Annotated in this window: 41 protein-coding genes and 2 pseudogenes; 21 read left to right on the top strand and 22 right to left on the bottom strand. The window is 72.4% G+C overall.

From position 1 onward, the window contains the following. The first annotated feature begins 115 nt into the window (after positions 1 to 115). Positions 116 to 1375, top strand: a complete 1260-nt coding sequence (locus FV227_RS13890; RefSeq protein ID WP_147728592.1) for a Zn-dependent hydrolase — start codon at positions 116 to 118, stop codon at positions 1373 to 1375. 3 nt (positions 1376 to 1378) lie between these two features. Beyond that, positions 1379 to 2689 (top strand): allantoate amidohydrolase, encoded by a 1311-nt coding sequence (locus tag FV227_RS13885; protein WP_147728593.1) that lies wholly within the window; start codon positions 1379 to 1381, stop codon positions 2687 to 2689. On the opposite strand, the gene FV227_RS13880 is transcribed toward FV227_RS13885, so the two are convergent. From FV227_RS13880 to puuE, 4 genes and pseudogenes are all read right to left on the bottom strand, one after another. Next, positions 2617 to 3819, bottom strand: coding sequence for a DUF1501 domain-containing protein (locus tag FV227_RS13880; protein WP_147728594.1), 1203 nt, complete (start codon positions 3817 to 3819; stop codon positions 2617 to 2619). The two genes, FV227_RS13885 and FV227_RS13880, sit on opposite strands and share 73 nt — an antisense overlap. Beyond that, positions 3786 to 5345 carry a DUF1800 domain-containing protein gene (locus FV227_RS13875; RefSeq protein ID WP_147859192.1) on the bottom strand — a complete coding sequence of 520 codons (1560 nt, stop codon included), beginning with the start codon at positions 5343 to 5345 and terminating at the stop codon, positions 3786 to 3788. The genes FV227_RS13880 and FV227_RS13875 overlap by 34 nt, the downstream gene beginning before the upstream one ends. Before the next feature lie 70 nt (positions 5346 to 5415). Then, positions 5416 to 7050 (bottom strand): aromatic amino acid ammonia-lyase, encoded by a 1635-nt coding sequence (locus FV227_RS13870; RefSeq protein WP_147859191.1) that lies wholly within the window; start codon positions 7048 to 7050, stop codon positions 5416 to 5418. Between the two features lie 53 nt (positions 7051 to 7103). Further along, positions 7104 to 8012: pseudogene (puuE, locus tag FV227_RS13865) on the bottom strand (allantoinase PuuE); the annotation flags it as partial. A gap of 197 nt (positions 8013 to 8209) precedes the next feature. Here puuE and FV227_RS13860 point away from each other — a divergent pair. The 9 genes from FV227_RS13860 (at position 8210) to FV227_RS13820 (ending at position 16827) form a co-directional block, all read left to right on the top strand. After that, on the top strand, positions 8210 to 8680 hold the full coding sequence (locus tag FV227_RS13860; RefSeq protein ID WP_147729046.1) for an ureidoglycolate lyase: 471 nt from the start codon (positions 8210 to 8212) through the stop codon (positions 8678 to 8680). Between the two features lie 170 nt (positions 8681 to 8850). Next, positions 8851 to 9048, top strand: coding sequence for a DUF4089 domain-containing protein (locus FV227_RS13855; RefSeq protein WP_147729047.1), 198 nt, complete (start codon positions 8851 to 8853; stop codon positions 9046 to 9048). A gap of 4 nt (positions 9049 to 9052) precedes the next feature. Further along, complete coding sequence (locus tag FV227_RS13850; RefSeq protein ID WP_147859190.1) at positions 9053 to 10462, top strand: AtzE family amidohydrolase; 1410 nt, start codon at positions 9053 to 9055, stop codon at positions 10460 to 10462. Next, positions 10462 to 10842: an oxalurate catabolism protein HpxZ gene (gene hpxZ / locus FV227_RS13845; RefSeq protein WP_147727497.1), complete on the top strand. Its 381-nt coding sequence runs from the start codon at positions 10462 to 10464 to the stop codon at positions 10840 to 10842. Before FV227_RS13850 ends, hpxZ begins: the two co-directional genes overlap by 1 nt. 144 nt (positions 10843 to 10986) lie before the next feature. After that, entirely contained in the window at positions 10987 to 12618 is a 1632-nt protein-coding gene (locus FV227_RS13840) for an ABC transporter substrate-binding protein (protein WP_147859189.1), read from the top strand. An 81-nt stretch (positions 12619 to 12699) separates the two neighbouring features. Next, positions 12700 to 13653: an ABC transporter permease gene (locus FV227_RS13835; protein WP_147727495.1), complete on the top strand. Its 954-nt coding sequence runs from the start codon at positions 12700 to 12702 to the stop codon at positions 13651 to 13653. Positions 13654 to 13674: 21 nt separating this feature from the next. Continuing rightward, entirely contained in the window at positions 13675 to 14604 is a 930-nt protein-coding gene (locus tag FV227_RS13830) for an ABC transporter permease (RefSeq protein WP_147727494.1), read from the top strand. A gap of 115 nt (positions 14605 to 14719) precedes the next feature. Continuing rightward, entirely contained in the window at positions 14720 to 15790 is a 1071-nt protein-coding gene (locus FV227_RS13825; protein ID WP_147727493.1) for an ABC transporter ATP-binding protein, read from the top strand. 20 nt (positions 15791 to 15810) lie between these two features. Further along, complete coding sequence (locus FV227_RS13820; RefSeq protein ID WP_147727498.1) at positions 15811 to 16827, top strand: ABC transporter ATP-binding protein; 1017 nt, start codon at positions 15811 to 15813, stop codon at positions 16825 to 16827. 26 nt (positions 16828 to 16853) lie between these two features. Here the strand turns inward: FV227_RS13820 and FV227_RS13815 are convergent, their stop codons facing one another. The 3 genes from FV227_RS13815 to FV227_RS13805 form a co-directional block, all read right to left on the bottom strand. Then, positions 16854 to 17306 carry a BrnA antitoxin family protein gene (locus FV227_RS13815; protein WP_147727492.1) on the bottom strand — a complete coding sequence of 151 codons (453 nt, stop codon included), beginning with the start codon at positions 17304 to 17306 and terminating at the stop codon, positions 16854 to 16856. Further along, positions 17248 to 17568, bottom strand: coding sequence for a BrnT family toxin (locus FV227_RS13810; RefSeq protein ID WP_147727491.1), 321 nt, complete (start codon positions 17566 to 17568; stop codon positions 17248 to 17250). The genes FV227_RS13815 and FV227_RS13810 overlap by 59 nt, the downstream gene beginning before the upstream one ends. A gap of 145 nt (positions 17569 to 17713) precedes the next feature. Then, entirely contained in the window at positions 17714 to 19249 is a 1536-nt protein-coding gene (locus FV227_RS13805) for a PLP-dependent aminotransferase family protein (RefSeq protein ID WP_246686437.1), read from the bottom strand. Positions 19250 to 19339: 90 nt separating this feature from the next. Between FV227_RS13805 and FV227_RS13800 the strand changes: the two genes are divergently transcribed. Then, complete coding sequence (locus tag FV227_RS13800; protein ID WP_147727596.1) at positions 19340 to 19996, top strand: FMN-binding negative transcriptional regulator; 657 nt, start codon at positions 19340 to 19342, stop codon at positions 19994 to 19996. After that, complete coding sequence (locus FV227_RS13795; protein ID WP_147727597.1) at positions 19993 to 20703, top strand: GNAT family protein; 711 nt, start codon at positions 19993 to 19995, stop codon at positions 20701 to 20703. The genes FV227_RS13800 and FV227_RS13795 overlap by 4 nt, the downstream gene beginning before the upstream one ends. A gap of 7 nt (positions 20704 to 20710) precedes the next feature. Here FV227_RS13795 and FV227_RS13790 read toward each other — a convergent pair whose 3' ends face one another. The 6 genes from FV227_RS13790 to FV227_RS13765 all read right to left on the bottom strand — a co-directional run bounded on the left by FV227_RS13790 (position 20711) and on the right by FV227_RS13765 (position 26353). Then, entirely contained in the window at positions 20711 to 21352 is a 642-nt protein-coding gene (locus tag FV227_RS13790) for a phosphoribosylanthranilate isomerase (RefSeq protein WP_147727598.1), read from the bottom strand. Positions 21353 to 21375: 23 nt separating this feature from the next. Next, positions 21376 to 21732: a LapA family protein gene (locus FV227_RS13785; protein WP_147727599.1), complete on the bottom strand. Its 357-nt coding sequence runs from the start codon at positions 21730 to 21732 to the stop codon at positions 21376 to 21378. Between the two features lie 103 nt (positions 21733 to 21835). Continuing rightward, on the bottom strand, positions 21836 to 22147 hold the full coding sequence (gene ihfB / locus FV227_RS13780) for an integration host factor subunit beta (RefSeq protein ID WP_147727600.1): 312 nt from the start codon (positions 22145 to 22147) through the stop codon (positions 21836 to 21838). A 53-nt stretch (positions 22148 to 22200) separates the two neighbouring features. Then, entirely contained in the window at positions 22201 to 23184 is a 984-nt protein-coding gene (gene sppA / locus FV227_RS13775) for a signal peptide peptidase SppA (protein WP_147727601.1), read from the bottom strand. 398 nt (positions 23185 to 23582) lie between these two features. After that, positions 23583 to 25307: a 30S ribosomal protein S1 gene (gene rpsA, locus FV227_RS13770; RefSeq protein ID WP_147727602.1), complete on the bottom strand. Its 1725-nt coding sequence runs from the start codon at positions 25305 to 25307 to the stop codon at positions 23583 to 23585. 338 nt (positions 25308 to 25645) lie between these two features. Then, positions 25646 to 26353 carry a cell cycle transcriptional regulator TrcR gene (locus FV227_RS13765; protein WP_147727603.1) on the bottom strand — a complete coding sequence of 236 codons (708 nt, stop codon included), beginning with the start codon at positions 26351 to 26353 and terminating at the stop codon, positions 25646 to 25648. A 374-nt stretch (positions 26354 to 26727) separates the two neighbouring features. Here FV227_RS13765 and FV227_RS13760 point away from each other — a divergent pair, with 374 nt between their 5' ends. Further along, a complete protein-coding gene (locus FV227_RS13760; protein WP_147859188.1) occupies positions 26728 to 27918 on the top strand; it encodes a PepSY-associated TM helix domain-containing protein in 1191 nt (396 codons plus the stop codon). A 154-nt stretch (positions 27919 to 28072) separates the two neighbouring features. Then, the gene (locus FV227_RS13755; protein ID WP_187274798.1) at positions 28073 to 28831 is read left to right on the top strand and encodes a DUF502 domain-containing protein; all 759 of its coding nucleotides are present in this window, start codon (positions 28073 to 28075) and stop codon (positions 28829 to 28831) included. Position 28832: 1 nt separating this feature from the next. Here the strand turns inward: FV227_RS13755 and FV227_RS13750 are convergent, their stop codons facing one another. Next, positions 28833 to 29111, bottom strand: a complete 279-nt coding sequence (locus FV227_RS13750; RefSeq protein WP_147728587.1) for a hypothetical protein — start codon at positions 29109 to 29111, stop codon at positions 28833 to 28835. A 277-nt stretch (positions 29112 to 29388) separates the two neighbouring features. Between FV227_RS13750 and FV227_RS13745 the strand changes: the two genes are divergently transcribed. Together FV227_RS13745 and FV227_RS13740 are read left to right on the top strand one after the other, a co-directional pair. Beyond that, positions 29389 to 30363 carry a quinone oxidoreductase gene (locus tag FV227_RS13745; RefSeq protein ID WP_147728588.1) on the top strand — a complete coding sequence of 325 codons (975 nt, stop codon included), beginning with the start codon at positions 29389 to 29391 and terminating at the stop codon, positions 30361 to 30363. A 64-nt stretch (positions 30364 to 30427) separates the two neighbouring features. Then, a complete protein-coding gene (locus FV227_RS13740) occupies positions 30428 to 31057 on the top strand; it encodes a nicotinamidase (RefSeq protein ID WP_147728589.1) in 630 nt (209 codons plus the stop codon). Positions 31058 to 31103: 46 nt separating this feature from the next. Here the strand turns inward: FV227_RS13740 and hspQ are convergent, their stop codons facing one another. Both hspQ and FV227_RS13730 read right to left on the bottom strand, forming a co-directional pair. Beyond that, entirely contained in the window at positions 31104 to 31457 is a 354-nt protein-coding gene (gene hspQ, locus FV227_RS13735; RefSeq protein WP_147728590.1) for a heat shock protein HspQ, read from the bottom strand. A gap of 133 nt (positions 31458 to 31590) precedes the next feature. Continuing rightward, entirely contained in the window at positions 31591 to 32307 is a 717-nt protein-coding gene (locus FV227_RS13730; protein ID WP_147728591.1) for a DJ-1/PfpI family protein, read from the bottom strand. A gap of 54 nt (positions 32308 to 32361) precedes the next feature. Between FV227_RS13730 and FV227_RS13725 the strand changes: the two genes are divergently transcribed. Beyond that, positions 32362 to 33381, top strand: a complete 1020-nt coding sequence (locus tag FV227_RS13725) for a GlxA family transcriptional regulator (RefSeq protein ID WP_147859187.1) — start codon at positions 32362 to 32364, stop codon at positions 33379 to 33381. Between the two features lie 111 nt (positions 33382 to 33492). On the opposite strand, the gene FV227_RS13720 is transcribed toward FV227_RS13725, so the two are convergent. Then, positions 33493 to 34545: a CoA ester lyase gene (locus FV227_RS13720; RefSeq protein WP_147728376.1), complete on the bottom strand. Its 1053-nt coding sequence runs from the start codon at positions 34543 to 34545 to the stop codon at positions 33493 to 33495. Positions 34546 to 34771: 226 nt separating this feature from the next. Between FV227_RS13720 and FV227_RS13715 the strand changes: the two genes are divergently transcribed. Next, complete coding sequence (locus tag FV227_RS13715; protein ID WP_147728377.1) at positions 34772 to 36076, top strand: patatin-like phospholipase family protein; 1305 nt, start codon at positions 34772 to 34774, stop codon at positions 36074 to 36076. A 7-nt stretch (positions 36077 to 36083) separates the two neighbouring features. On the opposite strand, the gene mfd is transcribed toward FV227_RS13715, so the two are convergent. The 3 genes from mfd to recG all read right to left on the bottom strand — a co-directional run bounded on the left by mfd (position 36084) and on the right by recG (position 43682). Next, a complete protein-coding gene (mfd, locus tag FV227_RS13710; RefSeq protein ID WP_147859186.1) occupies positions 36084 to 39713 on the bottom strand; it encodes a transcription-repair coupling factor in 3630 nt (1209 codons plus the stop codon). A 408-nt stretch (positions 39714 to 40121) separates the two neighbouring features. Then, positions 40122 to 41339, bottom strand: coding sequence for a UbiH/UbiF family hydroxylase (locus FV227_RS13705; RefSeq protein WP_147859185.1), 1218 nt, complete (start codon positions 41337 to 41339; stop codon positions 40122 to 40124). Positions 41340 to 41525: 186 nt separating this feature from the next. Beyond that, positions 41526 to 43682 carry an ATP-dependent DNA helicase RecG gene (recG, locus tag FV227_RS13700; RefSeq protein ID WP_147859184.1) on the bottom strand — a complete coding sequence of 719 codons (2157 nt, stop codon included), beginning with the start codon at positions 43680 to 43682 and terminating at the stop codon, positions 41526 to 41528. A 231-nt stretch (positions 43683 to 43913) separates the two neighbouring features. On the opposite strand from recG, the gene FV227_RS13695 reads away from it, so the two are divergent. Together FV227_RS13695 and FV227_RS13690 are read left to right on the top strand one after the other, a co-directional pair. Beyond that, positions 43914 to 44264 (top strand): 4-fold beta flower protein, encoded by a 351-nt coding sequence (locus FV227_RS13695; RefSeq protein ID WP_147729744.1) that lies wholly within the window; start codon positions 43914 to 43916, stop codon positions 44262 to 44264. 60 nt (positions 44265 to 44324) lie between these two features. Continuing rightward, positions 44325 to 44621, top strand: a complete 297-nt coding sequence (locus FV227_RS13690) for a succinate dehydrogenase assembly factor 2 (protein ID WP_147729745.1) — start codon at positions 44325 to 44327, stop codon at positions 44619 to 44621. 27 nt (positions 44622 to 44648) lie between these two features. Here FV227_RS13690 and FV227_RS13685 read toward each other — a convergent pair whose 3' ends face one another. Then, complete coding sequence (locus FV227_RS13685; RefSeq protein WP_147859193.1) at positions 44649 to 44993, bottom strand: hypothetical protein; 345 nt, start codon at positions 44991 to 44993, stop codon at positions 44649 to 44651. 317 nt (positions 44994 to 45310) lie between these two features. Further along, positions 45311 to 45499, bottom strand: a pseudogene (locus tag FV227_RS13680) (long-chain fatty acid--CoA ligase); the annotation flags it as partial.

The raw sequence follows: 45499 nt of genomic DNA, 5'->3' as shown, positions 1-45499 counted from the left end.
GCCCTGCGGGGGCTGGGCGGGCCTGCGGAGCCTGGCCGGGCACGATCCTTGCCGGCCGCCGGGCCGTCACGTCGGCATCGTGACACGAGACACACACGCGACGACGGAGGCCAGGATGGCCGGCACGGCAAAGACCCACAACCTGCGCATCGACGGCTCGCGCCTGTGGGAGACGATCCAGGAGACGGCGCGGTTCGGCGCGACGCCGGCCGGCGGCCTGAACCGCCTCACCCTGTCGCCCGAGGACGGCGCGGTCCGCGACTGGTTCCGGGACGCCTGCACGGCGGCGGGGCTCGAGGTGCGGGTCGACGCCCTCGGCACCCAGTACGCCCTGCGGCCCGGGCGCGACGCGGCGCGCCCGCCGGTGGCCTTCGGCTCGCATCTCGACACCCAGCCGACCGGCGGCAAGTTCGACGGCATCCTCGGGGTGCTGGCCGGGCTGGAGGCAATGCGCGCCCTGAACGACGCCGGCATCGAGACCGAGGCGCCGCTTCTGCTGGTCAACTGGACCAACGAGGAGGGCTCGCGCTTCGCCCCCGCGATGATGGCGTCGGCGGCTTACGCCGGCGATTTCACCACCGACGAGATCCTGGAGAAGACCGACGCGGCCGGCATCAGCGTCGGCGCGGCGCTCGACGCGATCGGCTACCGCGGAACCGACACCGTGGGCGACCGGAAGATCAGCGCCTTCGTCGAGCTGCACATCGAGCAGGGCCCGATCCTGGAAGCCGAGGGCCGGACCATCGGCGTGGTCGAGGGCGGGCAGGGCATCGCCTGGTTCGACGGCACGATCACCGGCTTCGAGGCGCATGCCGGCACCACGCCGATGCCGCGCCGCCGCGACGCGCTGCTCGGGCTCGCGGAGGTCGCGCTCGCGGTCGAGCGGATCGCGCTGGCGCACGCGCCCACCGCCGTCGCGACCATCGGCGAGGCCGTGATCGGCGCGCCCTCCCGCAACGTGGTGCCGGGGCTGGTGCGCTTCACCCTCGACGTGCGCGACCCGAAGCCGGAGGTCCTCGACGCGATCGAGGCTGAGCTGCGCGCGAGCCTTCCCGCGATCGCGGACCGGCGCAAGCTCGCCATCGACCTCGCGCGGATCTGGCGCAAGGAGCCGGTGCCGTTCGACGCGGGCGTGATCGCGGCGGTCGATGCCGCCGCCGAGGGGCTGGGCCTGAGCCGCCGCCGCATGGTCTCGGGCGCCGGGCACGACGCCTGCAACCTCGCGGCCCGCGTCCCGACCGCGATGATCTTCGTGCCGTGCAAGGACGGCGTCAGCCACAACGAGTCGGAATCGGCGACCCCGTCCGACTGCGCCGCCGGCGCCGACGTGCTGCTGCAGACGGTGCTGACGCTCGCCAACGCGCCGAAGGCCTGATCCGTGGACGCCTTCGCCCCCCGCATCCAGCAGCGGCTCGACGCGCTGGCCCAGATCAGCGCCGAGCCCGGCGCGATCACCCGCCTCTACCTCACCCCCGAGCAGGCGCGGGCCGAGGCCCTGGTCGCCGGCTGGATGGGCGAGGCCGGGTTGCAGGTGCGCCGCGACGCCGTCGGCAACCTGATCGGCCGCGTCGAGGGCCGCGAGCCCGGCGGGCCGGCCCTGGTGATCGGCTCGCACCTCGACACCGTGCGCAACGCCGGCCGCTACGACGGGCCGCTCGGCGTCGTCGCCGCCATCAGTTGCGTCGAGGCCGTGCTGCGCCAAGGACCGCCACCGGTCGCGATCGAGGTGGTGGGCTTCGCCGACGAGGAGGGCGTGCGCTTCGCCGCGACGCTGACCGGCAGCCGGGCGTTCGCCGGCCATCTCGACCCGGCGGCGCTGCGCACCCTCGATGCCGCCGGCACGACGCTGGCCGCCGCGATGCGCGAATACGGCCTCGACCCGAAGGCCGTCCCGACCGCCGCCCGCACGCCGGATCAGATCCTCGGCTACGTCGAGCTCCACATCGAGCAGGGGCCGATGCTGGAGCGCGAGGGCCTGCCGGTCGGCCTCGTCACCGCGATCAGCGGGGCGAGCCGCCTGGAGATCACGCTGTCGGGGGAGGCGGGGCACGCCGGCACCGTCGCGATGACCGAGCGCCGCGACGCGCTCGCGGGCGCCGCCGAATGCATCCTGGCGATCGAGGCGCGCTGCCGCGGCGAGGAGCACCTCGTCGGCACGGTCGGGCGCATCCAGGCGCTGCCGGGGGCGGTCAACACCATCCCGGGCCAGGCCAAGTTCAGCCTGGACCTGCGGGCGCCCGACGACGCGCAGCGGCACGCCGCGCTCGCCGACATCGACCTCGCCTGCAAGCGCATCGCGCTCCGGCGCCGGCTCGGCTTCGGCATCGCCCTCCTGCACGAGGCGGAAGCCGTCCCCTGCGACCCCGGGATGACGGCCCTGGTCGAGGCGGCGATCGTCGCCGAGGGCCATCCCGTCCTGGCGCTGCCGAGCGGGGCCGGGCACGACGGCATGGCGGTGGCGGCGATCGCGCCGATCGCCATGGTGTTCGTGCGCTGCCGCGGCGGCATCAGCCACAACCCGGCCGAGTTCGCCAGCCTGCCCGACATCGAGGCCGGGACCCGGGTGCTGCTCGGGACGGTGCGCGGGTTCCTCGCGGCACGGGAGCGGTCGGCCGATCAGACCAGCCCGAGGTCGGCCGGCGCCGCGTCCGCGAAGACCCGCCGGAGGCTCGCCGGATCGAGCCCGTAGAGGCGTTGCAGCAGCCCGGCGAGCAGGCTGCGGTAGTCGGTGAGCACGGGATGGTCGCGGTTCTGGAACAGGTGCGCCTCGTCGGCCCGCACCTGCGGCCCGGCGATGCGGCCGCCGCGCACGGCACCGCCCAGCACCCAGTAGACGCTGCCGTGCCCGTGATCGGTGCCGCGGTTGCCGTTCTCGCGGAAGGTGCGGCCGAACTCGGAGAGCACGACCACCACCGTGTCGTTCCAGGCGGGGCCGACCTCCTCGACGAAGCCGGCCAGCCCGCGGCCGAGCTCGCCGATCCGGTCGGCGAGGTAGCCGGTGGCGGCGCCCTGGTTCACGTGCGTGTCCCAGCCGCCGACGTCGACGAAGCCGAGGTTGAACGACTCGCGCATCAGCCGGCCGATGCGCCGGGCCGAGCGCGCGAAGCCCTTCGGCGAGACGCCGCCGCGGTCGGCCTCGGCCTGATGCTCCGAGACCGACTGGTAGACCGCGTCGCGCACGCGGAACCCCTCGGCCACCGAAGCGGCCAGCGGGGTGTCGCGGTACATCGCCGTGATCAGCCCGGCCTGGCGCGCGTCGATCCCGGGCTTGGCGACCTCGTTGATCGCGATGTTGGGCACCGTCTCAGGGCCGCGGAAGATCAGCGGGATCTGCTCGGTGAAGGCGATCGGGCGCGTCCGCGTCAGCTCCGCGGCGAGCCGGGCCATGAAGCCCGAATTGTAGTCGCGGGAGGCGCCGACCGTCTGCCCGAGCTCGATCGTGTCCTGGGTCTCGAAATGGCTGCGCGTGAGGTCGTCGGTGCCGGCGAACGGCACGAAGGCGGCCTGCCCCCGGGCGTAGAGCGGCAGGATCGTGTCGCGCAAGCTCGGGTGGAGGCTCCAGTCGGCGTCGAGCGCCAGCGCCGCCGCCGGGTCGGCCGCATCCGGCCGGGCGACCGCGAGGGTCGGCCGGGCGCGGTAGTAGAAGTCGCTGCCCGTCGGGATCACGACGTTGGCCGCGTCGTAGGCGCCGCGCAGGAACACCACGAGCAGGCGCGCATCCGCCTTCGGCGCGGCCCAGACCCGGCCGGCGACGGTGGACAGGCCGAGCGCGAGGGAGGCTCGGATCAGCGCGCGGCGGGGCGGGTCGCGCGGGTCCATGGGCGGCCGAGGCGCATGAATTCGGGGGCGGACAGGAACAGGGTGTTCCAGTCCTGCGGGGAGACGGCGCGGGCCAGGGCGTCCCGGGTCGGGGCGCTCAGGGTGGCCGAGAGCGTCGAGAAGTAGAGCCCGTTCTGCAGCAGCGGGAAGGCCGGCTCGTCGGCCATGTCGGGGGCGGGCTTGAACAGGCCGGCGGAGCCCGACCCGATCTGCCGGGCGATCTCGAAGCGCGTCGTCATCTGTCCCGGCCCGTTCCAGGCGGCGGCGCCGAGCGGGTAGCCGTCCGGCGTCGAGCGGTTGAACAGGCCCTCGCCGAGGCGGTTGAGCCAGCCCTGGATCGGCGCGGCGTTGCGGATCGTCCGCCCGTCGTAGGCGAGGCGCACGGCCGAGAGCACGTAGCGGGCCGGGTCCTTGAACCCGCCCCCGAGGGAGGCCGCGAAGTCGGGCGCGTGGAACAGCGCGTCGAGCACGGCCGCGATGTCGCCGTCGCTCCGGGTGAAGACCTGCGCCAGCCGCGCCACCAGGGCGTCCGAGGGCGGGGCGCCCAGGAAGTAGCGCGCGAGCGCGGCCGACACGGTTCGCGCGGTGGCGGGCTCGCGGGCGATCAGGTCGAGCGCCTCGACGATCTCGGGCCAGCCGCGGCCGCGGATCGCGTGGCCGAGGAAGACCTTGTCGCCGTAATCGTGGCGGTTCGGGTTGAATTCGAACAGGCCGGCGCGGACGAGATCGGCTTGGCGCTCCGGCTTCAGCTTCGGGTCCTCGGGGCGGGCGTCGATGCCGACGCCGGTGAGGATGCGGGCCAGCGCCTCGACGTCGCCCTGCGTGTAGCCGGAGCCGACCCCGAGGGTGTGCAACTCCATCAGCTCGCGGGCGTAGTTCTCGTTGAGGTGGCCGGCGGCGTTGTCGGCATTGTCGAGATAGCGCAGCATCGCCGGGTGCCGCAGCGTCGCCTCCAGCAGGTCGCGGAAGCGGCCGAGCGCGTGCGGGCGGATCGCCGCGTCGACGTAGTCGCCGACCATCGCGCGCAGGTTCGCCTTGCCCTGGTGGACGTTGAAGCGGTTGAGCCAGAACCAGGTCAGCCGCTCGCGCACCTGGTCCGGGCTGTCGAGCGCCCGCAGGAGCGTCGCCGCGGCGGCGTCCCGGGCGGCGGCCGAGAGCGCCCCCTGGTAGGCCTGCTGCGCGGCCTTCTTCGCATCCGGGTCGGGCTTGGTGCTGGCCGCCCGCGCCTGCGCGTCGAGGGCGGAGATCCGCTCGAGCAGCGTGCCCTTCGGCGTCAGCGCGTCGACCTGCGCCTGGGCGGCCTCCGGCAGGGCTGGGCCTGCCGGCGGATGGAGCTGCTCCCGGAGCCAGCGCTCGCGGCCCTTGGCGCGGAGCTCCGCGTGGCTGGCCGGCGAGACGCCCCAGGTCACGGCGTCGAGGAAGGCGGCGTCGGCCTCGGGCGTGGTCGCGGCCCGGGCCGCGGCGCCCGCGAAGGCGAGGCCCGTCGCGAGCGTCAGGCAGGACAAGCGGAGCGCGGGCCGCATCATCGGATCCCCCCTCGTGCCCGCACGATCCAGCCACCGGATTGTGGCGCCGGTGCGGTAAGGGGCGCCGCGCCTATTCCAGCGGGCCGATCGCGGCCTCCACCGCCGCGACCACCGCCCCCGAGCGCACCAGCGCGAGCGCGGCCTCCATCTCGGCCTGGTACCAGCGGTCGCCCGACAGCGCCGGGGCGATGACCTTGCGCACCGCGTCGAGGGCGGCCTGCGTGCCGGAGCCGAGGGGATGGTCCCGAGCGACGTCGGCGACCAGCGAGAGCGCCTGGCACGCCATCAGGATCTCGCCGGCGACGATGGTCTCGACGTTGGCGACGACGGTGCGGGCCTTGCGCGCGCACCAGGTCGAGTTCGAGACGTGGTCCTCGGCGTTCGACTTGCCGGGGATCGAGTCGACCGAGCCGGGCATCGACAGGGTCCGGTTCTCCATCACCAGGGCCGACATCGTGCACTGCACGGTGGCGAAGCCGGTGTTGAGGCCCTTCTTGCCGGCGAGCAGGTTGCGCGGCAGGCCGTAGCTCATGGTCGGGTCGATGAGGCGCGCGAGCCGCCGCTCCGAGATCGAGCCGAGGTCGGTGGCGGTGATGGCGAGCAGGTCCATCGCCTGCGCGACGTAGGCGCCGTGGAAGTGCCCGGCCGAGATGCAGGTGTAGTGGTCGGCCCCGTCGGCGAAGATCAGCGGGTTGTCGGTGGCCGCGTTGATCTCGGTGCCCATGATGCCCTCGACGTAGGCCAGCGCCTCGCGCACCGGCCCGTGCACCTGCGGCGCGCAGCGCAGCGAGTACACGTCCTGCACCCGCGGCGGCGGGGCCTGGCCGGGGGCGCGGGCCTCGTCGGGGAACACCGTGACGCGGGCGCCCTCCGTGCAGCGCTCGGAATCGCCGATCATCCGCAGGACGTTGCGGGCCGAGGCCGCCTGGCCCTTGTGCGGGCGGGCGGCGTGGACGCGGGGATCGAAGGCGGCCTTCTCCGCACGCAGGGCCTCAAGCGTCAGGGCGAGGGCGATCTCGGCGGCCTTGAGGACCCGCTTCATGTCCTCCAGCGCCAGCACGCCGACGGCGAGCGACACGGTGGAGCCGTTGATCAGCGCCGAGGCGTCCTTGGCCTCCAGCGGAAACGCCTCGGGCAGGCCCGCCGCCTTCAGCGCCGCGCGGGCCGGCAGGCGGCGTCCCTCGTAGAACGCCTCGGCCTCCTCGAACCCGCAGATCGCGCCGGCCAGGTGCGCCAGCGGCGCGAGGTCGCCCGACGCCCCGACCGAGCCCTTCGACGGGATCACCGGCACGATCCCGGCGTTCAGGCAGGCGAGCAGGCGGTCGACGACCGCGACGCGCGGCCCGGAGAAGTTCGACGCGAAGGCGTTGGCGCGCAGCAGCATGGTGGCGCGCACCGCCTCCGCGTCGAACGGCTCGCCCATCCCGGTGGCGTGGGCGTAGACGGTCAGCCGCTGGTAGGCCTGCATCTCGTCCATGCGCACGCGCTGGTCCTTGAACAGGCCGACGCCGGTGTTGAACGAGTACATCAGCGGCGCGTCGTCGGTCATGAAATGCGCGTCGATGTAGTCCCGCGCGCCGACAAGGCTCCTGCGCGCGCCCTCGTCGAGCACCGCCTCGGCGCGGAGGCCCGCCGCGTCCGGCCGGGCGACGGCGAGCACGTCCGCGGCGGTGAGGGTGCGGCCGTCGATGGTGGTCGTCGTCATGGGCTGTCTCTCGAAAGGGGCTTTCCCGGAGCGGAGCACGAATCAGGCCGTCACGGCGCTGGGTGGCGGGCGATCCAGTGCCGGGCGATGTCGACGCGGCGGGCGAGCCAGACCCGGTCGTGCGCGGCGACGTGGTCGAGGAAGCGGGCCAGCGCCGCCATCCGTCCCGGGCGGCCGACGAGGCGGCAATGCAGGCCGACCGACATCATCTTGGGCGCCGTCGCGCCCTCGGCGTAGAGCACGTCGAAGCTGTCGCGCAGGTAGGCGAAGAACTGGTCGCCGGAATTGAAGCCCTGGGGGCTCGCGAAGCGCATGTCGTTGGCGTCGAGGGTGTAGGGCACCACGAGGCCGGTGCGCCCCGCGCCCGTCAGCCAGTAGGGCAGGTCGTCGGCGTAGGAATCCGACAGGTAGGTGAAGCCGCGCTCCAGGCCGAGCTCCAGCGTGTGGATCGAGGAGCGGCCGGTGTACCAGCCCTCGGGCGCCGAGCCCGTCACCGCCGCATGGATGCGGATCGCCTCGTCCATCGCGGCGGCCTCCTCCGCCCGGGAGGCGTCGCGCATGTCGATCCACTTGAGGCCGTGGCTGGCGATCTCCCACGCGGCCTCGCGCATCGCCGCGACGGCCTCCGGGTTGCGCATCAGCGCGTGCGCCACGCCGAACACGGTGACGGGAATCCCGCGGGCGGTGAACAGCCGCCACAGCCGCCAGAACCCGGCCCGCGCGCCGTACTCGTAGAGCGATTCCATGTTCATGTGGCGCTGCCCCGGCCAGGGCTGCGCGCCGACGATCTCGGACAGGAACGCCTCGGACGCGGGGTCGCCGTGCAGGATGCAGTTCTCGGCGCCCTCCTCGTAGTTCAGCACGATCTGCACCGCGATGCGGGCGCCGTCCGGCCAGTCGGCGGCCGGCGGGTTGCGGCCGTAGCCGACGAGGTCGCGGGGATAGGGGCGGGGATCGGTCAACGGGTCTGCTCGGGCGGTCTGAAGGCTCGGGGACGCAACGACGCAGCCGCCTCCGCCGTCAACCCCGCCGCGGCCCTCGGCCCCGCAAACCCGCCCTCGGCCATACGCAAGCCGGCCCGAATCCCGCTTGACCGCCGAGGCGAGCCGCGGAAGCTCGGCCCCGTGCCGCGAAGCCGGGCACGAAGCCAGGACGGACGATGCGCACGATCCCGATCGAACCGATGGACGAGGTTGCCTTGCGGCCCTTCGCCGACCTGCTCGCCGCGCCCGCGGCGGGGCCGCGGCAGGACCATGCGAGCCCGATCGAGAACCGGCGCGCGGGCGTCTCCGCCAACCTCGCCCTGATCCGCAGCGAGCCGTTCGCCGGCCTGATGCCGCTGACCCGCCTGGAGCGGCATCCGCATTCGAGCCAGGCCTTCCTGCCGCTCGCGGTGGATTCCTACCTCGTCGTGGTGGCGCCCGACCGCGACGGGCGGCCCGACGAGGCCGCGATCCGCGCCTTCCGGGTGCCGGGGCAGGCCGGCATCAACTACCGCGCCGGCGCCTGGCACGCGCACCTGATGACGGTCTCGGCGCCCGGCACCTTCGCGATGCTCGTGCACGAGGACGGCACGCCGGAGGATTGCGTCTTCGCCGCGATCGCGCCGGTGACGCTCGGCGCCGGTTGACCGGCCCTGCGTCCACGATGGGCGTGGCAGCCGCCGATTGCCTATCTCGTAGGCAGACGCGATTGACCGGATTATGCCTATTCGATGAGCAATTCAGGCGTCCGGCCCAGCGGGGCGGCTTGGCGCGGCCCTTGCCCGCTCGAGGTCCGATCGTTCGATGAGGATGCCCGATGACGACCCGCGATGCACCGCCGCCGGATCTCGACGCCTTCGCCGCCGCCGCGGCCCCGCTGCTCGGGCTGCGCCTCGATCCCGCCTGGGTCGCGCCGGTGATCGCCAACCTCCGGGTCCTGGCCGCCGCGGCGGACCTCGTCGGCGGCTTCCCGCTGCCCGACGAGGCCGAGGCGGCCCCGGTCTTCGAGGCCTGAGGCGATGGTGGAGCAGAGCACCGACTGGAGCCGCGCCGACGCCGCTTCGATCGCCGCCGGCGTCGCGGAGGGGCGCGTCCGGGCCCGCAGCGTGATCGAGGCGACGCTGGCGCGGATCGGCCGGGTCGACCCGGCGGTCAACGCCTTCACCGACGTGACGGCCGCGCGCGCCCTGGCCGCCGCCGACGCCGTGGATGCGCGGCGGGCCGCCGGCGCGGCGTCGGGGCCGCTCGCCGGCGTGCCCTTCGCGGTGAAGAACCTGATCGACTGCGCCGGCCTGCCGACGCGGGCGGGATCGACGATCAACCGCGAGCGGGCGCCGGCCGCGCGCGACGGCGCCCTGGTGCGCCGGCTGGAGGCGGCCGGCGCGGTCCTCGTCGGCGCGCTCAACATGGGCGAGTACGCCTACGACTTCACCGGCGAGAACGTGCACGACGGCGACAGCCGCAACCCGCACGGGGCCGGCCACATGACCGGCGGCTCGTCGGGCGGCTCGGGCGCGGCGATCGCCGCCGGCCTGGTGCCGCTGACGCTCGGCTCCGACACCAACGGCTCGATCCGGGTGCCCTCGGCCTTCTGCGGCTGCTTCGGGCTCAAGCCCACCTACGGCCGCCTGACCCGGGCCGGCAGCTTCCCCTTCGTGAACAGCCTCGACCATCTCGGGCCGATGGCGCGCAGCGTGACCGACCTGGCCCTCGCCTACGACGCGATGCAGGGTCCCGACCCGGACGACGCTGCGGCGACCGCGCGGGCCGCGGAGCCCGTCCTGCCGGGGCTGGATTCCGGCCTCGGCGACCTCCGCATCGCCGTGGCCGGCGGCTACTTCGCCCGCGGCGGCGACCCGGAGGCGTTCGCCGCGGTCCAGGTGGCGGCGCGGGCGCTCGCCGCGACGCGGGTCGTCGAGATCCCGGAAGCCGCCCGCGCCCGGGCGGCGGCCTACCTGATCACCGCGGCCGAGGGCGCCGCGCTCCACCTCGACCGTCTCCGGACCCGGCCGGAGGACTTCGATCCGGCGGTGCGCGACCGCCTCATCGCCGGCGCGATGCTGCCGGCGCCCTTCGTCGAGCGGGCGCAGCGCTTCCGGCGCTGGTACCGCGGCGCGGTGGCCGACCTGTTCGCGGACGTCGATGTGATCCTGGCGCCGTCCACCCCCTGCCGGGCGCCGCCGCGCGGACAGACGCACTTCACCCTCGACGGCGTCTCCCTGCCGGTGCGGGCCAATATCGGCGTGTTCACCCAGCCGATCTCGTTCATCGGCCTGCCGGTGGCGGCGGTGCCGGTCTGGCTCGACGGCGGGCTGCCCCTCGGAGTGCAGATCATCGCCGCGCCCTGGCGCGAGGACGTGGCGCTGCGCGTGGCGCGGGTGCTGGAACGGCTCGGCATCGTCCGCGCCCCGATCGCGGAGCTGACGTGATGGTGGTCGACGATTTCGCGGTGAAGGCCGAGGTCGAGGCGGCGTTCCGCGCCTACGAGACCGCGCTGACGGAGAACGACGTGCCGGTGCTCGAGGCCTTGTTCCGCGACGATCCCCGCACCATCCGCTACGGCGGGGGCGAGAACCTCTACGGCATGGACGCGATCCGCGCCTTCCGCCGGGCGCGCTCGCCCGTCGGCCTGGAGCGGACCCTGTCCGAGACGGTGATCACCACCTACGGGCGGGATTTCGCCACCGCGATGACCCTGTTCTTCCGCGAGAGCGCGCCGGGTCGGATCGGGCGCCAGAGCCAGACCTGGGTGCGGTTTCCCGAAGGCTGGCGGGTGGTCGCCGCGCATGTGAGCCTGATCGACGGGTAGGCCCCCCCGCCGATCCGCGCCTCCGGTGCAATTGAATAAAGAATGACACCCCAGCGCCGGTCTGGCCGCGCGCTTGCATGGAGCCGGGCGTCCTCTCGGGCGCCCCGTCGCGGGGGCCCGCCTCACGGAGCAGACCCGCCCGACATGCCGTTTCGCTCGATGAAGAACTTCACCGCCCGTGCGGCGTTCGCCGGCGCCCTCGCGCTGTCGGCCCAGGCGCCCTCCGCCGCGATGGCGCAGGGCACGCTCCGGATCGGCATGACCGCCTCCGACATCCCGCTGACCACCGGCCAGGCCGACAACGGCGGCGAGGGCATGCGCTTCATGGGCTACACGGTCTACGACGGGCTCATCAACTGGGACCTGTCCTCGGCGACCAAGCCCTCCGACCTCGTGCCGGGGCTGGCCGAGAGCTGGGCGGTGGACGCCGCCGACAAGACCAAGTGGACGTTCAAGCTGCGCCCCGGCGTGACGTTCCACGACGGTTCCGACTTCACCGCCGACGCCGTGGTGTGGAACCTCGACAAGCTGCTGAAGAACGACAGCCCGCAATACGATCCGCGCCAGTCGGCTCAAGGCCGCACCCGCATCCCGGCGGTGGCGAGCTATCGCGTGGTCGACCCGCTGACCGTGGAGATCGTCACCAAGGCGCCGGATGCGACGCTGCCCTACCAGATCGCCTGGGTGATGATGTCCTCGCCCGCCCAGTGGGAGAAGCTCGGGCGGAGCTGGGACGCCTTCGCCAAGACCCCGTCCGGCACCGGCCCGTGGAAGCTGACCCTGTTCGCGCCGCGCGAGCGCGCCGAGATGGTCCCCTTCAAGGCGTACTGGGACAAGGCCCGCGTGCCCAAGCTCGACAAGCTCGTGCTGGTGCCGCTGCCCGAGGCCAACGCCCGCGTCGCGGCGCTCCGCTCCGGCCAGGTCGACTGGATCGAGGCGCCCGCGCCCGACGCCGTCGCCTCGCTGAAGGGCGCCGGCTTCACCATCGTCACCAACACCTATCCCCACAACTGGACCTGGCACCTGTCGCGGGTCGAGGGCTCGCCCTGGAACGACGTGCGCGTGCGCAAGGCCGCCAACCTCGCCATCGACCGCGAGGGCCTGAAGGAGCTGCTCGGCGGCCTCGCGGTGCCGGCCACCGGCTTCTTCCCGCCCGGCCACCAGTGGTTCGGCCACCCGACCTTCAAGGTGACCTACGATCCGGCCGCGGCCAAGAAGCTGCTCGCGGAAGCCGGCTACGGGCCGAACAAGCCCCTGAAGACCAAGATCGCGATCTCGGCCTCCGGCTCCGGCCAGATGCAGCCGCTGCCGATGAACGAGTTCGTGCAGCAGAACCTCGCCGAGGTCGGCATCCAGGTCGACTACGAGGTGGTCGAGTGGAACACGCTGATCAACATCTGGCGCGCCGGCGCCAAGGCCGACATCTCGCGCGGCGTGACGGGCATCAACTACTCGTACTTCATCCAGGACCCGTTCACCGGCTTCATCCGGCATCTCCAGAGCAACTTCGCGCCGCCGAACGGCACCAACTGGGGCTACTATTCCGACCCGGCGATGGACAAGCTGTTCGACCAGGTCCGCAACACCTTCGACAAGGCCGAGCAGACGGCGGTGCTGGAGAAGGTCCATGAGAAGTTCGTCGACGACGCGCTGTTCATCATGATCACGCACGACGTGAACCCGCGGGCGATGAGCCCGAAGGTGAAGGGCTTCGTCCAGGCGCAGAACTGGTTCCAGGACTTCTCGAACATCACCATCGCGACCGCGGGGCGCTGACGCGATCCCTCCCCCCGTCGCGGGGGAGGGGCCGGCCCACGCTCGCCCCCCCGGTCATCGGAACAAGGACACCCGGATCCGATGCTGCTCTACATCCTTAAGCGCCTCGTCGCCGTGACGCCCGTGGCGTTCGGGGTCAGCCTGGTCTGCTTCCTGCTGGTCCACCTCGCGCCGGGCGATCCCCTCAGCGCGATCCTGCCGGCGGACGCGACGCAGGCGACCATCGACGAGATGCGCGCCGCCTACGGCTTCGACAAGCCGCTGCCGGTGCAGTACGCGATCTGGCTCTGGCACGTGCTGCACGGCGACCTCGGCGTCTCGATCGCCACCGGCCGGCCGGTGCTCGGCGAGGTCTCGCGCGCGGTGGTCAACAGCCTGATCCTCGCCTCGGTCGCGACGCTGATCGGCTTCACCTTCGGCACCCTGTTCGGGTTCGTCGCCGGCTATCACCGCAACTCGATCCTCGACCGGGTCGCCTCCGCGATCTCGGTCTTCGGCGTCTCGGTGCCGCATTACTGGCTCGGCATGGTGATGGTGATCGTGTTCTCGGCCAACCTCGGCTGGCTGCCGCCGACCGGCGCCGGGCCCGACGGCTCCGGCAACTGGCGGCCCGATCTCGAGCACCTGCGCTTCATCATCCTGCCCGCCGTCACGATGTCGGTGATCCCGATGGGCATCATCGCCCGCACCGTGCGGGCGCTGGTGGCCGACATCCTCGCCCAGGACTTCGTCGAGGCCTTGCGCGCCAAGGGCCTCGACGAGGTCGGCGTGTTCAAGCACGTGGTCCGCAACGCCGCGCCGACGGCGCTCGCGATCATGGGCCTGCAGCTCGGCTACCTGCTCGGCGGCTCGATCCTGATCGAGACGGTGTTCGCCTGGCCCGGCACCGGCTTCCTCCTGAACGCCGCGATCTTCCAGCGCGACCTGCCCCTGCTCCAGGGCTCGATCCTGGTGCTGGCGATGTTCTTCGTCGCCCTCAACCTCCTCGTGGACGTGATGCAGACCGCACTCGATCCGCGCATCGAGCGGGCCTGAGCCCGAGGAAAGCATGACGTCATGACCGCACCCGTCACCGCCGCCACCATGGCCCTCGACGGCGGCATCGCCCCCGCGGCGTCCGAGGTCGAGCCCGACGCCTTCGTCGCCTCCCGCGGCTACTGGGGCCATGTCGGCCACCGCCTCGTGCGCGACCCCGTGGCGATCGCCGCCGGATTGGTGATCCTCGCCATCGTCGTCGTCGCGATCCTGTCGCCGTGGATCACGCCGATGGACCCGTATCGCGGCTCGATGCTGCGCCGCCTGAAGCCGGTCGGCGACGCGACCTACTGGCTCGGCTCGGACGAGCTCGGCCGCGACATGCTGAGCCGCCTGATGGTCGGCGCCCGGCTGTCGCTGTTCATGGGCGTGACGCCGGTGCTGATCGCCTTCGTGATCGGGTCGTCGATCGGCATCGTCGCCGGCTACGTCGGCGGCTGGACCAACACGATCCTGATGCGCACCATCGACGTGTTCTTCGCCTTCCCCTCGGTGCTGCTCGCCATCGCGCTCTCGGGCGCGCTCGGCGCCGGCATCTTCAACGCCATCGTCTCGCTCACCTGCGTGTTCGTGCCCCAGATCGCGCGGATCTCCGAGAGCGTCACCACCGGCATCCGCGCGCGCGACTACATCGACGCGGCCCGCCTCTCGGGCGCCTCGGCGCTGACGATCATGCGGGTGCAGGTGCTGGGCAACGTGGTCGGGCCGATCTTCGTCTACTCCACCGGCCTGATCTCGGTCTCGATGATCCTGGCCTCGGGCCTGTCCTTCCTCGGCCTCGGCGTGCGGCCGCCGGAGCCCGAATGGGGCCTGATGCTCAACACGCTGCGCACCGCGATCTACGTCAACCCGACGGTGGCGGCGCTGCCGGGGCTGGCGATCTTCATCGTCTCGATCTCGTTCAACCTGTTCTCGGACGGCCTGCGCAGCGCCATGGAGATCCGCCAGTGATCCCCACGGCTCGGCACCGCCCCCCTCTCATCCGCCCGACGTCGGCGAGCGCGCCCGCGCGTCGCCGCCCACGGGGCGGATCGCCGTCGCGGCATCAGCGCCCAGGGCAACACTCATGAGCGTCATCGTCCAGCCCGCCGACCTCGCGACCGCTTCGCTACGCGACCGCGGCGGCCCGGCCCAGCCGCTCCTGTCGGTCTCCGGCCTCGTCAAGCACTTCCCGGTGCGCAAGGGCGTCGGCGGCAAGAAGTCGGTCGTGCGCGCCGTCGACGGCGTCGACTTCTCGGCGCTCAAGGGCGAGACCCTCGGGATCGTCGGCGAATCCGGCTGCGGCAAGTCGACGACGGCCAAGCTCCTGATGGGCCTGATCGAGCGCGACCAGGGCGAGATGCTGTTCGACGGCGAGGCGGTGGGCAGCCGCGCGATGCCGTGGCGGACCTATCGCCGCCAGGTGCAGATGGTGTTCCAGGACAGCTACGCCTCGCTCAACCCGCGGATGACGGTGGAGGCCTCGATCGCCTTCGGGCCGACGGTCAACGGGGTCGGCAGCCGCGAGGCGATCGAGCGTGCCCGCGGATTGCTGGCCCGCGTCGGCCTGGAGCCGAAGCGCTTCGCCGGCCGCTACCCGCACGAGCTGTCCGGCGGCCAGCGCCAGCGGGTCAACATCGCCCGCGCCCTCGCGCTGGAGCCGCGGCTGATCCTCCTCGACGAGGCGGTCTCGGCCCTCGACAAGTCGGTGGAGGCGCAGGTGCTCAACCTGCTCCTCGACCTCAAGGCGGAGTTCGGGCTGACCTACCTGTTCATCAGCCACGACCTCAACGTGGTGCGCTTCATCTGCGACCGGGTGATGGTGATGTATCTCGGCCGCGTCGCCGAGCTCGGCCCCTCGGACACGGTGCTGGCCGAGCCCGCCCACCCCTACACCCAGGCGCTGCTCGCCTCGATGCCGTCGCTCGATCCCGACAACCGCACCGAGGCCGCCCTGCTCACCGGCGATCCGCCGAACCCGATCGACCCGCCGGACGGCTGCCGCTTCCATCCGCGCTGCCGGCTCGCCGAGCCGGTCTGCTCCGGCGTGACGCCGCCGCTCGCCCCGATCGCGCCGCTGCATCAGGCCGCCTGCCTCGCGCGCCAGCCGGGCTCGGGCCATTCCCTTGCTCCCGCTGCCGAGCAGGTGGCGGCATGAGCGCGAAGATGAGCGCGGACATGAACGCGTCGCCCCCCGCGGTCGAGCTCACCGACCTCAAGGTCGGCTTCGGCAAGGTCGAGGTGGTCGACGGGGTCGACCTGCGGCTCGAGCGCGGCCAGGCCATGGCGCTGATCGGCGAGTCGGGCTCGGGCAAGAGCGTGACGCTGCGCGCGATCCTGCGCCTCTTCCCGGAAGGGCGCAGCCGCACGCGGGGCGGGATCTCGGTGGCGGGCCGCGACGTGCTCGCGCTGTCGAAGCGCGAGCTGGCGGATTTCCGCGGGCACGTCGCCTCGATGATCTTCCAGGAGCCGCTGCTCGCCTTCGACCCGGTCTACACCGTCGGCCGCCAGATCACGGAAGCGATCCGCCGCCACGAAAAGATCGATGCGGCGGGAGCCCGGCAGCGGGCGCTCGCGCTGTTCGAGCGCGTCCGCATCCCGAGCCCGGAGCGGCGCCTCGACGCCTACCCGCACGAGATGTCCGGCGGGATGCGCCAGCGCGCGATGATCGCGCTGGCGCTCGCCTGCCGGCCGCAGGTGCTGCTTGCCGACGAGCCGACCACGGCGCTCGACGCCACGGTGCAGATCCAGATCCTGCTGCTGCTGCGCGAGCTGCAGCGCGATCTCGGCCTGTCGATCATCCTGGTGACGCACGACCTCGGCGCCGCCGTCGAGGTCGCCGACCGGATCTCGGTGATGTATGCCGGCCGCATCGTCGAGACCGGCACCGCGCACCAGGTCGTGCTCGATCCGCACCACCCCTACACGATCGGCCTGCTGCGCAGCCGCGCGGAGGGGGCGCTGGCCAAAGGCGCGCGGCTCCAGACGATCCCGGGGAGCCCGCCGGACCTCGCCAACCGCCCGGCCGGATGCCCGTTCGCCCCGCGCTGCTTCCTCGCGATCGACAAGTGCCGCGAGACGCCGCCCTCGCTCAGCGTCGGCGACGGGCACCTCGCCGCCTGCTGGCGCACGGAGGAGGCGTCGGCCGCCTACCGCGCCGGGCCGCAGCCGGTGAGGGCCGAGGCGGCGGCCTAAGGGGGAAACGCGGACGATCGGCCCGATCAGGCCTTCTTCCGGCCGGAGGGACCACACTCGGCGTCCTGCGAAGGCGGAAACGGCTGACCGGCTGCGACGGCGCCCCCTCGGTCCGATCCCGTCCGCCGATAAATCCCCGCCTCACGCGCCGTATCGGCTTCCACATGCGGACCTGCGCCTGGATCATCCACGATGCGGGCCAGCACGTCATGCATGCGGGTCTGCCAACCGGGACCGGTCGCCTTGTAGGCATCGAGCACACGGCGATCGATCCGAAGCGTGAGTTGCACCTTGGGCGACGCGGCCCGCGGGCGTCCGCCGCGGTTTCTCGGAAGCGCGGCGTAGATATCCGGAGGCAGCTCGCGAGCCGGTCTCAACGCGGCGAGTTCCACGTCCGTCAGGTCGGGGTTGTCGGAGACCTCATCCCAATCCGCCTGGGAAAATGCCGGCGCGTCTGTCTTGCGATCCGAGACGATCATGGACGGCCCTTTCCTTCGGATTGGCGTAGCGCAAACTCACCAGGGCGATGGCTTCCGCCCCCAATGGCGAGACGATCACGACGACGACCAACCGGTCCCGCCATCGACCGATGATCTTGTAGCGGATGCGGCCGGTGCGGCTCGGCTGCGCGGGCAGGTAGACGGCATCCTCGCCATCGAAAGCGGCCTCGAACTCGGCGAAGTCGAGCCCATGCTTGAGCAGGTTCGCCTGCCGCTTCGCCTCGTCCCAGACCGCCGTCACGGGTTTATGTAACTCCGAAAACCATGAGGGACAATCCGGTCGGCTCGTTGGTGCCGCATCGGTCGGTTGTCGAACCCTCTAAAGCCGGATTCGGGATGATAGCACAGGCGCGCGGTGCGGATGGCAAGGCGCGGGCCACGTCGCCTCATCCCCCGCCGGCGGCCCACAGAGTCGTCGCCAGGCGCGTCACCGCCGGCGCGATGGCGCGCTCGGGCACGGCGGCGTAGCCGAGCAGCAGGCCCGGCTCGGCCGTCATCGGGTCGGCATGGTAGGCCGAGAGCGCCACGGCCGCGATGCCGGCCTGCGCCAGGGCGGCGACGGCCGCGGCGTCGCCGAGCCGGGGCGGCCAGTCCGGACCGGGGCGGGCGACCAGGTGCATCCCGCCCTCCAGCGGCGCGACGTCGAGCAGGCCCGCGGCCCGGTCGCGGGCGGCGTCGAGCAGGGCGGCCTGCCGCCCGGCATGGAGCTTCCGCGTCCGGCGCAGGTGGCGTCCGAGATGGCCCTCGTCGATGAAGCGGGCGAGCGCGCCCTGGCCGAGGCCGGAGGGCGCCGGCCCGGTCTCCGCGAGCGCCCGCTGGACCGGGCCGGCGAGCCCCTGCGGCAGCACGAGGTAGCTTAGCTGCAGCGCCGGCAGCAGCACCTTGGAGAAGCTGCCGGCGTAGATCACCCGTCCGGTCCGGTCGAGGGCGCGCAGCGGCGGCAGCGGCCGGCCGGCATAGCGGTACGTGCCGCCGTAATCGTCCTCGACGATCCAGGCGCTTGTGGCCTCGGCCCAGGCGAGCAGCGCCAGCCGGTTCTCGAGGCTCATGGCGTGGCCCAGCGGATAGTGATGCGCCGGGGTCACCACGGCGAGGCGCGCGCCCATGGCGGCGCCCGCCCGGTCGATCGCGAGGCCGCCCGGCCCGACCGGGACGGGGGCGGGGCGCAGGCCGGCCTCCGCCAGCGCCGACGCGATGCCGGGAAACCCCGGATCCTCGACCAGAGCCGTCTCGCCCGGATCGAGCAGCAGCTGGGCCAGCAGCCGCAGGCTCTGGCGGATGCCCGCCGTCACGATCACCTCGTCGGCTGTGCAGGCGACGCCGCGGGTGGCGGCGAGGTAGGCCGCGGTGGCGGCGCGCAGGCGCGGGTCGCCGAGGGGATGGGGCGGCGGGGCGCCGTCGCGCCACTCGGTCTGGAGCAGGCGCCCGAAGGTCGCGAACGGGAAGGCGTCGGCGGCCGGCCGCCCGAGGGCGAAGGCATCCGGCGCAACAGGCGCGGAGAACCACGCCCGCGCCGACGACGCCATCAGGGCCGTCCCGCGCCGCGACAGCACGGGCGGTGCCGGGAAGGACCCTGCGGCCTGGGGCGGGCTCGCGACGGCGAGGGTGTCGTCGGGGAGGATGGCGGCCACGCGGGTGCCGGAGCCCCCGTGCGCCGTCAGGTAGCCCTCGGCTACCAGCTGCTCCAGCGCGGCCAGCACGGTGCCGCGGGCGCATCCGAGATCCTCGGCCAGCGCCCGCGAGCCGGGAAGGCGGGCGCCGCGGGCGATCCGGCGTTCCAGGATCGCCCGGCGAAGCGCGTCGCCGATGCGCGCCTGCAGCGGCAGCGCCCCGCCGGGCGCGAGATCGAGCACGAGGGGGAGGGCGCTCGCGTCCCCGGGAGGGCTCGCCCCCGCCGTTTCCCTCTCCGGGTCCTTGCGCACGAAGTGGTCCAGTCGCTTGCGTGAAACCGGATCTTTTGCCTGGACCGGAGATCGGTCAAGCACGGGCCTCCACCGGTCCGGAGCGCCGCGATGTACCAGCCACCGCATTTCCGAGAGGACGACCTCGGGGCGCAGCATGCCCTGATCCGCGCCCATCCCCTCGGGCTCCTGGTCACCGCCGGTCCGGGGGGCCTGATGGCGAACCCGATCCCGTTCCTGATCGACGGCGCGGCGTCCGAACGGGGGACGCTGCGCGCGCACCTGGCGCGGGCCAACCCGCAATGGCGCGAGCTGGCGCAGGTCGCGGAATGCCTCGTGGTGTTCCAGGGTCCCCAGGGCTACGTCACCCCGTCCTGGTACGCGACCAAGCGCGAGACCGGGAAGGTGGTGCCGACCTGGAACTACGCCACCGTCCACGCCTGGGGTCGGCCGCTTGTGGTCGACGACCCCCACTGGCTCCGCCGCCAGATCGCCGAACTCACCGACCAGCGCGAGGCGTCGCGGCCCGAGCCCTGGTCGGTGGACGACGCGCCCAGACCCTTCACCGACGCGCAGGTGAAGGGCATCGTCGGGATCGAGATCCCGGTCGCGCGCATCGCCGGCAAGTGGAAGCTCAGCCAGAACCGGCCGGAGGCCGACCGCGCCGGCGTGGTCGCGGGTTTTCGCGCGGCGGGCGGCCGGGAGGATATGGCGGCGGACATGTCAGCACACATGGCCGACCTGGTGCAGGAACGGAGCGGACGATGAGCGCGCGCGAGAACAGCTTCGGCCAGCCGATCGGGCCGGCCCTGCCCGACTGGCGCCCGCGCCCGCTGCCGCCGCGGGAGGCGATGCAGGGACGCACCTGCCGGGTCGAGCCGCTCGATGCGGAGCGCCATGGCGCCGACCTGTTCTCGGCCTTCTCCGCGGCGCCGGACCGGCGGGGCTGGACCTATCTCGGCAACACCCTGCCGGAGACGGAGGGGGCCTACCGGGCCGAGCTGGCGGCGATGGCGGCCGGCGCCGACCCGCTGTTCCACGCGGTCGTCGATGCCGGCACCGGCCGGGCGGTCGGGATCGCGTCGTACCTGCGCATCGATCCGGCCAACGGCGTCATCGAGGTCGGGCACCTGCACTTCTCGGCCCTGCTGGCGCGGCGGCCCGCCGCGACCGAGGCCATGGCCTTGATGATGGCCCGCGCCTTCGACGAGCTCGGATACCGCCGCTACGAGTGGAAGTGCGACGCCCTCAACGCGCCCTCGCGCGCGGCGGCCCTGCGCTACGGCTTCACCTTCGAGGGCGTCTTCCGCAACGCCGTCGTGGTGAAGGGCCGCTCGCGCGACACCGCCTGGTTCTCGGTCACCGACGCCGAGTGGCCCCGGGTGAGGGCGGCGTTCGGGGCCTGGCTCGCCCCCGACAACTTTTTCGAAGACGGGCGGCAGCGGCGATCCCTCGCCGATCTGCGAGCGGGCTGATCCCGGCTCAGCCCCCCGCGCGGGCCGCCCTGACGAAGGCGGCGATGCGGTCGGGATCCTTCACGCCCGGCCCCGCCTCGACGCCCGAGGAGACGTCGACCGCGGTGGCGCCGGTGCGGGCGAGCGCCGCGGCGACGCTGACCGCGTCGAGGCCGCCCGACAGCATCCAGCCGGCGGGAAGGTCCGCCCCGGCGAGCAGATCCCAATCGAAGGCGCGGCCGTTGCCGCCGGGCAGCGCGGCTCCGGGCGGCGGCTTGGCGTCGAGGAGCAAGCGGTCGGCGACGGCGTAGGCCGCGATCCGATCGAGGTCGGCGCGGGTCGCGACGCCGATGGCCTTCATCACCGGGCGGCCGGCGAGGCGGCGGATTTCGCCGACGCGCTCCGGGGTCTCGGAGCCGTGCAGCTGGATCAGGTCGGGATCGATCGCCTCCATCGCGGCGGCGAGCGCGGCATCGTCCGGATCGACCAGCAGCACGACGCGCTCGGCCCTGCCGCGGGCCTGCTCGGACAGGGCGCGGGCCGTGTCGAGGCCGACATGGCGCGGGCTCTTTTCGAACCGCACGAGGCCGATCCAGTCGGCCCCGGATTCCAGCGCGGCGGCCAGCGTCTCGGGCGTGCTCAGGCCGCAGATCTTGACGCGAATCGACATGGCCCGAGAACCGGAATCGCGCGTCAGCGCGGGGCCGGCAGCGCGGTCCGCCCCGGCAGCGTCAGGCCGGTGCCGGGCTCCGGCGGGGCGTAGGCCTTCAGCCGCTCGGTCTCGCCTTCGAGCCGGCGGATCTCGCGGCCGCGGTGGCGGACCTGGCGGCGCGCCTTGCCCTGCCCGAGCCAAGCGAAGATGCCGCCGACGACGATGCCGAGCGCCACGGCGCCGAACAGGATCGCGTAGAGGGGAAGCGTCACGCTGAACACCGGATCGGGCGAGAACGGATCGAGCGAGAGGCGGACGGGATCGCGGTTGGCGACCGCGAGCAGGATCACCAGGACCGCGATGGGCAGCAGCACCAGACTCTTGAGGAAGCGGACCATCGATCTCTCCGAACCGTTCTTAACCGTGCTGCGGATGGCCCGAGGGGCCATCCGCGATCCGCCGCACCGGCGGCGACGCGGCCGCCCGGCATCCCGCGGCGCCCTACTCGGCCGCGGACTGGCTCTCGCCGATCCCGGCCGCGTTGAGGCGCAGGCGCATCTCCTTGCCGGTCTTGAACACGGGGATGGCCTTTTCCGACACGGCAACGGCCGCACCCGTGCGCGGGTTGCGCCCGCGGCGCGCATCCCGGCGCTTCACCGAGAACGCGCCGAAGCCGCGCAGCTCGACCCGGTCGCCCCGTGCCAGCGCGTCGGCGATCGTGTCGAGGATCGCGTTGACCAGCGTCTCGACGTCCCGCTGGTAGAGGTGCGGGTTCTGCTCGGCGATCTTGAGGACGAGCTCCGACTTGATCATGGCGTCTGGTCTTCTCGAAGTTCCGGGGCGCGAATCCTGATGGATCGCACCAATCAGGGCGCGGCGGACGGGCTCGGGCGCCACAGCACGAGCATGCCGCCCCGGGTGACGGCCCTCGCCTCGGCCCCGGCCTCGGCCAACCGGGCGGACAGGCCGTCGAGCCCGAGGAGGTCGGCACCGAGGCCGAGCGCCGAGAACAGGCCGAAGCCCTGGCCGGAAGCCGGCTTCCAGTCGGTCACCGGCAGGTTCTTGGGCACCTTGCGCGCGCTCTCGAGCCAGGCGATCGCCTGCCGCTCGCTGCCGAGCTCGTCCACGAGCTTCAGCGGCACGCTCTGGCGGCCGCTGAACACCCGGCCGTCGGAGACCGTGGCGACCTGGGCGCCGTCCATCCCGCGCCGCTCGGCCACGAGGTTCTTGAACCAGGCGTAGGTGTCGCCGACCACCGCCGCGAGGGCGGCGCGCGCCTCCGGCGAGGTCGGGGTGAAGCCCGACGGCTCGGCCTTGAGCGGCGAGGACTTCACCGATTCGACCTTCACGCCGACCTTGTCGAGCAGCCCCGACACGTCCGGATACTGGAACAGCACGCCGATCGAGCCGACGAGCGAGGTCTCGCGCGCGACGATGTGGTCGGCGGCGATCGCGGTGATGTAGGCGCCCGAGGCCGCGGTGCCGTCGACGAAGGCGACGATCGGCTTCTTCTCGGCCAGCGCCCGCAAGTTGCGGAACAGCTCCTCGGAGCCGGTGGTGGTGCCGCCGGGCGAGTTGATCGAGACCACCACGCCCTCGACGGCAGCGGATTCGCCGACCCGCTTCATCAGCTTGGCGGTGGCCTCGCTGCCGGAGATGAAGCCCGAGATCGAGATGCGGGCGATCTGCGGCTTCACCGCACCGAACAGCCCGCCCTCCGTTCCGGCGCGGACCCGCAGGCCGACCGCGCCGACGGCGACGACGAGGCCGCCGATGCCGACGACGCGCCACAGGGACAGCTTGCGGCGCAGCCGCCGCCGGTCGATCAGGAGTTCGGCGTCGGCTGCCATGCGATGGTCTGCTCCCTCACGGTCCCGGCCGCGCGGGCCGGCCGGTTCTCAGCCCACCCGCAGACCGATGCCCGGGGCAGGGCGCACGAGGCTCACGTGCCGCGACGCGGTCCGCACCTTAGGCAGCGGTACAGACCAAGTCCTTGGCAGGCTTGAGCTCGTGGGCGCCGGGCGGTTGCCCGCGAGCGGTGTTCTAGCCCTGCCGGACACGGACCGGCAAGGGGCGCAGGGGGCCAAAACCGCATCGCCTTGCGGTTGCGCCGCGCCTGTCATGGGCCGCCGGATCGTCTTGCCCCGCCAAACGAAAGGCCCGCGCCGGACGGGTGTCCGGCGCGGGCCTTCGATCGACCGGGACCTGACGGCCGCCCGGATGGACCGGGCGGCCGGCATGGACCGGACTACTTCTCCTCGACGTCGTCGCTGGTGCGGGCCTTCTTGAAGGCTGCACCGAGGATGTCGCCGAGCGAGGCACCCGAATCGGCGGAGCCGAACTGGGCCATCGCCTCCTTCTCCTCGGCGACTTCCAGCGCCTTGATCGACAGCTGGACGCGGCGCGCCTTGCGGTCGAACTGGATGACGCGGGCGTCGAACTTCTCGCCGGCGGCGAAGCGCTCGGGGCGCTGGTCGCCGCGGTCGCGGGCGAGCTCGGCGCGGCGGATGAAGGTCGACATGTCGGTGTCGACGATCTTCACCTCGATGCCCGAATCCTTCACCTCGACGACCTCGCAGGTGACGATCTGGCCCTTCTTGACGTCGCCGGCCTCCGCGAAGGGGTCGCCGCCGATCTGCTTGATGCCGAGCGAGATGCGCTCCTTCTCGACGTCGACGTCGAGAACCTGCGCCTTGACCATGTCGCCCTTCTTGAACTCCTCGATCACCTGCTCGCCGGGACGGTTCCAGTCGAGGTCCGACAGGTGGACCATGCCGTCGACGTCGCCTTCCAGGCCGATGAACAGGCCGAACTCGGTCTTGTTCTTGACCTCGCCCTCGACCTCGGAGCCGACGGGATGCTTCTCGTTGAAGGCCTCCCACGGGTTCTGCAGGGTCTGCTTGAGGCCGAGCGAGATGCGGCGCTTGACCGGATCGACCTCGAGGATCTGCACTTCCACTTCCTGCGAGGTGGAGACGATCTTCCCGGGGTGGACGTTCTTCTTGGTCCAGCTCATCTCGGAGACGTGGATCAGGCCCTCGATCCCCGGCTCGAGCTCCACGAAGGCGCCGTAGTCGGTGATGTTGGTGACGCGGCCCTTGAGCTTGGCGTCGACCGGATAGCGCTGGGCGATGCCCTCCCACGGATCGGCGAGCAGCTGCTTGATGCCGAGTGAGATGCGGTGGGTCTCGTGGTTGATCTTGATGATCTTGACCTTGACCGTCTGGCCGATGGTCACGACCTCGGACGGATGGTTCACGCGGCGCCACGCCATGTCGGTGACGTGGAGCAGGCCGTCGATGCCGCCCAGATCCACGAACGCACCGTACTCGGTGATGTTCTTGACGACGCCGTCGATGACCTGACCCTCCTCGAGGTTGGCCACCAGCTCGGAGCGCTGCTCGGCGCGGCTCTCCTCGAGGACGGTGCGGCGCGAGACGACGATGTTGCCGCGGCGGCGATCCATCTTGAGGATCTGGAACGGCTGCGGGGTGCCGAGCAGCGGGGTCACGTCGCGCACCGGGCGGATGTCGACCTGGGAGCGCGGCAGGAACGCCACGGCGCCGTCGAGGTCGACGGTGTAGCCGCCCTTGACCTGGTTGAAGATCGTGCCGGAGACGCGCTCGTTGGCCTCGAAGGCCTTCTCGAGCTTGACCCACGACTCCTCACGGCGCGCCTTGTCGCGCGAGATGACGGCCTCGCCGAGCGCGTTCTCGATGCGGTCGACGTAGACCTCGACCTCGTCGCCGACGGCGAGCTCGCCCTCGCGGCCGGGGCCGTTGAATTCCTTGAGGGCGACGCGACCCTCGGTCTTGGCGCCGATGTCGATGACCGCGACGTCCTTCTCGATCGCGACGACGCGACCCTTGACGACGGAGCCTTCGGTGATCTCGTGTTGGAGGAACGATTCCTCGAGCAGCGCCGCGAAGTCGTCGCGGTAGGCGTCGCGCTGCAGAGCGGTACCAGCAGTCATTCTGTCTCCTGAACGGGCTCCCTCAAGGGATGCCCTCACGTCGGCGGCTCGTGTTGCGAACGCCCCCGTTGCCGCTGCCGCTCCGGATGGGGGAGCGACCGATCCGAAAATGGGATCGGCTTGCCGACGCGTTCGTACGGTGTCCGAGGGCGGTCGTCCCGGGGCGGCGCGGCGCAACACGAGAACACGCGCGTGCGGTCGGCCCGGAAGGACGCCGGCTCTCTACAGCAACGGGCCCTGAAGTTCAACAGAAACGGATGTCGGCACGAAAATGGGTCCGCTTCCTTCGAAGCAGGCCCACGCCTTCGGTCCGGAGACTTGAGACCCCCGGGTACGATCTAGTCTTCGTCGTCGTCCGCCGGGCGGACGCCCTTGAGCTTGGCGAAGACCGAATCGGCGTTGATCCGCTCCTCGCGGCCGCCGTGGCGGTGCTCGTCGGCCTCGGGCGCCTCGTCGCGGGTGGAGACCTCGGTCGGCAGGAGCGAGGCTCCCGAATCGGCGGCGAGCGCGGCCGGCCGGTCCTTGGCGGCGCGCTGGACCTCGAAGTCGAGGTCGATCTGGGTGCACAGGCCGAGCGTCACTGGGTCCATCGGCTGCAGCGAGCCGGAATTCCAGTGCGAGCGCTCGCGGATCTGCTGGATCGTCGACTTGGTGGTGCCCACGAGCCGGATCACCTGCGCGTCCTTCAGCTCGGGGTGGTTGCGCAGCAGCCAGAGGATCGCGTTCGGGCGGTCCTGGCGGCGCGACAGCGGGGTGTAGCGCGGCCCCTTGGTGGTGCGCTTGACCTCGGGCAGCTTCACCTTCGAGACCGCGACCTTGAGCTTGTAGGCCGGCGACTTCTGCGCCTTCTCGATCTCGTCGCGGGTGAGCTGGCCCGCGGTGATCGGATCGAAGCCCTTGATCCCGGCGGCGACCTCGCCGTCGGCGATGCCCTTCACCTCCAGCGGGTGCAGCTTGCAGAAATCGGCGATCTGCTCGAAGGCGAGCGAGGTGTTCTCGACCAGCCAGACGGCGGTCGCCTTGGGCATCAGCGGACCCTGGGTCATATTTCGCACGGGCTCCAAAACCGACGCGTGGACGGACGGGGCCGGGCATCGGTCCGCAGGCTCCGGACCGCTCGATCCGAAAGTCCCGTCTCACGCATTCAAAAGGGGAATGACCTTGTATACGCGGGGCCGCCGGAGGGCGCAATCGACTCGACGGCCTGCGACCGGGCGATCGTCGGGCGGCGCCGGGTCGAAGAACCGGCCCCGGCCCTCCGGTCCGTCCGTGTCGGGCGAAGGGTTTCGGGGCGTTCGACCATGGCCGGGCAAGCAACGCGAGGGGACACTACCCTGAATTGTAGTAATTCGGCGTCGAGAATTTCGGGGTCCCGCCGGAAGACTTGACTTCGCGTCGTTCTCATGACGTACCGCCCGCGATGCCCGTCCCCCTCCGCACCGTCCTGTTCCGCCTGCACTGGGCGCTCGGCCTCACCGCCGGTCTCGTCCTCGCCGTGGTCGGCGTCACCGGCGCGATGATGAGCTACGAGGAGGCCATCGTCGATCTCGCCAATGCCGACCGTGCGCGGATCGCGGTCCTGGACCGGCCGCATCTCGGCCCGGAGGCGCTGGTCGCGCGAGTCGGCGCGCAGCGCCCGGGCCTGAGGGTGAGCACGCTGACGATCGCCGGCGACCCGGCGATCGTCCCCCGCGTGCGCTTCGCCGACGACACGTCCGGCGCGCGGCCGCCCTCGGTCTACCTCGATCCCTACGACGGCACGCTGCGCGGCGAGATCCGCGGCGAGGCGACCTTCGCGACGATCCGCGGCCTGCACCGGTGGCTGCTCCTGCCCGGGGAGGGCAGGGGCTGGGGTCGGACGATCACCGGGGCGGCGGCGGTGGCGCTGCTCGCGTTCCTCGCCACCGGCCTGTACCTGCGCTGGCCCAAGGCCCACGCCTGGCGGATCTGGCTGAGGCCGAGCCTGCGCCGGCCGGGGCGCCCGCGCTACTGGTCGCTCCACGCCGTCGCCGGCACCTGGCTGCTGCCGGTCTACGCCGTGATCGCGCTGACGGGGCTGTGGTGGTCCTACGAGCCGTACAGGTCGGCCGCGACCCGGCTCCTCACGGGCAAGGCGCCCGAGGCGCGTGCCGGGCGCAAGGCGGGAGAGAGGCAAGGCGAGGCGCGCCCGGTCGGGAGCACCGAAAACCCGCTCGCCCTGGACAGGGCCTGGGCCGCGTTCCGGGCGGAGGAGGGCGCGTCGGCGGCGCTCGCGACCGTGACGCTGCCGGGGCGCGACGCGACGCGGATCCGCATCCGCTGGATCGCCGCGGCGTCCGACGCCCCGAAGGCGCGCAACGAATCGACCTTCGACGCCGCGACCGGCACCCGCCTCTCGCGCGTGCGCTTCTCCGACGAGGCGCTCGGCCGGCAGATCGCCGAGTCCATGCTCGAGGTCCATCGCGGGCGCTTCTTCGGTGGGGTCTTCGCCCTGGTCTTCTGCCTCGCCGCGCTCATGATGCCGCTGCTCGCGATCACCGGCCTCGTGCTCTACGTCCTGCGCCGGCGTGCCGGGGCCGCGCGACGGTCGGCGCCGCGCGGCCCCGGTCTCGTCGCCGAACCGCGGCCTTGAGACGGGCCGGCGGAGGGAGTAGGTCTGAGGGCACCGGAGCCGTGCCCGGCATCGTGCCTTCGCGACCTTGCCTTCGGGGGCTGCCCTGGTTTCCGTGAGACCGCCGACCACGCTGCCGACGCCCGAGCCGGATCCCGCGGGCCCCCGCCCCCGCGTGAGCGCGCGCGGACGGCTGCGGACGTACTTCCTCACCGGCATCATCGTCGCGGGGCCGCTGGCGATCACCGCCTACATCACGTGGTGGATCATCACGCTGATCGACGGGTTCGTGAAGCCGCTGGTGCCGGCGAGCTACCTGCCGGACCATTACCTGCCGTTCTCGATCCCGGGGCTGGGCATGCTCATCGCCTTCGTGGCGGTGACCCTGCTCGGCTTCCTCACGGCGAACCTCGTCGGGCGCAGCGTGATCGAGTTCGGCGAGGTGCTGCTGGCGCGCACGCCCGTGATCTCGGGGCTCTACAAGGGCCTGCGGCAGATCTTCGAGACGCTGTTCTCCGCCAACGGAACCTCGTTCCGCACGGTCGGCCTCGTCGAGTTCCCGGTGAAGGGAACCTGGTCGGTGGTGTTCCTGTCGGCGCCGGCCGCGCCCGACGTCCAGGCGGCGCTTCCCGGCGGCAAGGGAGAAGCAGGGGAGGACGGCCGCAGCGACTATGTCGGCGTGTTCCTGCCCTGCGCGCCGAACCCGACCACGGGGTTCTTCTTCTACCTGCCGCGCACCGACATCATCGAGGTCGGGATGAGCGTGGACGATGCGGCCAAGCTGGTGATGTCGGCCGGCGTCATCCAGCCGGACGATCCGCAGGCCCGGCTTCAGGCCATGGCCGCGACCCTGCGGACGGCGCAGGGGCTCGCGCCCGAGACGTCGCGGGAGACGCCGCCGGCAGGCGCCGCCCCGCGTCGCGAAACGGTCTGACTCAGGAGGCGCTGGCGGTGACGACGGTCTTCGGCGTCGCCGCGACGCGGTTGCCGCTCATCCAGCCGGTCGAGGTCTCGGCGGCCAGCAGGAGCGCCAGGGCGAAGCAGAGGCCGTTGGCGGCGATCCAGAGGGGCCGCGCGGCCCGGCGAACCGCGATACCCACGTCGGAAGCCTGCTCGGAGGCGGCGTCGGAGATCGGCAGCAGCCAGGGCTCGTGAGCGAGGGACTGCCATCCCTCGGAAGACCCCGGCAGGCGTTGGAACGGTCCGGTCAGCATCGCTGTCCTCCATCTTTCCCGTGACGGCCTGAACGAATCAGCCTTTCGTTCAGGTTCAGTTAAGATTGAAACATGGCCACTGCAAGGCATGCTCGGCGACGTGGGCCTCTCAACCGCGTCCGGGCCGATCGCGTTCCCTCCCCGAATCGATGATTTGCTCGCGGCGCCGGGATGCGCGCCCCGCTCTGTATCGCCCGCCCCGATCGAAGCCATTGCGCCGGGCGCCCCGTCCCTTATCTCGCCGGGCACGATCTCACGCGAAGAAGAGGCGACGACGATGCCGAAGGCGATACGCGTTCAGGATTACGGCGGCCCCGAGGTGATGGCCTACGAGGACGTGCCGACGCCGCAGCCCGGCCCCGGCCAGATCCGCATCCGCGCCGGCGCGATCGGCGTCAACTTCATCGACATCTACTTCCGCTCCGGCGCCTACAAGGCGGCGCAACTGCCGTTCACCCCGGGCAAGGAGGTCGCCGGGACGGTGACGGCGGTCGGCGAGGGCGTGACCGGGTTCTCGGTCGGCGACCGGGTCGCCACCGGATCGGGGGAGGGCACCTACGCCGAGGAGCCGCTGATCGCGGCCTCGGCCGCCGTGCACGTGCCGGACGGGATCGAAGATTCGACCGCCGCCGGCATGATGCTGAAGGGGCTCACCGCCGAGTACCTGCTGCACCGGACCTATGCGGTGAAGCCGGGCGACACGATCCTGTGGCACGCGGCCGCCGGCGGCGTCGGCCTGATCGCCTGCCAATGGGCCAAGCACCTCGGCGCCACCGTCATCGGCACCGCCGGCTCGGCCGACAAGGCGGAGCTCGCCCGCGCCCACGGCTGCGACCACGTCATCCTCTACCGCGAAGAGGACGTGGCGGCCCGCGTCCGCGAGATCACCGGCGGCAAGGGCGTCCCGGTGGTCTACGACGGCGTCGGGCAGGACACGCTGATGGGCTCGCTCGATTCGCTGGCCCCGCTCGGCCTGCTCGCGAGCTTCGGCTCCGCCTCCGGCCCGATCAAGGCGCTCGACCTCGGCCTGCTCGCCGCCAAGGGCTCGCTCTACGTGACGCGCCCGACCCTGTTCACCTACGCGAGCCGCCCGGAGATCCTGGCCGAGATGGCGAAGAACCTGTTCTCGGTGGTGCAGAGCGGGGCGGTCAGGATCCCGGTCAACCGGACCTACAAGCTGTCGGAGGCCCAGCAGGTCCACCGCGACCTCGCCGGCCGCGAGACCACCGGCTCGACGGTGATGGTCCCGTGATCCCGGGATCGCCGGATCGGAGGATCCCGGGCGGACGCCGTTCCGCCGAAGCCGGGGGCTGCCCGTGACGGTCGGCGCGGCCGAGGCCCTGCTCGTCGTCGACGTGCAGCACGACTTCCTGCCCGGCGGCGCGCTCGCGGTGCCCGACGGCGACGCCGTCGTCGCGCCGATCCGGGCGCTGGCCGCGCGGTTCCGGACCCTGGTGCTGACGCAGGACTGGCACCCGGCCGGGCACGTCTCGTTCGCGAGCGCGCATCCGGGCCGGGCGCCGTTCGAGACGGTGCGGCTGGCCTACGGCGAGCAGGTGCTGTGGCCTGACCACTGCGTGCAGGGCAGCGCCGGGGCGGCGCTCGCCCCCGGCCTCGACCTGCCCGGCGCCGCCCTCGTCCTGCGGAAGGGCCTGAGCCCCGGAGTCGACAGCTACTCGGCCTTCGTCGAGGCCGACGGGACGCCGACGGGGCTCGCCGGCTACCTGCGCGAGCGCGGCGTCCGGCGCGTGGTCCTGTGCGGGCTCGCCACCGATTACTGCGTCGCCTGGAGCGCCCTCGATGCGCGCGCGGCAGGCTTCGAGGCCGCCGTCGTCGCGGACGCGACACGGGCGATCGACCAGGGCGGATCGCTCGCCGCCGCCTGGGCACGGATGGAAGCCGCCGGAATCGGCAGGGCGACGAGCGCCGACGTCACGGGATCGTAGGCCCCGAAGGCGCTCGGAGCACCGGACGGCGCGCGTCCCGAAACGGTCAGTTCGCGGTGCGGTCGCGCATGCGGTAGGTGCCGCCGGGGTCGCGCTCGAACATCTCCGGGATGCCGGCGTGGCGCAGGCTCTCGCCCGAGGTGTCGGGCACCAGGTTCTGCTCGGACACGTAGGCGACGTACTCGGTCTCGGCGTTCTCGGCGAGCAGGTGGTAGAACGGCTGATCCTTGCGCGGACGCGCCTCCTCGGGGATCGCCAGCCACCAATCCTCGGTGTTGTCGAACACCGGGTCGACATCGAACACGATGCCGCGGAACGGGTAGATCCGGTGGCGCACCACCGCGCCGATCCCGAACTTGGCGATGCGCAGTCTCGATTCGGTCGGTCGCGGGTCGGTCATGGCCTGATCCATCATGACGGATCAGATAGGCGCGGATGGCGGGCTTGTCACCGGGTTCCGGGGGCGGTGCATCGGAACCGACCCGCGTCGCGGGTCGCCCGCGCCCGTGCGGCTAGCGTGATCGAGGCGAGCCTCACCCGCCGGCGGGGAGGGCGATCCCGAGCTCGGCGGCGACCCTGCGTGCGGTCGCCTCCCGCCGCGCGGTGATCTCGGCGACGCCGGTGCGCGCCCGCTCGAGGATCGCGGCCGGGGCGGTCCGCGGCGTGCCGCTGTCGAAGGGCGGCTCGGGGGCGTATTCCATGCCGAGCTGGATCGCCTGGGCGACCTCCGGGCCGCGCAGCTCGGCCGCGAGCCTCAGCGCGCCGTCGATGCCCGCGGTGACGCCGGCCGCGAACACCCACGACCCGTCGACCACGACGCGCCGGTCGACGGGCTGCGCGCCGAAATACGGCAGCAGCGCGAAGGCGCTCCAATGCGTCGTCGCCCGGCGCCCCCTGAGCAGCCCGGCACCGCCGAGGAGCAGGGCGCCGGTGCAGACCGAGAAGACGTGCCCGGCTCCCCCCGCCTGCCGCCGGATCCAGCCGAGCACGGCTTCGTCCCGCATCAGCGCCTCCTGGCCGAAGCCGCCAGGCACGTGCAGCACGTCGAGCTGCGGCGCATCGGCCAAGGCCGCGTCGGGGGTGAGCCGCAGGCCGCGGACGTCGCGCACGCTCTCGGCGGTCGGGGCGTAGATCCGGTAGGTCGCGTTCGGGATGCGGGACAGCACCTCGAACGGGCCGGTGAGGTCGATCTGGTCCAGCCCCTCGAACAGGAGCGAGCCGATCTGCAGGTGGGTCTCGGGGGGGATCATCGCGGGGTCTCCGTGGTGGACAGGGACACCCTAAAGCCTCAAGATCTGGCCGGGATGCCAGACGACCCTCGTTTCCAGCCAGATGCCGCTCGAACCCATACCGTTCGAACCCATGCCGGATCGCCCCGCATCGTCGAGGTGCTGGCCTTTCCGTGCGTGCAACTGCTCGACGTGGCCGGTCCGCTGCAGGTCTTCGCGACGGCCAACGAGCAGGCACGGGGCTCGCGGCCCTACGCGCCGCGTGTGGTCGGCTGGGGCGACGGCGCGCTGACCTCGTCCGCGGGCCTGCGGCTGGCGGTCGACCCCCTGCCCGACCGCGACGCCCCGCTCGACACGCTGATCGTCGCCGGCGGCCCCGGCGTCGTCGCGGCCTCGGCCGACGCGGACCTCGTCGACTGGATGCGGGCGCGGGCGGCGCGGGCGCGGCGGGTCGCCTCGGTCTGCACCGGCGCCTTCCTGCTCGGGGCGGCAGGGCTCCTCGACGGGCGCCGGGCGGCCACCCACTGGGCCCATTGCGAGCGGCTCGCCGAGCTCTATCCGCTGGCGCGCGTCGAGCCGGACCCGATCTTCGTGCAGGACGGCCCAGTCTGGTCCTCGGCGGGGATCACCGCCGGCATCGACCTGGCGCTGGCGCTGGTGGAACAGGATCTCGGCCGTGCGCTGGCGCTCGGCGTCGCCCGCCATCTCGTGATGTTCCTCAAGCGCCCCGGCGGGCAGGCGCAGTTCAGCGCGGCGCTCGCGCTCCAGGCCGGCGACGACCGGTTCGACGCCCTCCATGCCTGGATCCGGGAGAACCTGGCCGGCGACCTCTCGCTTCCGGCGCTGGCGGCGGTGGCGGGCATGAGCGAGCGCAGCCTCGGCCGGCACTACCGCGCGGCGACCGGGCTGACGCCGGCCAAGGGGGTGGAGCGCCTGCGGGTGGAGGCGGCGCAACGGGCGCTGTCCGAGACCAGGCGCCCGGTGAAGCGCATCGCGCAGGCCTGCGGCTTCGGCTCGGAGGAAACCATGCGCCGCAGCTTCCTGCGGCTCGTCGCTGCGCTGCCGCAGGATTACCGAAGCCGGTTCGGGCCGTGACGGCTCATGCCGGACCTCATGGGCGAGAACCCGTGAGGTCCGGCGGAGAGCCGCCGCCCCGCGGTCGCGGGGGCCAAGCCTCGATGCGTCGGGCTCATCGAGGTCTGGTCATCAGCCGAGCTTGTACACCGCGGCCAGCTCCGGGTCCTTGGCCGCCACGAGCTTGGCCAGGTCGACGATGACCTTGGCCTGCTTCCAGGTGGCGTCATCCTGCATCTTGCCGTCGAGCATCACCGCGCCGGTGCCGTCGGGCATCGCCGCGACGATGCGGGCGGCGAAGGCCACCTCGTCCGGATCGGGGGCGAAGACACGCTTGGCGATGGCGACCTGGTTCGGATGCAGCGTCCAGGCGCCGGCGCAGCCCATGAGGAAGGCGTTGCGGAACTGGACCTCGCAGGCCGGGCCGTCGGAGAAGTCGCCGAACGGGCCGTAGAAGGCCTTGATGCCGTTGGCCATGCAGGCGTCGACCATCTTCGCGATGGTGTAGTGCCAGAGGTCCTGCTGGGCGGAGGCGCGGGCGACGCCCTCGCCGGCCGGGTCGGCGATCACGCGGTATTCCGGGTGGCCGCCGCCGACGCGGGTGGTCTTCATGCCGCGGGACGCCGCCAGGTCGGCGGGGCCGAGGCTCATGCCGTGCATGCGGGGCGACGCGCAGGCGATGGCGTCGACGTTGGCGACGCCTTCGGCCGTCTCCAGGATCGCGTGGATCAGGATCGGCTTCGTCACGCCGTGGCGCGCCTCGAGCTGGGCGAGCAGCTGGTCGACGTAGTGGATGTCCCACGGGCCCTCGACCTTGGGGATCATCACCACGTCGAGCTTCGAGCCGACGGCGGCCACGAGCTCGAACAGGTCGTCGAGAAACCAGGGCGAGTTCAGGGCATTGATGCGGCTCCACAGGCCGGTGCCGGTCGCCGCAAAGTCGGTCGCCTGCGCCATCTGGACGAAGCCCTTCCGGGCCGCCTCCTTCTGGTCCATCGGCACCGCGTCCTCGAGGTTGCCGAGCACGACGTCGACGGTCGGCGCGAGCTCCGGCACGCGGGCGCGGACCTTGTCGTTGTGGGGCGGCACGAAGTGGATCATCCGCTCCAGCCGCACCGGCAGCTCGCGGAAGGGCTCGGGCGCGCCGGCGGCGAGCGGCTGGAAGAAGCGGCGCGGCAGTTTCATGGAAGAACCTCGTTGCAGGTCGGCTTGCCGAGTCGGCGTGACGGACCGGTTCGTCCGGTTAGTGCAAGCACAGGCCCGGCGTAAAGCGATCCGCGTGGCAAGCGTCATGGTGCGCTGCCGCACGAACGGCGCGGCCGGCTCGGTGGTCGTGCCCGGTTGCGGGAACACCGCGGACGGCGCAGCGTTTTCGAAACGAGGCGGGTCAATCGGTATCGGGAAACGGGCTATGCCCTCTTCGAAGACGCGTCAGCTCGCGCTTTGCGCGACGATCCTCGCACTTGGAATCGGTGCGCCTGACCTTTCCCGTGCCGGATCGGATACTGCCAAACGCACCGAGCGCACGGCGTTCACCGCCGGCGAGATCGCGACGGCGCGTCCTGCCGCCCTGAAGGGCGCGATCCGCATCGCCGGCGACGACGGGCAGGCCTTCCAGGCGCTGATCGACGGGGCGTCCGCGGCGGCCGACCCCTGGCTCGTGCTGTCCGGCGGCGGCGAGAACGGCGCCTTCGCCGCGGGCCTCCTCTCCGGCTGGAGCGCGAGCGGGCGCCGCCCGGCCTTCGGCGTGATCACCGGCGTCTCGACGGGCGCCCTGATCGCCCCCTTCGCCTTCATCGGTGCCGCCGGCGATGCCGCTCTGCGCGAGGCCTACACCACGGTCTCGGCGGCGGACGTGTTCGAGTTCGGCGGCTCCGCCGAGGCCCTGACCGACACCTGGCCGCTCAAGCGCCGGATCGAGAAGGCGGTGACGCCGCGCCTGCTCAAGGCGATCGCCGCCGAGCACGCCAAGGGCCGGCGCCTGCTGGTCGCCACCACCGAGCTCGACACCGAGCGCCCGGTGCTGTGGGACATGGGCGCGATCGCGACGATCGGCGACGACAAGGCGCTGAACCTGTTCCGGTCGATCGTGCTGGCCTCGTCCGCCGTGCCGGGCGTGTTCCCGCCCGTCTCGATCGACTCGACGACCGTCGACGGCAAGACGAACCAGGGCAAGACGATCCAGGAGATGCACGTCGACGGCGGCACCACGGCGCCGTTCTTCCTCGCGCCGAAGCCGGCGCTGATCGCGGCGCAGACGGGTGCCGGCGGGGTCAGGATCCCGGCCCGGACGGTCTACCTCGTCGTCAACAACAAGCTCGCGCCGTACTTCCAGATGGCGACGCACACCACGCTCTCGGTGCTCGGCCGGGCGATGTCGTCGGCGATCAAGGCGCAGACGCGCGACGCCCTGGCGCTGGCCGACGCCTTCGCCCGCCGCGAATCCATCGACCTGAAGGTCGCCGAGATCGACGACCGCTTCACCGACACCTCGCCGGCCCCGTTCGACCAGCGCTACATGAAGGCGCTGTTCGCCCACGCGGAGAAGCTCGGCCAAGAGGGCACGGCCTTCGGCGGACAGGAGGCGCTGGCCGAAGGCTCGTCGAACCTGCCGACCGGCTCGCTCGGCGCGCTGCATCCGAAGGCCCCGCAGCCGGCGACGCCGCGCCTGGACGCATCCCGACCGGACGCCTCGCAGGCCCTGGCGACGCGCTGAGCGGCGCTTACGCCGCCTTCTTCTTCCCCCCGCGCTCGGCGATCCCTGCCAGCGCCCGCACCACCTGCGTCGCGGTCTTGAGCCGGGCCGGGATCGAGTCGAGCTCGCGGATGAAGACCACGCTCATGTCGGGCCGGACCTTCGCGAACGAGGCCTGCTCGGCGACGTAGGCGACCAGCCCCTGCGGGTTCGCGAACGACTTGTCGCGGAAGTGGACCACGACGCCCTTCGGCCCGGCCTCGACCTTGGCGATGTTGGCGGCCAGGCACAGGATCTTGATCGTCACGATCTTGAGCAGCTGCTCCACCTCCGGCGGCAGCGGCCCGAAGCGGTCGATCAGCTCGGCGCCGAACGCCTCCATCTCGGCGTCGTTCTCCAGGGTCGAGAGCCGGCGGTAGAGGGCGAGCCGCACGCCGAGATCCTCGACATAGGTCTCGGGGATGGTGACCGGGGCGCCGAGCGCGATGGTCGGCGACCACGCCTCCTCCACCGGCTCCTCGTAGCCGGCCTTGAGCGCGGTGACCGCGTCCTCCAGCATCTGCTGGTAGAGCTCGTAGCCGACCTCCTTGATGTGGCCGGACTGCGCGTCGCCGAGCAGGTTGCCGGCGCCGCGGATGTCGAGGTCGTGGGAGGCCAGCTGGAAGCCGGCGCCGAGCGTGTCGAGCGTCTGCAGCACGGTGAGGCGCTGCTCGGCCTGGGCGCTCAGGGTGCGGTTGGCCGGCGTCGTGAACAGGGCGTAGGCGCGGGCCTTGGAGCGTCCGACGCGGCCGCGGAGCTGGTAGAGCTGGGCCAGGCCGAACATGTCGGCCCGGTGCACGATCAGCGTGTTGGCGGTGGGGATGTCGAGACCGGATTCGACGATCGTGGTCGAGAGCAGCACGTCGTACTTGCCCTCGTAGAACGCGGTCATCACGTCCTCGAGCTGGCCCGCCGCCATCTGCCCGTGGGCGACCGCCACCGTAGTCTCGGGCATCTCGGTGTCGAGAAAGCGCTTCACCTCGGCCAGATCCTCGATCCGCGGCACCACGTAGAACGACTGGCCGCCGCGGTAGCGCTCGCGCAGCAGCGCCTCGCGGATGGTCAGCGGATCGAACGGCGTCACGAAGGTGCGCACCGCCAGGCGGTCCACCGGGGGGGTCGCGATGATCGAGAGGTCGCGCACGCCCGTCATCGCCAGCTGCAGCGTCCGCGGGATCGGGGTGGCCGAGAGCGTCAGCACGTGCACGTCGGCCTGCAGCGCCTTCAGGCGCTCCTTGTGGCTGACGCCGAAATGCTGCTCCTCGTCGACGATGATCAGGCCGAGGTCCTTGAAGGCGATGGTCTTGGCCAGCACCGCATGGGTGCCGACCACGATGTCGACGGTGCCGTCGGCGAGCCCGGCGCGGGTCTGCTTCATCTCGGCCGCGCCGACGAAGCGCGACAGCTGCGCCACCTGGATCGGCAGGCCCTTGAAGCGCTCGGCGAAGGTGCGGAAATGCTGGCGCGCGAGCAGGGTGGTCGGCACCACCACCGCCACCTGCCGCCCGGAGATCGCGGCGGCGAAGGCGGCGCGGAGCGCCACCTCGGTCTTGCCGAAGCCGACGTCGCCGCAGACGAGCCGGTCCATCGGGCGGCCCTCGTTGAGGTCCGAGAGCACCGCCTCGATCGCGTTGGCCTGGTCCTCGGTCTCCTCGAAGGCGAAGCGGGCGGCGAACTCGCCGTAGAGGCCCTCGGGCGGCACCAGCCGCGGCGCCTGCCGCACGAAGCGCTGGGCGGCGACCTTGATGAGCTCGCCGGCCATCTCGAGGATGCGCTTCTTCATCCGCGCCTTGCGGGCCTGCCAGCCGGCGCCGCCGAGACGGTCCAGCGCCACCTCGGAATCCTCGGAGCCGTAGCGGGTCAGGAGCTCGATGTTCTCCACCGGCAGCAGCAGCAGGCCGGTGGCGTATTGCAGCTCCAGGCAATCGTGCGGGGCGCCGGCCGCCGTCACCGTCTTCAGGCCGACGAACCGGCCGATGCCGTGGTCGGCGTGCACGACGAGGTCGCCGGGCTGAAGCGCCTGCACCTCCAGGATGACGTCCTGCGGGCGCTTGGACTTCCGCTTCTGGCGCACCAGCCGGTCGCCGAGGATGTCGCCTTCCGAGATCACGGCGAGCTGGCCGGCGGTGAAGCCCGATTCGAGGCCCCAGACCGCGACGGCGACGTCGGTGCCGCGCTTCAGCGCGTAGACGTCCGACAGGCGCGAGATCGCCATCGGCTTCCTGAGGCCGTGGTCGGCGAGCACGCCGCAGAGCCGGTCGCGCGAGCCTTCGGACCAGGATCCGAGGATCACGTGATGACCGGATCCCTGCAGATCCTTCACGTGCGCCACCGCCGCGTCGAAGACGCTCGCCGCCTCGCTCGCGCGCTCGGCGGCGAAGGTGCGGCCGGGCTCGGCGCCGCAATCGATGGCCGGGCCGCCGGCCCCGCCCTCGGGCACCGCGAACGGCGTCAGCCGGGCGACGGAGCAGGCCGCGATCCGGTCGCGCAGCTCGTTCTGGGTCAAGTAGAGGGCGCGCGGCGGCAGCGGCTTGTAGGGCGCGACGCCCGATTGCGGGGTCTTGCGCGCGCCTTCGCGAGCCTGGAAGTAGTCCTGGATCAGGGCCAGCCGCTCGGCGGCCGCATCCTCGATCTGCGGCTCGAACACCATCGGCACCCCGGCGACGTAGTCGAACAGGGTGTCGAGGGATTCGTAGAACAGCGGCATCCAGTGCTCGAGGCCGGCATAGCGCCGGCCCTCGCTCACGGTCTCGTAGAGGCGGTCGTCGCGGGTCGCGGCCCCGAAATTGGCGACGTAGCCCTGGCGGAAGCGCCGGATGGTCTCGGTGGTGAGCTGGACCTCGCTCATCGGCACGAGATCGAGGGAGCGGAGCTGGCCGACGGTGCGCTGCGTCTCCGGATCGAAGGCGCGGATCGATTCCAGCGTGTCGCCGAAGAAGTCGAGGCGGATCGGGTTCGGGAGCCCCGGCGGCGACAGGTCGAGGATGCCGCCGCGCACGGCGTACTCGCCGGTGTCGCGCACCGTCCCGGTGCGCAGGAAGCCGTTGGCCTCGACCCAGGCCACGACCTTGTCCATCGAGACGACGTTGCCGATCGCGACGGAGAAGGTCTCGACGGCGATGCGCTTCATCGGCGGAACGCGCTGGATCAGGGCGTTGACCGTGGTGCAGACGATGCGGGGCGCGGCCTCCGAGGAGCGCGTGCGCGTCAGCCGCGAGAACGCGGTCATGCGCTGCGCCGCCGTGGCGCCGTTGGGCGAGACCCGGTCGTAGGGCTGGCAATCCCAGGCCGGCACGCTCATCGCCTCGATCTCGGGCGCGACGAACTTCAGGGCGTTGACGAAGGCCGCCGAGCGCCCGGAATCGCGGGCGACGTGGACCAGCACCGCCGGCCCCTCGAAGCCGGCGCTCAGGGCGCGCGCGAGGTCGGCCACCACCAGGGCGTCGAACCCGTCCGGGACGCCGGCCAGCGTCGGGCTCTCGCCGCGCGCGAATGCGTCGCGGATCCGCGCCAGCGGCCCGGACTTGGGAAGCGCGAAGCGCGCCGTCTGAACCTTCGGCGCGGGGACCGGGGGCGCGGGCGTCTTGGATGCGGACGTCTTGGATGCGGGCTTGGCCATCGGGTGTCTGTTCGTCGTCGAATCGGGCGGGCAGGCGATGCCCGGGGGCGGGACGTGGGGCCCGCGAGACGGGATGTATAGACCGGAAGGCAGGGTGTCAGGAGGCGGCGATCCGACGATGCGGCGCCCCGACCCGGGCCGCCATGGTCCGACCGGACGAATGCATGGGATGAGCTTTTCGAGGCAACCTACTCGAAATCAGCGATTTTCGATCGTTTTTTCCCGATGCGGACCCGTCGGCTCTTGCGCCGACAGGTCCGGCACGGAGCGGCTCGGGTGGGTGCTCCGCATGCCGGTGTCGCAGGGGCGGATTGCAGGAGGGACGCGCACCCGATTTTCGCGCCGAAACGCTTGATGCCCAACGCGAGCCGATAGGGACAACCCACACGCCGAAAAGAGTTTTTCCGTTCAGCGCGCGGCCCGCATCTGCTCGGGTGCGCCGAGCCGCGGCAGGACGCCCTCGCGCATCACGGCGCGGCGCAAGGGCCCGATCGCGCTCATCGCCAGCAGGCCGAAGCCGCGCAGCGCGTCGACGGGCACGAGGTCGGCGAGCAGGCTCCGGTTGAGCGTGTCGACCGCCGCGGATCGCAGCGCCGCGTCGAGCCGGCGGGCGCGGGCGAAGCCGGACAACGCCGCGCGGGAGCCCGGATCGCGGCGCTCGCGGGTGGCACCGAGCACCGCATCCCGAAGGGCGGCGGCATCCCGCAATCCGAGGTTCAGGCCTTGCGCGCCGATCGGCGGGAAGACGTGGGCGGCCTCGCCGATCAGGGCGAGGCGGTGGGCGGTCGGGGTCGCCACGGAGAGGCCGCGCATCGGCACCAGGCCGCGGGGGCCGTCGATCCGCATCGTCCCGAGCATGCCCTGCGCCTGGCGCGTGACCGCCTCGGCCAGCGCCGCGTCGTCGAGCGCGGCGAGCCGGCGCGCGACGCCCTCGGCCGCGACCCAGACCAGGCTCGAGCGGTTCCCCGGCAGCGGCACCAGGGTGAAGGGGCCTCCGCGGGTGTGGAACTCGGTCGAGACGTCGCCGTGCGGGCGGTCGTGCGCGAGAATCGTGGTGATCGCGGATTGCGGGTAGGACCAGTCCCGCACCCGGATGCCGCTCGCGCTCCGCAACGGCGACCGCCCCCCGTCCGCGGCGACGACGAGCTGTGCCGAGACGCGCCCGCCATCGACGAGCCGAACCTCGGAAACCTCTTCGCCAGGAACGGCTTCCGCGGCATCGCTCTCGAACAGCGTGAGGTTCTCGGTGGCGCGTGCCTGCCGGCGCAGGGACTCGACCAGGAGCCGGCTCTCGACGTTCCAGCCGAACGCTTCCAGCCCGATCTCGCCGGCCTGGAAGCGCGCGGGCGGGGGGCGGAACAGGCTGCCGGTGTCGTCGATGATCTGCAGCGTCGCCAGCGGGCCGGCCTGCGGGGCGATGCCGCCCCAGGCCTTCAGCGCCGCGAGGAAGCGCACGGACCCGTCGAGCAGGGCGACGGTGCGCCCGTCGGCCACGGGTGCATGGCGTCCGACCAGGGCCGTGGGCACGCCGTCGCGGGCGAGCGCCAGGGCGGCGGCGAGGCCCGCGGCGCCGGCGCCGACCACCGCGACGGCAAACGTCCTGTCCTGTCGGGGCGGCTGGGGCACGGGCGGAGAATCCTTGGTACGACCCAAACGGATCTAGGGCGATCGCGCGCGCCTGTCGCCCAGGCTGCGGCAACCCGCGCCGGCGAGAGCATGGTCCGTGATCCGTCAATCACGGACACGGCTCGCTCTCGTCTCGAGGGCGCATCGTCGTCACGCCAGCGGGAATCCACCTCGCTCGACGATGCTCTAGCCGGCTCCGAGCAGCCGGATCGCGGCGTCGCGCTCGAACAGGTAGAGCAGCACCCGCAGCGCCTGGCCCCGCTCGGTCCGCAGGGTCGGATCGCGCTCGACGATCAGCCGTGCGTCGTCGCGGGCGACCTCCAGCAGGGCGCCGTCGCTCTCCAGGCGGGCGAGCCGGAAGGCCGCGAGGCCGGATTGGCGGGTGCCGAGCACCTCGCCCTCGCCGCGCAGCCGCAGATCGGCCTCGGCGATGCGAAACCCGTCCTCGCTCTCGCGCATCATCTCGAGGCGGGCCTTCGACACCTGGCCGAGCGGCCCGCGATAGAGCAGCAGGCAGGACGAGGCCTTCGCGCCGCGCCCGACCCGGCCGCGCAGCTGGTGGAGTTGGGCCAGCCCGAAGCGCTCGGCATGCTCGATCACCATGATCGTCGCCTCCGGCACGTCGACCCCGACCTCGACCACGGTGGTCGAGACCAGGACCCGGGTCTCGCCCGCGGCGAAGCGGGCCATCGCCGCATCCTTGTCGGCGCCGGGCATCTTGCCGTGGATCAGCCCGACCTCGGCCCCGAAATGCTGCTTCAGGTCCTCGAAGCGCTCCTCCGCCGCGGCGAGGTCGACGAACTCCGATTCGGCCACCAGCGGGCAGATCCAGTAGACGCGCTCGCCGCCCTGGAGCGCGCGGTGGAGGCCGGCCACGACCTCGTCGATGCGCTCGGTCGGGATGGTGATCGTCCGGATCGGCTGCCGTCCGGCCGGCTTCTCGTCGAGGACCGAGACGTCCATGTCGCCGAAGCAGGTCAGCGCGAGCGTCCGCGGGATCGGGGTCGCGGTCATGACGAGAATGTCGACCGCCGCGCCCTTGGCGCCGAGCGCGAGGCGCTGGTGGACGCCGAACCGGTGCTGCTCGTCGACCACCGCCAGCCCGAGATCGGCGAACACCACGCTGTCCTGGAACAGGGCGTGGGTGCCGACCAGGATGTCGATCTCGCCGGCGGCGAGGTCGGCCAGCGTCGCCCGGCGCTCGGCGGCGCGGTCCCGGCCGGTCATCAGGCGCAGGCGCAGGGCGCCGGCCAGCGGCTTCAGGCGCTCGAAGTGCTGGCGTGCCAGGATCTCGGTTGGGGCCATCAGCGCCGCCTGCCGGCCGGCCTCGCAGGCCGAGGCCATGGCGAGGAGCGCCACGGCGGTCTTGCCCGACCCGACATCGCCCTGGAGCAGGCGCAGCATCCGCTTGTCGGAGGCCAGATCGCCGCGAATCTCGGCGACGGCGCGCGTCTGCGCGCCGGTCAGCGCGAAGGGCAGCCCCGCCTCGATCCGGGCGGAGAGGCGGCCGTCGCCGGCGTTGACCCGTCCGGGCTTGCGGCGGCTGCGCGCCCGCATCAGCGCCAAAGCCAGCTGCGAGGCCAGAAGCTCGTCGTAGGCCAGCCGTTTTCGCGACGGCGTCGCGGGCGGCGGGACCGCGACGCCGTTGGGGCCCAGCGTCGAGGGCTTGGGCGCCTCCTCGGGCCGGTGCTCGGCGCGCAGCGCGTCGGCGAAGGGCGGCAGCCGGTTCTGCCGCAGCCAGGCCGGGTCCTGCCACTCCGGCAGCACCGGCAGCCGCTCCAGGGCGGCCACCGCGAGCTTGCCGATCGCCCGCGAGGTCAGGCCTTCCGTGGCGCCGTAGACCGGCTCGACGGAGGGCAGGGCGGCCAGGCCTTCCGCGTCGACGATGCGGGAGGGATGCACCATCTGGCGGCTGCCGTCCCAGAGGTCGATGCGGCCGGTGACGTAGCGGTGGCTGCCCAGCGGCAGCATCTTCTCGACCCGCGCCGCCGGCATCCCGAAGAACACCAGGGTGATGTCGCCGGTCTCGTCCTCGACCAGCACCCGGTGCGGGCGCCTGCCCGGCCCGGTCCCGGCCGGCCGGTGATGCGAGATGGTAACGCCGACGGTGACCGGCTCGCCCACAGGGGCCTCGCCGACCGAGCCGACGAGCTTCTGCGCGATGCCGCCCTGCGGCAGGTGGAACAGCAGGTCGACGATGCGGGCCGGCCGCTCGGGCGTGCCGAGCAGCCGCTCGATCATGGGCGCCATCTTCGCGCCGACGCCCGGCAGCCCGCGCGCGGGCGCGAACAGCGGATCGAGGATGCTGGGGCGCAGGAGCGCAGGGGCCGTCTCGTCGCGCATCGCCAATCCGCTCGTTCGGCCCATCCTGCCCGGCGGGCCCTAATAGCCCGTGCATCCCGCCCCGTCGCGCGCGGCCGCTCGACGCTGGCGCGCCGCGTCGCCCTCCCGTGATCGGCGGATCGGAGGATCCTGTGCCCGGCGCCCGGATGCGGCCGGCTGGCAGGTCGGCCGCGATGGCTTAGATACGGACGGTGGCGGCGCTCGGCGCGGCCGGCGGCGGGAGCCAAGGCGATGATCGAGTTTTTCGACCGGGAGGGACGTCCATCCGCCTTCTGCGACGACGGCCGGGCGGTCTACCACTGGGATGGGCGGCCCGCGGCGATCATCGACGACGACAAGGTCTTCGCCTATTCGGGCCGCTTCGTCGGCTGGTTCTCCGACGGATGGATCAGCGACGCGCGCGGGAACCGGCTGCTGTTCGAGTTCGATGCGGTCGGCGGCCCGGCCAAGCCGGACCGCGGCACCCGGGTCGCCAAGGGCCAGCGCGGGCACAAGCCGCCGGTCGGCCCGCGCGATCCCGTCCCGGCCCCGCCCGGGCCGTCCGCGGCGTGGTCCGAGACCGCCTTCGCGGGCCTGGTCTGAGCCTTTCGTCCCGTGATCCTCGGATCACGGGTTGTCTCCAGCGATCCGAAGGCCCTCACGATGTCCGGCACCACCCGCACCAGCGCGGATCTCGATCCCCGCCGCCGCCGCACGCTGTTCCGCGCCTGGCACCGGGGCATCCGCGAGATGGACCTGATCATGGGGCGCTTCGCCGACGCCGAGATCGGCAGCATGAGCGATGCGGATCTCGATCTGTTCGAGGGCCTGATCGAGGTGCCGGACCGCGACCTGTTCCGCTGGCTCGTCGGGGAGGAACAGGTGCCGGGAAACTACGACACGGCGCTGTTCCGCCGTCTCAAGGCGTTCCACAAGCACGACGCGCCGATCCATTCGTAGCGGATCGGCGCCCGGGCCGGGCGATGCCTAGAGGTCGGGTTCGTTGACGACGTAGGGGCCGATGCGGCTCATCAGGTCGATCGGCGCGCCCGCGCGGCGCCCCTTCGCGCCGTCGATCACCAGGACCGGGATGCACTGGTCGCGGACCTGCGCACGAAGCCGGGCTGCGAGGCGGGCATAGCTCGAATCGCGACGCGACGAGGTCTGGAGCAGGATGGCGGCAGGCCGGGCGATCACCGCCAGCACGTCCGCCGCCGCCTCGAGGGAGACGGTGACGCTGGCATAGCCGAGCTCGGCCAATTCTCCGGCCAGGGAGTGATCGATGGCACGGACACCATCGTCGACGACGAGCACTTGTTGCAGCGCACCCATAAGATCGAGAGCTACCCCATCGCAGGCCACTTGGGAAGAGAGCTGAGCTTTAAACCCTCCGCCAACGGTTTGGTTCGCCGGCGCCCTTTGCAGATGCGAAAATAAACCCTTTCGATGAGCGTCCGATGAACCGCGCGGCCGGCGCCATCGATCGTACCGGGCACAGGCGCGGGCACGATCGGCCAAGACCCTGGCGACGCTGAGCTTTCGGAACGGTTTCGTTTCACGGGCGATGATGCGCGGTCGAGGGATGCGCCGGGCGGGCACGCGGCACCGCCGCGCCGGATGGTGCGGCGCGGGGCGGCCCGAGCGGCCGCTCAGGCCTCGGTCACGGCGATCCCGGTTCCGGCAAAGCGATCGACGCGGAAGCGCGAGGCGCGAAACTCATCGGCTTCGGACGCGCCGGCCTCGCCGCGTTGCACCAGGGCCGTCGCGCAGGCCTGGCCGCGGAAGGCGAGGCGGCCGTCGGGCTCGCGGCGCAGCTCGAACAGGGCGGGGGGCAGGGA

This window comes from Methylobacterium sp. WL119 (assembly GCF_008039875.1).
Classification (GTDB): domain Bacteria; phylum Pseudomonadota; class Alphaproteobacteria; order Rhizobiales; family Beijerinckiaceae; genus Methylobacterium.
This window is presented reverse-complemented; position numbering and strand designations above follow the sequence as displayed.

Coding starts and splice junctions, on each gene's coding strand:
- FV227_RS13825 (WP_147727493.1), top strand. CDS start 14,720: ATGAGCGTCATCGTCCAGCCCGCCGACCTCGCGACCGCTTCGCTACGC.
- FV227_RS13725 (WP_147859187.1), top strand. CDS start 32,362: ATGCCAGACGACCCTCGTTTCCAGCCAGATGCCGCTCGAACCCATACC.
- recG (WP_147859184.1), bottom strand. CDS start 43,682: ATGCGCGACGAGACGGCCCCTGCGCTCCTGCGCCCCAGCATCCTCGAT.
- FV227_RS13890 (WP_147728592.1), top strand. CDS start 116: ATGGCCGGCACGGCAAAGACCCACAACCTGCGCATCGACGGCTCGCGC.
- FV227_RS13880 (WP_147728594.1), bottom strand. CDS start 3,819: ATGGACCCGCGCGACCCGCCCCGCCGCGCGCTGATCCGAGCCTCCCTC.
- FV227_RS13875 (WP_147859192.1), bottom strand. CDS start 5,345: ATGATGCGGCCCGCGCTCCGCTTGTCCTGCCTGACGCTCGCGACGGGC.
- FV227_RS13690 (WP_147729745.1), top strand. CDS start 44,325: ATGTCCGGCACCACCCGCACCAGCGCGGATCTCGATCCCCGCCGCCGC.
- FV227_RS13695 (WP_147729744.1), top strand. CDS start 43,914: ATGATCGAGTTTTTCGACCGGGAGGGACGTCCATCCGCCTTCTGCGAC.
- rpsA (WP_147727602.1), bottom strand. CDS start 25,307: ATGACTGCTGGTACCGCTCTGCAGCGCGACGCCTACCGCGACGACTTC.
- FV227_RS13685 (WP_147859193.1), bottom strand. CDS start 44,993: ATGGGTGCGCTGCAACAAGTGCTCGTCGTCGACGATGGTGTCCGTGCC.
- hspQ (WP_147728590.1), bottom strand. CDS start 31,457: ATGACCGACCCGCGACCGACCGAATCGAGACTGCGCATCGCCAAGTTC.
- FV227_RS13795 (WP_147727597.1), top strand. CDS start 19,993: ATGAGCGCGCGCGAGAACAGCTTCGGCCAGCCGATCGGGCCGGCCCTG.
- ihfB (WP_147727600.1), bottom strand. CDS start 22,147: ATGATCAAGTCGGAGCTCGTCCTCAAGATCGCCGAGCAGAACCCGCAC.
- FV227_RS13745 (WP_147728588.1), top strand. CDS start 29,389: ATGCCGAAGGCGATACGCGTTCAGGATTACGGCGGCCCCGAGGTGATG.
- FV227_RS13870 (WP_147859191.1), bottom strand. CDS start 7,050: ATGACGACGACCACCATCGACGGCCGCACCCTCACCGCCGCGGACGTG.
- FV227_RS13830 (WP_147727494.1), top strand. CDS start 13,675: ATGACCGCACCCGTCACCGCCGCCACCATGGCCCTCGACGGCGGCATC.
- FV227_RS13800 (WP_147727596.1), top strand. CDS start 19,340: ATGTACCAGCCACCGCATTTCCGAGAGGACGACCTCGGGGCGCAGCAT.
- FV227_RS13730 (WP_147728591.1), bottom strand. CDS start 32,307: ATGATCCCCCCCGAGACCCACCTGCAGATCGGCTCGCTCCTGTTCGAG.
- FV227_RS13720 (WP_147728376.1), bottom strand. CDS start 34,545: ATGAAACTGCCGCGCCGCTTCTTCCAGCCGCTCGCCGCCGGCGCGCCC.
- FV227_RS13850 (WP_147859190.1), top strand. CDS start 9,053: ATGGTGGAGCAGAGCACCGACTGGAGCCGCGCCGACGCCGCTTCGATC.
- FV227_RS13860 (WP_147729046.1), top strand. CDS start 8,210: ATGCGCACGATCCCGATCGAACCGATGGACGAGGTTGCCTTGCGGCCC.
- FV227_RS13785 (WP_147727599.1), bottom strand. CDS start 21,732: ATGGTCCGCTTCCTCAAGAGTCTGGTGCTGCTGCCCATCGCGGTCCTG.
- FV227_RS13815 (WP_147727492.1), bottom strand. CDS start 17,306: ATGATCGTCTCGGATCGCAAGACAGACGCGCCGGCATTTTCCCAGGCG.
- FV227_RS13855 (WP_147729047.1), top strand. CDS start 8,851: ATGACGACCCGCGATGCACCGCCGCCGGATCTCGACGCCTTCGCCGCC.
- FV227_RS13750 (WP_147728587.1), bottom strand. CDS start 29,111: ATGCTGACCGGACCGTTCCAACGCCTGCCGGGGTCTTCCGAGGGATGG.
- mfd (WP_147859186.1), bottom strand. CDS start 39,713: ATGGCCAAGCCCGCATCCAAGACGTCCGCATCCAAGACGCCCGCGCCC.
- FV227_RS13765 (WP_147727603.1), bottom strand. CDS start 26,353: ATGACCCAGGGTCCGCTGATGCCCAAGGCGACCGCCGTCTGGCTGGTC.
- hpxZ (WP_147727497.1), top strand. CDS start 10,462: ATGGTGGTCGACGATTTCGCGGTGAAGGCCGAGGTCGAGGCGGCGTTC.
- FV227_RS13790 (WP_147727598.1), bottom strand. CDS start 21,352: ATGTCGATTCGCGTCAAGATCTGCGGCCTGAGCACGCCCGAGACGCTG.
- sppA (WP_147727601.1), bottom strand. CDS start 23,184: ATGGCAGCCGACGCCGAACTCCTGATCGACCGGCGGCGGCTGCGCCGC.
- FV227_RS13820 (WP_147727498.1), top strand. CDS start 15,811: ATGAACGCGTCGCCCCCCGCGGTCGAGCTCACCGACCTCAAGGTCGGC.
- FV227_RS13835 (WP_147727495.1), top strand. CDS start 12,700: ATGCTGCTCTACATCCTTAAGCGCCTCGTCGCCGTGACGCCCGTGGCG.
- FV227_RS13760 (WP_147859188.1), top strand. CDS start 26,728: ATGCCCGTCCCCCTCCGCACCGTCCTGTTCCGCCTGCACTGGGCGCTC.
- FV227_RS13715 (WP_147728377.1), top strand. CDS start 34,772: ATGCCCTCTTCGAAGACGCGTCAGCTCGCGCTTTGCGCGACGATCCTC.
- FV227_RS13840 (WP_147859189.1), top strand. CDS start 10,987: ATGCCGTTTCGCTCGATGAAGAACTTCACCGCCCGTGCGGCGTTCGCC.